This window comes from Variovorax sp. PBS-H4 (assembly GCF_901827205.1).
Taxonomy (GTDB): Bacteria; Pseudomonadota; Gammaproteobacteria; order Burkholderiales; family Burkholderiaceae_C; genus Variovorax.
Map to the genome: position 1 here is coordinate 4,817,004 of NZ_LR594675.1, position 55,649 is coordinate 4,872,652.

53 protein-coding genes, 1 other RNA gene and 1 pseudogene (2 of these 55 cut by a window edge) are annotated in these 55,649 nt (G+C 66.3%); 26 read left to right on the top strand and 29 right to left on the bottom strand.

The genetic code is table 11. The features are described 5' to 3' along the window. Positions 1-20, top strand: the 3' end of a protein-coding gene (locus tag E5CHR_RS22945) for a hypothetical protein (RefSeq protein ID WP_162581978.1). It extends 505 nt beyond the left edge of the window; only the last 20 of its 525 coding nucleotides appear in the window; the start codon falls outside the window, past its left edge; its stop codon occupies positions 18-20. Positions 21-44: 24 nt separating this feature from the next. On the opposite strand, the gene ntrC is transcribed toward E5CHR_RS22945, so the two are convergent. From ntrC to E5CHR_RS23015, 14 genes are all read right to left on the bottom strand, one after another. Continuing rightward, positions 45-1,562, bottom strand: coding sequence for a nitrogen regulation protein NR(I) (ntrC, locus tag E5CHR_RS22950; RefSeq protein WP_162581979.1), 1,518 nt, complete (start codon positions 1,560-1,562; stop codon positions 45-47). A gap of 20 nt (positions 1,563-1,582) precedes the next feature. Then, positions 1,583-2,659 (bottom strand): nitrogen regulation protein NR(II), encoded by a 1,077-nt coding sequence (glnL, locus tag E5CHR_RS22955; RefSeq protein ID WP_162581980.1) that lies wholly within the window; start codon positions 2,657-2,659, stop codon positions 1,583-1,585. Next, positions 2,659-3,165, bottom strand: a complete 507-nt coding sequence (locus tag E5CHR_RS22960; protein ID WP_162581981.1) for a hypothetical protein — start codon at positions 3,163-3,165, stop codon at positions 2,659-2,661. The genes glnL and E5CHR_RS22960 overlap by 1 nt, the downstream gene beginning before the upstream one ends. A 138-nt stretch (positions 3,166-3,303) precedes the next feature. After that, on the bottom strand, positions 3,304-4,719 hold the full coding sequence (gene glnA / locus E5CHR_RS22965; protein ID WP_162576046.1) for a type I glutamate--ammonia ligase: 1,416 nt from the start codon (positions 4,717-4,719) through the stop codon (positions 3,304-3,306). Between the two features lie 148 nt (positions 4,720-4,867). Further along, positions 4,868-5,668: a competence/damage-inducible protein A gene (locus E5CHR_RS22970; protein WP_162581982.1), complete on the bottom strand. Its 801-nt coding sequence runs from the start codon at positions 5,666-5,668 to the stop codon at positions 4,868-4,870. 116 nt (positions 5,669-5,784) lie between these two features. Then, positions 5,785-6,657, bottom strand: coding sequence for an EI24 domain-containing protein (locus E5CHR_RS22975; RefSeq protein WP_162581983.1), 873 nt, complete (start codon positions 6,655-6,657; stop codon positions 5,785-5,787). Positions 6,658-6,774: 117 nt separating this feature from the next. Further along, positions 6,775-7,746, bottom strand: coding sequence for a sterol desaturase family protein (locus tag E5CHR_RS22980; protein WP_162581984.1), 972 nt, complete (start codon positions 7,744-7,746; stop codon positions 6,775-6,777). Between the two features lie 19 nt (positions 7,747-7,765). Continuing rightward, a complete protein-coding gene (locus E5CHR_RS22985) occupies positions 7,766-8,566 on the bottom strand; it encodes a polysaccharide deacetylase family protein (RefSeq protein ID WP_162581985.1) in 801 nt (266 codons plus the stop codon). Beyond that, positions 8,553-9,479 carry a YVTN family beta-propeller repeat protein gene (locus tag E5CHR_RS22990; protein ID WP_162581986.1) on the bottom strand — a complete coding sequence of 309 codons (927 nt, stop codon included), beginning with the start codon at positions 9,477-9,479 and terminating at the stop codon, positions 8,553-8,555. The genes E5CHR_RS22985 and E5CHR_RS22990 overlap by 14 nt, the downstream gene beginning before the upstream one ends. A 93-nt stretch (positions 9,480-9,572) precedes the next feature. Further along, complete coding sequence (locus tag E5CHR_RS22995) at positions 9,573-10,331, bottom strand: pseudouridine synthase (protein WP_162581987.1); 759 nt, start codon at positions 10,329-10,331, stop codon at positions 9,573-9,575. Then, a complete protein-coding gene (ggt, locus tag E5CHR_RS23000) occupies positions 10,331-11,950 on the bottom strand; it encodes a gamma-glutamyltransferase (RefSeq protein WP_174255803.1) in 1,620 nt (539 codons plus the stop codon). Before ggt ends, E5CHR_RS22995 begins: the two co-directional genes overlap by 1 nt. Before the next feature lie 145 nt (positions 11,951-12,095). Then, positions 12,096-13,691, bottom strand: a complete 1,596-nt coding sequence (locus E5CHR_RS23005; protein ID WP_162581989.1) for a methyltransferase regulatory domain-containing protein — start codon at positions 13,689-13,691, stop codon at positions 12,096-12,098. Between the two features lie 146 nt (positions 13,692-13,837). Further along, complete coding sequence (locus E5CHR_RS23010) at positions 13,838-14,782, bottom strand: phytanoyl-CoA dioxygenase family protein (protein WP_162581990.1); 945 nt, start codon at positions 14,780-14,782, stop codon at positions 13,838-13,840. Between the two features lie 185 nt (positions 14,783-14,967). Continuing rightward, positions 14,968-15,321, bottom strand: coding sequence for a hypothetical protein (locus E5CHR_RS23015; protein ID WP_162581991.1), 354 nt, complete (start codon positions 15,319-15,321; stop codon positions 14,968-14,970). Positions 15,322-15,927: 606 nt separating this feature from the next. Here E5CHR_RS23015 and E5CHR_RS23020 point away from each other — a divergent pair. Together E5CHR_RS23020 and E5CHR_RS23025 are read left to right on the top strand one after the other, a co-directional pair. Further along, complete coding sequence (locus E5CHR_RS23020; RefSeq protein ID WP_232062169.1) at positions 15,928-16,959, top strand: formylglycine-generating enzyme family protein; 1,032 nt, start codon at positions 15,928-15,930, stop codon at positions 16,957-16,959. Positions 16,960-17,031: 72 nt separating this feature from the next. Further along, on the top strand, positions 17,032-18,897 hold the full coding sequence (locus E5CHR_RS23025) for an arylsulfatase (RefSeq protein ID WP_162581992.1): 1,866 nt from the start codon (positions 17,032-17,034) through the stop codon (positions 18,895-18,897). A gap of 205 nt (positions 18,898-19,102) precedes the next feature. Here the strand turns inward: E5CHR_RS23025 and E5CHR_RS23030 are convergent, their stop codons facing one another. The 6 genes from E5CHR_RS23030 to E5CHR_RS23055 form a co-directional block, all read right to left on the bottom strand. Further along, entirely contained in the window at positions 19,103-20,107 is a 1,005-nt protein-coding gene (locus tag E5CHR_RS23030) for a zinc-dependent alcohol dehydrogenase family protein (protein ID WP_232062170.1), read from the bottom strand. Between the two features lie 32 nt (positions 20,108-20,139). After that, on the bottom strand, positions 20,140-20,718 hold the full coding sequence (locus tag E5CHR_RS23035) for an amino acid synthesis family protein (protein ID WP_162581993.1): 579 nt from the start codon (positions 20,716-20,718) through the stop codon (positions 20,140-20,142). Between the two features lie 17 nt (positions 20,719-20,735). Then, complete coding sequence (locus E5CHR_RS23040) at positions 20,736-21,704, bottom strand: tripartite tricarboxylate transporter substrate binding protein (protein ID WP_162581994.1); 969 nt, start codon at positions 21,702-21,704, stop codon at positions 20,736-20,738. A 133-nt stretch (positions 21,705-21,837) separates the two neighbouring features. Next, complete coding sequence (locus E5CHR_RS23045) at positions 21,838-22,701, bottom strand: fumarylacetoacetate hydrolase family protein (protein ID WP_162581995.1); 864 nt, start codon at positions 22,699-22,701, stop codon at positions 21,838-21,840. Between the two features lie 55 nt (positions 22,702-22,756). After that, positions 22,757-23,341, bottom strand: a complete 585-nt coding sequence (locus E5CHR_RS23050; protein WP_162581996.1) for a VOC family protein — start codon at positions 23,339-23,341, stop codon at positions 22,757-22,759. A gap of 54 nt (positions 23,342-23,395) precedes the next feature. Next, the gene (locus E5CHR_RS23055) at positions 23,396-24,112 is read right to left on the bottom strand and encodes a GntR family transcriptional regulator (protein ID WP_162581997.1); all 717 of its coding nucleotides are present in this window, start codon (positions 24,110-24,112) and stop codon (positions 23,396-23,398) included. Positions 24,113-24,152: 40 nt separating this feature from the next. Here E5CHR_RS23055 and E5CHR_RS31990 point away from each other — a divergent pair, with 40 nt between their 5' ends. Together E5CHR_RS31990 and E5CHR_RS31995 are read left to right on the top strand one after the other, a co-directional pair. Continuing rightward, complete coding sequence (locus E5CHR_RS31990) at positions 24,153-24,491, top strand: NADPH-dependent FMN reductase (RefSeq protein ID WP_269474062.1); 339 nt, start codon at positions 24,153-24,155, stop codon at positions 24,489-24,491. Continuing rightward, the gene (locus tag E5CHR_RS31995; RefSeq protein WP_269474063.1) at positions 24,437-24,742 is read left to right on the top strand and encodes an NADPH-dependent FMN reductase; all 306 of its coding nucleotides are present in this window, start codon (positions 24,437-24,439) and stop codon (positions 24,740-24,742) included. The genes E5CHR_RS31990 and E5CHR_RS31995 overlap by 55 nt, the downstream gene beginning before the upstream one ends. Before the next feature lie 7 nt (positions 24,743-24,749). Here E5CHR_RS31995 and E5CHR_RS23065 read toward each other — a convergent pair whose 3' ends face one another. Beyond that, positions 24,750-25,667, bottom strand: coding sequence for a LysR family transcriptional regulator (locus E5CHR_RS23065; protein WP_162581998.1), 918 nt, complete (start codon positions 25,665-25,667; stop codon positions 24,750-24,752). A 134-nt stretch (positions 25,668-25,801) separates the two neighbouring features. Between E5CHR_RS23065 and hpaH the strand changes: the two genes are divergently transcribed. The 9 genes and pseudogenes from hpaH (at position 25,802) to E5CHR_RS23115 (ending at position 34,694) form a co-directional block, all read left to right on the top strand. Further along, on the top strand, positions 25,802-26,608 hold the full coding sequence (hpaH, locus tag E5CHR_RS23070) for a 2-oxo-hept-4-ene-1,7-dioate hydratase (protein ID WP_162581999.1): 807 nt from the start codon (positions 25,802-25,804) through the stop codon (positions 26,606-26,608). After that, positions 26,608-27,411: a 4-hydroxy-2-oxoheptanedioate aldolase gene (gene hpaI / locus E5CHR_RS23075; RefSeq protein ID WP_162582000.1), complete on the top strand. Its 804-nt coding sequence runs from the start codon at positions 26,608-26,610 to the stop codon at positions 27,409-27,411. Before hpaH ends, hpaI begins: the two co-directional genes overlap by 1 nt. Positions 27,412-27,413: 2 nt before the next feature. Continuing rightward, positions 27,414-28,853, top strand: a complete 1,440-nt coding sequence (locus E5CHR_RS23080; RefSeq protein ID WP_162582001.1) for an FAD-binding oxidoreductase — start codon at positions 27,414-27,416, stop codon at positions 28,851-28,853. Further along, positions 28,850-30,325, top strand: coding sequence for an aldehyde dehydrogenase (locus E5CHR_RS23085; RefSeq protein ID WP_162582002.1), 1,476 nt, complete (start codon positions 28,850-28,852; stop codon positions 30,323-30,325). The genes E5CHR_RS23080 and E5CHR_RS23085 overlap by 4 nt, the downstream gene beginning before the upstream one ends. Before the next feature lie 21 nt (positions 30,326-30,346). After that, on the top strand, positions 30,347-31,213 hold the full coding sequence (locus E5CHR_RS23090; protein WP_162582003.1) for an extradiol ring-cleavage dioxygenase: 867 nt from the start codon (positions 30,347-30,349) through the stop codon (positions 31,211-31,213). A gap of 16 nt (positions 31,214-31,229) precedes the next feature. Further along, on the top strand, positions 31,230-32,174 hold the full coding sequence (locus E5CHR_RS23095; protein ID WP_162582004.1) for a fumarylacetoacetate hydrolase family protein: 945 nt from the start codon (positions 31,230-31,232) through the stop codon (positions 32,172-32,174). Beyond that, positions 32,171-33,172 (top strand): ketopantoate reductase family protein, encoded by a 1,002-nt coding sequence (locus E5CHR_RS23100; RefSeq protein ID WP_162582005.1) that lies wholly within the window; start codon positions 32,171-32,173, stop codon positions 33,170-33,172. Before E5CHR_RS23095 ends, E5CHR_RS23100 begins: the two co-directional genes overlap by 4 nt. Before the next feature lie 314 nt (positions 33,173-33,486). Beyond that, positions 33,487-33,603, top strand: a pseudogene (locus tag E5CHR_RS23110) (aldehyde dehydrogenase family protein); the annotation flags it as partial. A 32-nt stretch (positions 33,604-33,635) separates the two neighbouring features. Next, on the top strand, positions 33,636-34,694 hold the full coding sequence (locus tag E5CHR_RS23115) for an MBL fold metallo-hydrolase (RefSeq protein ID WP_162582007.1): 1,059 nt from the start codon (positions 33,636-33,638) through the stop codon (positions 34,692-34,694). A 268-nt stretch (positions 34,695-34,962) separates the two neighbouring features. On the opposite strand, the gene E5CHR_RS32000 is transcribed toward E5CHR_RS23115, so the two are convergent. The 3 genes from E5CHR_RS32000 to E5CHR_RS23125 are packed head-to-tail and all read right to left on the bottom strand — an operon-like array spanning position 34,963 to position 36,883. Then, positions 34,963-35,088 carry a hypothetical protein gene (locus tag E5CHR_RS32000; protein ID WP_269474064.1) on the bottom strand — a complete coding sequence of 42 codons (126 nt, stop codon included), beginning with the start codon at positions 35,086-35,088 and terminating at the stop codon, positions 34,963-34,965. Further along, positions 35,085-36,053 (bottom strand): Bug family tripartite tricarboxylate transporter substrate binding protein, encoded by a 969-nt coding sequence (locus E5CHR_RS23120; protein WP_162583857.1) that lies wholly within the window; start codon positions 36,051-36,053, stop codon positions 35,085-35,087. Before E5CHR_RS23120 ends, E5CHR_RS32000 begins: the two co-directional genes overlap by 4 nt. Before the next feature lie 41 nt (positions 36,054-36,094). Continuing rightward, on the bottom strand, positions 36,095-36,883 hold the full coding sequence (locus tag E5CHR_RS23125) for a class II aldolase/adducin family protein (RefSeq protein WP_162582008.1): 789 nt from the start codon (positions 36,881-36,883) through the stop codon (positions 36,095-36,097). Positions 36,884-36,975: 92 nt separating this feature from the next. On the opposite strand from E5CHR_RS23125, the gene E5CHR_RS23130 reads away from it, so the two are divergent. Beyond that, positions 36,976-37,869 carry a LysR family transcriptional regulator gene (locus E5CHR_RS23130; RefSeq protein WP_162582009.1) on the top strand — a complete coding sequence of 298 codons (894 nt, stop codon included), beginning with the start codon at positions 36,976-36,978 and terminating at the stop codon, positions 37,867-37,869. A gap of 24 nt (positions 37,870-37,893) precedes the next feature. On the opposite strand, the gene E5CHR_RS23135 is transcribed toward E5CHR_RS23130, so the two are convergent. Beyond that, positions 37,894-38,058: a hypothetical protein gene (locus E5CHR_RS23135; RefSeq protein ID WP_162582010.1), complete on the bottom strand. Its 165-nt coding sequence runs from the start codon at positions 38,056-38,058 to the stop codon at positions 37,894-37,896. Positions 38,059-38,385: 327 nt separating this feature from the next. Here E5CHR_RS23135 and E5CHR_RS23140 point away from each other — a divergent pair, with 327 nt between their 5' ends. The 3 genes from E5CHR_RS23140 to E5CHR_RS23150 all read left to right on the top strand — a co-directional run bounded on the left by E5CHR_RS23140 (position 38,386) and on the right by E5CHR_RS23150 (position 41,342). Next, positions 38,386-38,904 (top strand): MarR family winged helix-turn-helix transcriptional regulator, encoded by a 519-nt coding sequence (locus tag E5CHR_RS23140; RefSeq protein WP_162582011.1) that lies wholly within the window; start codon positions 38,386-38,388, stop codon positions 38,902-38,904. Positions 38,905-38,998: 94 nt separating this feature from the next. Then, positions 38,999-39,964, top strand: coding sequence for a Bug family tripartite tricarboxylate transporter substrate binding protein (locus E5CHR_RS23145; RefSeq protein WP_232062171.1), 966 nt, complete (start codon positions 38,999-39,001; stop codon positions 39,962-39,964). A 43-nt stretch (positions 39,965-40,007) separates the two neighbouring features. Further along, entirely contained in the window at positions 40,008-41,342 is a 1,335-nt protein-coding gene (locus E5CHR_RS23150) for a sulfatase family protein (RefSeq protein WP_162582012.1), read from the top strand. 899 nt (positions 41,343-42,241) lie between these two features. Here the strand turns inward: E5CHR_RS23150 and ssrA are convergent. The 4 genes from ssrA to ompA form a co-directional block, all read right to left on the bottom strand. Further along, positions 42,242-42,627, bottom strand: a transfer-messenger RNA (tmRNA) gene (ssrA, locus tag E5CHR_RS23155). A gap of 12 nt (positions 42,628-42,639) precedes the next feature. Next, positions 42,640-43,308, bottom strand: a complete 669-nt coding sequence (locus tag E5CHR_RS23160; protein WP_232062172.1) for an HAD family hydrolase — start codon at positions 43,306-43,308, stop codon at positions 42,640-42,642. Continuing rightward, positions 43,305-44,027 carry a bifunctional 2-polyprenyl-6-hydroxyphenol methylase/3-demethylubiquinol 3-O-methyltransferase UbiG gene (gene ubiG, locus E5CHR_RS23165; RefSeq protein WP_162582013.1) on the bottom strand — a complete coding sequence of 241 codons (723 nt, stop codon included), beginning with the start codon at positions 44,025-44,027 and terminating at the stop codon, positions 43,305-43,307. Before ubiG ends, E5CHR_RS23160 begins: the two co-directional genes overlap by 4 nt. 114 nt (positions 44,028-44,141) lie before the next feature. Next, entirely contained in the window at positions 44,142-44,798 is a 657-nt protein-coding gene (gene ompA, locus E5CHR_RS23170) for an outer membrane protein OmpA (RefSeq protein ID WP_162582014.1), read from the bottom strand. A gap of 225 nt (positions 44,799-45,023) precedes the next feature. Between ompA and gyrA the strand changes: the two genes are divergently transcribed. From gyrA to E5CHR_RS23210, 8 genes are all read left to right on the top strand, one after another. Continuing rightward, positions 45,024-47,672: a DNA gyrase subunit A gene (gyrA, locus tag E5CHR_RS23175; protein WP_162582015.1), complete on the top strand. Its 2,649-nt coding sequence runs from the start codon at positions 45,024-45,026 to the stop codon at positions 47,670-47,672. Then, complete coding sequence (locus E5CHR_RS23180) at positions 47,669-48,244, top strand: DUF2059 domain-containing protein (RefSeq protein ID WP_162582016.1); 576 nt, start codon at positions 47,669-47,671, stop codon at positions 48,242-48,244. The genes gyrA and E5CHR_RS23180 overlap by 4 nt, the downstream gene beginning before the upstream one ends. Before the next feature lie 50 nt (positions 48,245-48,294). Beyond that, positions 48,295-49,362, top strand: a complete 1,068-nt coding sequence (gene serC / locus E5CHR_RS23185) for a 3-phosphoserine/phosphohydroxythreonine transaminase (RefSeq protein WP_162582017.1) — start codon at positions 48,295-48,297, stop codon at positions 49,360-49,362. A 20-nt stretch (positions 49,363-49,382) separates the two neighbouring features. Beyond that, positions 49,383-50,501 (top strand): prephenate dehydratase, encoded by a 1,119-nt coding sequence (pheA, locus tag E5CHR_RS23190; RefSeq protein ID WP_162582018.1) that lies wholly within the window; start codon positions 49,383-49,385, stop codon positions 50,499-50,501. Positions 50,502-50,511: 10 nt separating this feature from the next. Beyond that, on the top strand, positions 50,512-51,390 hold the full coding sequence (locus E5CHR_RS23195) for a prephenate dehydrogenase (RefSeq protein WP_162582019.1): 879 nt from the start codon (positions 50,512-50,514) through the stop codon (positions 51,388-51,390). A gap of 2 nt (positions 51,391-51,392) precedes the next feature. Next, the gene (locus E5CHR_RS23200) at positions 51,393-53,468 is read left to right on the top strand and encodes a bifunctional 3-phosphoshikimate 1-carboxyvinyltransferase/cytidylate kinase (RefSeq protein ID WP_162582020.1); all 2,076 of its coding nucleotides are present in this window, start codon (positions 51,393-51,395) and stop codon (positions 53,466-53,468) included. Between the two features lie 158 nt (positions 53,469-53,626). Further along, positions 53,627-55,315 carry a 30S ribosomal protein S1 gene (gene rpsA / locus E5CHR_RS23205; protein WP_068685144.1) on the top strand — a complete coding sequence of 563 codons (1,689 nt, stop codon included), beginning with the start codon at positions 53,627-53,629 and terminating at the stop codon, positions 55,313-55,315. Between the two features lie 50 nt (positions 55,316-55,365). Next, a protein-coding gene (locus E5CHR_RS23210; protein ID WP_162582021.1) for an integration host factor subunit beta crosses the window boundary here: on the top strand, positions 55,366-55,649 show its 5' portion. It continues 37 nt past the right edge of the window; 284 of the gene's 321 nt are visible here — the first part of the coding sequence; its start codon is at positions 55,366-55,368; its stop codon lies off the right edge, out of view.

Genomic DNA, 55,649 nt, shown 5'->3' on the forward strand with positions numbered 1-55,649 from the left:
TCGGCCAGCGTGGCCGCTGAGCGCGGGCCGCCGCCCGCGCAGACCTATTCCAGGCCCAGGTCCTGGATCTTGCGGGTAATGGTGTTGCGGCCGATACCGAGCTTCTGAGCCGCCTCGATGCGGCGGCCCCGCGTGCTGGCCAGGGCGGTAAGGATCAGGCGCGACTCGAAGCGGCGCGACAGGGCGTCCCAGACGTCGTGACGTCCGGCCGCCAGCAGGCTCTGTGCTTCCTGCTCCAGGCCGCTTTCCCAACCGGCGACCTGGCCCACTGCAGCAGCAGCCGTGGCAACCGGTGCCACGGCCGCAGGGGCGACGGTCGAAGCAGCGGGCACGTCGCTTTCGACCGCCGCCGTTGCCGGGCTCGCGGCGGAAAGCGGCGCGTCGACTGGCGCGCTGGCCATCACCTCGGGCGGCAGGTCCTTGGCCTCGATCAGCTGGGCCGGCGCCATCACGGTCAACCAATGGCAGATGTTCTCGAGCTGCCGGACGTTGCCGGGGAAAGCGAAGGTGGACAGGCGCGCCAGCGCCGCGTCGGAGATGCGCTTGGGCTCCACGCCGAGCTGCTTGGCGCTCTGCTGCAGGAAGTGGCGGGTGAGCGCGGGCACGTCCTCGCCACGTTCGCGCAAGGCCGGCAGCCGCAGCCGGATGACGTTGAGGCGGTGAAACAGGTCTTCGCGGAAGCCGCCCTGCTTCACGCGCAGCTCCAGGTCCTGGTGCGTGGCCGCGATCACGCGCACGTTGGCCTTGACCGAGTTGTGGCCGCCCACGCGGTAGAAGTGCCCATCGCTCAGCACGCGCAGCAGGCGTGTCTGGAGGTCGAAGGGCATGTCGCCGATTTCGTCGAGGAAGAGCGTGCCACCCTCGGCCTGCTCGAAGCGCCCGCGCCGCGTGGTCTGGGCGCCGGTGAAGGCACCGCGCTCGTGGCCGAAGAGCTCGCTCTCCAGCAGGTCCTTCGGGATTGCCGCGGTGTTGATGGCCACGAAAGGCCCGTTGGCGCGCGGCGAATGCTTGTGCAGCGCGCGTGCGACCAGTTCCTTGCCGCTGCCCGACTCGCCGGTGATCAGCACCGTCACGTTGCTCTGCGACAGCCGCCCGATCGCGCGGAAAACGTCTTGCATCGCCGGCGCCTGGCCCAGCATCTCGGGCGCCGCGGCCATCCGCTCTTCGGCCACTTCCTCGCGCTGGCTCTCGTCGACGGCGCGGCGGATTAGTTCAACCGCGCGCGGCAGATCGAAGGGCTTGGGCAGGTACTCGAAGGCGCCGCCCTGGAACGCCGATACCGCGCTGTCGAGGTCGGAGAAGGCGGTCATGATGATGACAGGCAGGCCGGGATGCTTGGCCTTGATCTTGTCGAGCAAATCAAGGCCCGAGCCGCCCGGCATGCGGATGTCGCTCACCAGCACCTGGGGGCCGAGCATCTCGTCGTCGGCGGCAGCTTCGAGCGCGGCCAGCACCTCGCGGGTGTTGGTGAAGCTGCGGGTGGGCAGGTCTTCGCGAAGCAGCGCTTTTTCCAGCACGAAACGGATCGATTGGTCGTCATCCACTATCCAGATCGGCTTCATGCGGTTCCTTCTTCCCTGTCCTAAGGCAACGGTATCAATATCTTGAAATCAGTCCGGCCCGGAACACTGTCGCACTCGATCACGCCGTGGTGCTGTTGCACGAAAGTTTGCGCCAGCGTCAATCCAAGGCCCGTCCCGCCTTCCCTGCCCGACACAAGCGGGTAGAAGATGCGGTCCTTGATCGCGTCCGGCACGCCCGGTCCATTGTCGATGACATGCAATTCCAGTGCCAGTCGATACCACTGCTTGTTGAATATCACCTGGCGCGCAATGCGGGTCTTGAAGGTGATGCGCGCGTCGCCCGCCGCGCGCCGCTCGGCAAGCGCCTGTGCCGCGTTGTGAACGATGTTGAGCGTGGCCTGGATCAGTTGCTCCCGGTCGCCGCGAAACTCGGGTATCGACACGTCGAAGTCGCGTTCGATGTGCAGGTCGCGCGGGAACTCGGCAAGGATCACCGAGCGCACGCGCTCGCAGACCTCGTGGATGTTGACGTCGCCCACCACGTGCGGCCGGCGGTGCGGCGCGAGCAGGCGATCGACGAGCGTCTGCAGGCGATCGGCCTCGTGGATGATGACTTGCGTGTACTCCACGAGGTCACGCGACTCCACCTCCATCTGCAGCAGTTGCGCCGCGCCGCGAATGCCGCCCAGCGGGTTCTTGATCTCATGGGCCAGGTTGCGGATCAGCTCCTTGTTGGCCTGTGCCTGGTCGAGCAGGCGCTCCTCGCGATCTTGCCGCGCCTGCTGCTCGAGCGGCGACATCTCGATGATCAGCTCACCCGCGCGGTCGCCCTGCGCGAGCGTCACCTGCACGGGCATCAGCTCGTGGTTGACGCGGCGCAGGAAGGCCTCGTAGCGCAGCGTGGCGAAGTCGTTGCTGCGCGCGCCCTCGATGGCAGTGCGCAGCACCTGGGGTTCGTGGAAGCAGGCGCCGAACTGCGAGCCTTCGAGCGTGCGGCGCGAGGTGCCCAGCGCGTCCTCGAGGCCAGCGTTGGCGAAAAGCACCGAGCCGTCGGTGCGCACCACGGCGATGAGAGTGGAAAGGAGGTCGAAAGCCTGAAAGCGCTTGGCGGCGGCAGCGGACTTGCCGAATGCCATCAGCGCGTGGCCGGCAGTCGGCCGATTTCGCGGCGGATGCCAGCGATGTCGCTCTCGTTGCGGGCGATCTCGGCCTTCATCTCGGCCACTCGGTCGAGATACTTCTGGTAGTTGCGCGACTCGCTGCCCTGCTTCTCGGGCTCGCCGTTGTTGTAGTCCCTGAGAAGCTGAGCCTGGCGCTCCTCGGCTTTCTTGAGTTCCGACTCGAGCACCGAGCGGGCTTCGCCATCGCGCGCGCGCTGGTCGACGCTTTCGACCCGCGGACTGCCGCTCGGCGCCCGCACGGCGCCGCTGCTGCTGCTGGGCGCGGCCGCCGCGACCGGGCGACTTCCCTGGACAACCGTCACGTTGCCGCCTTCCATGACCTTGCAGCCGCGTTGCTGCGCGACGGTCGCGTTGTTGGTGTATTCGTTACCGCATCGAAAGACGCGCTCCTGCGCCTGCGCCTGCACTTGAACGCCGGCCACTGCCACGGCAGCCAGCAGGTAAACGAAAGAAGTCTTCATGATCGTCGTATGAAAGTAGGCACCGGTGGCATTTTCATGCAATTCGACGGCGGCGCCGCAAGGGGCCATCACCCCAAGAAAAAAGGACGGCAAGCCGTCCTTTATTTCACTGAAAGGCGCCCCGGGAGGGCGATGCCCTTACAGGGAGTAGTACATGTCGAACTCGACGGGGTGCGTGGCCATGCGGAAGCGAGTCACTTCCTGCATCTTCAGGTCGATGTAGGCGTCGATGTAGGCATCGGTGAACACGCCGCCCTTGGTCAGGAAGGCACGGTCCTTGTCGAGGTAGTCGAGCGCCTGGTCGAGGCTGTGGCACACGGTCGGGATCAGCGCGTCTTCTTCCGGCGGCAGGTGGTAGAGGTCCTTGCTGGCGGCCTCGCCCGGATGAATCTTGTTCTCCACGCCGTCCAGGCCGGCCATCAGCATGGCGGCGAAGCCGAGGTAGGGGTTCATCATCGGATCAGGGAAGCGCGCTTCGACGCGGCGGCCCTTCGGGTTGGCCACGAAGGGGATGCGGATCGAGGCGGAGCGGTTCTTGGCCGAGTAGGCCAGCTTCACGGGCGCTTCGAAGCCGGGCACCAGGCGCTTGTAGCTGTTGGTGCCAGGATTGGTGATGGCGTTCAGCGCGCGAGCATGCTTGATGATGCCGCCGATGTAGTGCAGCGCGAAGTCGCTCAGGCCGGCATAGCCGTCGCCGGCGAACAGGTTCTTGCCGTCCTTCCAGACCGATTGGTGCACGTGCATGCCGGAGCCGTTGTCGCCGACGATGGGCTTGGGCATGAAGGTCGCGGTCTTGCCGTAGGCGTGGGCGACGTTGTGGATGACGTATTTCTGCAGCTGGACCCAGTCGGCGCGCTGGATCAGCGTGCTGAACTTGGTGCCGAGTTCCATCTGGCCGGCGTTCGCCACTTCGTGGTGATGCACTTCGACCGGGATGCCCAGAGACTCGAGCACCAGGCACATCTCGGAGCGCATGTCCTGGAAGCTGTCGACCGGCGGCACCGGGAAGTAGCCGCCCTTGACGGCCGGGCGATGGCCCGTGTTGCCGTGCTCGAACTCCTTGCCGGTGTTCCAGGATGCCTCTTCGGACTCGATCTTGACGAAGCAGCCCGACATGTCGTTCTGCCAGCGGACGCCGTCGAAGACGAAGAACTCGGGCTCGGGGCCGAAGAAGGCGGTGTCGCCCAGGCCGGAAGCCTTCATGTAGGCCTCTGCACGCTTGGCCAGCGAGCGCGGATCGCGCTCATAGGGCTTGCCATCGGTGGGATCGACCACATCGCAGGTGAGGATGAGTGTGGTCTCTTCGAAGAAGGGGTCGATGTTGGCCGTGTTCGGGTCGGGCATGAGCAGCATGTCCGAGGCTTCGATTCCCTTCCAACCCGCAATCGACGAGCCGTCGAAGGCGTGACCGTCGTTGAACTTGCCCTCGTCGAAATGCGAGACCGGCACGGTCACATGCTGCTCTTTGCCGCGGGTGTCGGTAAATCGAAAGTCGACGAACTTGACCTCGTTTTCCTTGACGAGTTTCAGTACATCGGCGACGGTCTTAGCCATCAGGCTTCTCCTAGGATTGGTAGTGGGTTGAAATCAGCGCGATCGAGAATGCAGTTTCTGTGCCATTGTCAGGGCCAGAAAGGGGCGGCCAAGCCATGACGGCGCACCCAAAAACAGGCAAGTTGTAACCAAACTGGTGCCAATCAAGTTAACGCACCAATTCGGGGCCGAGACGTGCATCAAAGCCGTGCAGGCCTTCGAGGAGTTGTGCATAGGCAGCATCGACGAGCCCAGCTTCCCCCTTGACGCCGAGTTCGATATGACGGCCGTGCTCTGCATGGTCGACACTGGGCAGGCTGAAAACCTTGATGCCCGGATGCGCGCGCTCGACGGCTTCCATCAGGGGCGTCAGCGTGGCTTCCATGGCTCCGAAGACGATCACGGACTTCTCGACGGCGCGGCCTCGGGCGAACAGGTGGCGGTAGCGCTCGTCGAGGACCGACTCGATCATCGGCCACGCCATGACGGGGAAGCCGGGGACGAAATGCACGTCGGCCACGCTGAAACCAGGGATCTTGTTGTAGGGGTTGCGGATGATCCGGGCTCCCAGCGGGAACACTCCCATGTTGAGGCGGTGGATGTTGTCGGGACGGTCGGGCTCGTAGACGGTGCCCTGCTCGCGCGCCGTGTCCTGCATGCGCTCCCGGATCAGGACCTCGGCCTCCGGATGCAGCGCCAGCGGGACGCCCAAAGCCGCGGCAGCGCATTGGCGGGTGTGATCATCGGGGGTGGCGCCGATGCCGCCGGTCGAGAACACGATGTCGCCCGACGCGAAGGCGCGGCCCAGCGCAGCGGTGATGCGGGTCGGCTCGTCGCCGACGTACTCGGCCCAGGCCAGTTGCAGCCCGCGGGCAGCAAGCAGCTCGATCACCTTGGGCATGTGCTTGTCGGCGCGCTTGCCCGAAAGGATCTCGTCGCCGACGACGATCAGGCCGATGAAACGGGTCATTGGAGTACCTCCGCCTTTGGCTGCGGTGCTATTCGCCTTCGGAGCGGCCGTGCGGCTCACTGGAGTACCTCCGCCTTTGGCTGCGGTGCTATTCGCCTTCGGAGCGGCCGTGCGGCTCATGGAGCACCCCATTGGGTTGCGACCGCGCGGGCGTCCGCCGCCTCGGCCGTGGTGGTGGGGAAGGCCGCAGCCGCACGCTTTGCCCGAAGCTGGGCCAGCGCATCCAGGCAGTAATGCGAGAACCAGAGCGCGGAGAACGCGAACACGAGCGTGTAGATCCAGATCGCGAGCGGTGCCAGCACCAGGAAGGCAGCGACGAAGAGCAGCCCGGACGCCCAGACGATGCTGGGCGCCGCGCCCAGGTAGCCGCACAGCACGCCGATGCCGAGCAGCGGCAGCCGGTGGGCGCGCAGCAGGGTCGCGCGCTCCTCGGGGCTCGCGTGCTCGGAGAGCGCGTCGAAGCTCATCACGCGGTAGGTCAGCCAGCCCCAGATCAGCGGTGGGAGGATGAGCACCAGTGGCGGGATCAGCCAGAGCGGCATGGACACCACGAGCGCGAGCAGTGCCAGCACCGTCAGGCCCAGCGAGCGGAACACGCTCCCGAGAAAGGAAGCGCCCTTTTTCTGCTCCAGCGATGGAAAGCGGCGCTCGGCCACCAGGCGCGTCAGCGCCGGGGCCATCAGGCCGGAGACCACCAACAGGGCCACCACCACGATCAAGGGCGTCGCGGCGATGACGACCACCATCGGCGCGACCACGGAGGTGACGTCGCTGGAGAACAGCCGCCCGATCCAGCCCCAGAAGCTGGCCAGGAGCGGCCAGGCCTCGAGCGCCTCGCGCGTCCAGGCGACCGTGGCGTCCCAGTAAAAGTACCCGAGCAGCGCCGCCAGCAGCACCATGAGCCCGAGCGGGAGCAGCGACAGCACGATCACCCGAGGGTGCATGCAATAGGCAACTGATCGCCAGAAGGAGTCGAGGAGGAGACGCATCGGGGGCAGAGGATAACGCCAGCGCGGCAACGCGGGCTCGGTGACCCCGGCGGCGTCAGGCGCAGGCCTGCCGCAGGCTCATGGCACCGCCATCGAAGATGCTCCAGTGAGCGCTCCTCAGTTGCGGTCGGCCAGCCGCTTCAGGCCCAGCCACTGCTGCGACCAGAAGCCGCGTCCATAGTCCCGCAAACGGCCATTTGCATCGGGCTCGACCTGGTCCCGGACCCCCGTCGGGTCGTAACGCTGCTCGAAATTGACTGTGCGGAAGAGCATGTCCCACCACGGCAGCAGCACGCCGAAATTGTGGCCGCCGAGCGTGCGCGGGCCTTTGGACTCGTGCCCAACGCCGATGCTGTGGTGCATGCGGTGAAACCGAGGGCTGATCCAGAGCCGCTCGCCGAGCGCGCCGAAGCTCCAGCGCAGATTGGCATGCTGCAGGCTTTCGCTGAGCTGGGTCAACGCGACGATGGCGATGAACTGCCCTGGCGCTACGCCGATCAGCTGGGCTACCACGACGATGATCGAGTCGTGGATGAGGTCGTCGAGCAAATGGTTGCGGTTGTCGCTCCACATGGTCATCTGGCGCTGCGAATGGTGCAGCGAGTGCAGCGCCCACCACCATTTGAAGCGGTGCTGTCCGCGGTGGATGAGGTACTCGACGAAGTCCAGCACCACCAGGTAGAGCGTGAAAGCAACCCAGGGGATGTCGGTCAGGCCGGGCCGGAGCTGGTCCAGGTGAACGGAGCCCCAGCCAGCCGCGCGAACCGCGCCGAGCACCTCGTCGAACAGCGGATCGACCGCAAAGAACATCGCCAGCCGAAACAGCCCGAGCCGATGGATCAGCGTGTAGAGGATGTCGGTGCGGATCGCCGGCCGGTCGATCACCGGCTCGGCCGGGCGCCAGCGCTGCAGGGGGCCAATGAGCGCGAGCAGCACTCCGATCTGGATCAGGCCCACCAGCAGCCAACCCGTGGCATCGAAGGCATCCTCGACCCAACCGCCGAGGCCCACGGCGTAGACCAGCGGCTGCACCGCGGCTTCGAAGAGCCACTGCTGCACGTTGGCGAAGATGTCGGTCAGCCAGTTCATCGGCACAGCACCACGCGATTCAGGAATGCGACGCGATCCAGGAACGATACGCCGGATGCTGGCGCAGCGTCTGGAAGCAGAATCCCTTGGCCTTGAGCCCGACGATCAAGGGTTCCAGGACCGTCGGCGCCCACGGGTCCTTGCGTGACCAGATACCCAGGTGCGCGACCAGGATGTCGCCGGGCTGGATGCGATCGAGCGCCTGCTGCAGCAGCTTCTGGTTGCTGAATTTCTCGCTCGGCAGCTCGTCTCCGAGGAACCCCGCCGGCGCCCAACCCACGTGCTCATAGCCGCAGGCCTTGGCTGCCGCCAGGAGGCTGGGCGAGGTCTTGCCGCCCGGGGCGCGGAACAGCGGCAGCGGCTTCTTGCCGGTGATGTGCTGCAGCCGGTCGGAGGCCTTGGCGATGTTGGCGCAGTACTGCTGCGCATCCCAGGTGAACTGCCGCCCGGCGAAGGCGCCGGAAGAGGGCTGGATCCGAAAGTGCGGTGCAGTGCCCTTGACGTCACCCCGCCAGTAGGCGTGGTCGTAGGTATGGGAGGCGAATTCGTGGCCTTCGGCCGCCCTCGCCTTCCACCATGGCGCCCATTCGCTGTCCAGGCTGTCGCCGCCCGTCTGGGTGCGCTCGGCCGCGGCAAAAAAGGTGACGCGCACATCCTGTCGTTTGAGCACATCCGCGACCAGCGGCGCCACGCCCATGTGGCCGGTGTCGAAGCTCAGGTAGACCGGCTTTGCGCAGTTGCCCTGCGCAAGCGCGCCGATGGGCGCGGCGGCCAGCGCAAGAAGAAGGAAGGAAGCGGCCGAGGCCCTAGCGTTTGGCATGGTCCAGGGTCCAGACCCCGTGCGGCGAGCGCCCGACCGGCACCTGCCGGACCACCTTGTGCCCCACGAGGTCGACGACGCTGAGCTTCTTGGCCCAGCGCGAGGTCACGTAGAGCGTCTTGCCGTCGGCCGAAACGTCCATGCAGTCAGGCCCGCCAGGTACGGGGTAGGTGTCGGCGACCTGCAATGTCTGCAGGTCGATGCGGCTGATGCTGTTCGCGACGCGGTTGCTGACGAAGACACTGCGCCCGTCGCCCGCCGAACGGAAAGCATGGGCGCCCTTGCCTGTCAGGATCTTGCCGACGGGCTTGGGTTGCGGCCCCGCGACGTCGAAGACCTGCACGCCGTCGCTGCCCGTGAGGCCCACCAGCAGGGTCTTGCCGTCGTGAATGCCGTAGATGTCGGCCGGCATCGGGCCGGTGGGGATGCGCCAGCGGATGGTCTGGGTGGCCAGGTCGACGGCGGCCAACTCGTCGCTGTCCTGCATCGTCACATAGGCAGTGGTGCTGTTGCCGTCGATCCAGATGTGGCTCGGCGTCTTGCCCGACGGGATGCGCTTGACCAGCTTGGGCTCTTTGCCGTCCCAGCGGTAGATGTCGACGTGGTTGAGGCGGTTGCCGGCCGTGACGAACCACTTCATGTCGGGCGAAAAGCGAAGGTGGTACGGATCGATGATGCCGTAGACCACACGCTGGACCTCGGCCGTGCGCGGATTGAGGAAGGTCAGCGAATCGCCGGCCGAGTTGGCGACGATCAGCGAGCTCTCGTCGGGCGAGAGATAGAGATGGTGCGGCTCCTTGCCGGTGGGGATGCGCTGTTTCTCGCTCCAACTGATCGGGTCGATCACGCTCACCGTGGCATCGAGCGAGTTCAGCACGAAGACCGGTGGCGGCTCGGCGGCCAGCGAGGGCATCGCCCAGCAGGCAAACAAAAAGGCCGCAAAAGGGCGGCCTGGGACGGAGAACTTGAAGCGCAAAGGAGACGTTCCGGAAATAGGCTTCGAATTTTAACGATCGATCCTGTTCGATGGCTGACCGGCGCGTGCATTTCGCAGGGCTTCTACTTGGTCCGCGTCCAGCCATCGCCACTTGCCGGGCGCCAGGTCGTGTGGCAATTGGAGTGGGCCGATGCGGGAACGGTGCAGCGTCTCGACCCGGTTGCCCACGGCGGCGAGCATGCGCTTGACCTGGTGATACTTGCCTTCGGTCAGCGTGAGCCGGAGCTGCAGCGGGCCGGTCGCCTCGCAGGCCGCCGCCCGCACCGGCTTGGGATCGTCGTCGAGGACCACGCCAGCCAGCAGCCGGTCGAGTTGGCCAAGATCGATCGGATGCTTCGTGCCCACTTCGTAGACCTTGGGCACATGGTGCTTCGGGGAGCCCATGCGGTGGATGAACTGACCATCATCCGTCAGCAGAAGCAGCCCCGTGGTGTCCTGGTCCAGGCGCCCGATGGCCTGCACACCCTGCACCGCCCCCTTGTTGGGCCGCTGGCGCAGGGGCGCCGGAAGCAGGGTGTAGATGCTCGGGTAGGTCGAGGGCTTCTGCGAGCACTCGGTGCCAGCCGGCTTGTGCAGCATCAGATAGGCCTTCTCGTGATATTCCCACGCAATGCCCTGCACAGTGAAACGCAGGCCCTGCACCTGAAACTCCGCGCCCGGGTCGGTCACCGCAGCCCCCTCCACCTGCACGAAGCCTTGTTGGACCAACCCGGCGCAGACACGTCGGGTGCCAAAGCCCTGGGTGTAGAGAATCTCCTCGATGCGCATCAGTAGCCGAGGGCAAGTCCGGTGTTGCGACGTGGGTCGTTGGCGCCGTAGAAGCGATTCTTTCCTACCGGCTTGCCGCCGAGCGAGGGGGCGCCGACGAGGATCGCGGCGACATGATTGGCAGGCTGCGGCACCCCGAGGTTGTGTCCCATATCGGTCAGTATCTTGCGGGTGTCCGGGCTGAGCGCGAAGGTCTCGACATTGGTGACATCGGGCAGCCATTGCTGGTGAAAGCGAGGTGCATCGACTGCCTCCTGCACATTCATGCCGTAGTCCACCACGTTCAGGATGCTGTGGAGCACCACCGTGATGATGCGGCTGCCGCCCGGCGTCCCGACCACGAGCACGGGCTTGCCATCCTTGGTCATGATGGTCGGGCTCATCGAGGACAGCGGCCGCTTGCCCGGGGCGATGGCATTGGCCTCGCCCTGCACCAGGCCGTAGAGGTTGGGCACGCCTACCTTGGAGGTGAAGTCGTCCATCTCGTTGTTGAGCAGCACGCCGGTGCCGGCCGCCGTGACCTTGGCGCCGAACCAGTCATTGAGGGTGTAGGTCACCGAGACTGCGTTGCCCCACTGATCGACAATCGAATAGTGGGTGGTGTTGCTGCCTTCGTGCGGCGGGACGCCGGGCTTGAGATCCTTGGAAACCCCCGCTTTCTTGGGATCGATGACCCCGCGGATCTTCTCGGCGTAGCCCTTGTCGAGCAGGCGGTCGAGGGGGTTCTTCACAAAATCGGGATCGCCCAGGTAACTGTTGCGGTCCATGTAGGCGTGCCGCATGGCCTCGATCTGGTAGTGCACGGCCTCGGCAGAGCGGAAGCCCAGGTCCTTGAGCGGATAACCCTCGAGGATGTTCAGCATCTCGCAGATCACCACTCCGCCCGAACTCGGCGGCGGCGCCGAGACCACGCGGTAGCCTCGGTAGTCGCATTCGATGGGCGCTAGCTCACGGGTTGTGTACTGGTCGAGGTCGGCCTGGGTGATGATGCCCTTGCCCTGCTGGCTCGACTTGACGATGGCTGCGCCGACCGGGCCCTTGTAGAAGCCGTCGGGGCCCTTCTGGCTGATGGCCTTGAGCGTTCTCGCCAAGTCCTTTTGCACCAGCTTCTGCCCGACCGCGAAGGGCTCGCCCTTGTTGAGGAAGACGCCACTGGTGGCCGGATCCTTCTTGAACTCGGCGGTGGCCGTGGCGAGCATGTCGACGTCACCCTGCTCGAGAGCAAAGCCGCGTTCGGCCAGCGCGATCGCCGGTGCAATCAGTGCGGCACGCTGCAGGGTGCCATATTTCTGGCGCGCCAGTTCGAGACCTGAAACAGTACCCGGAACGCCGACGGCAAGATGCCCAAGGGTGCTCAGGCCCTTGACGACATTCCCGTCTTTGTCGAGATACATATTGGGCGTTGCCGCCAGCGGCGCCTTTTCGCGGAAGTCGAGGAAGGTCTTGCGACCGTCCGCCAGTTGCACGGTCATGAAGCCGCCGCCGCCCAGGTTGCCGGCCGCCGGATAGACCACTGCGAGCGCGTAGCCCACCGCCACCGCCGCATCGATGGCATTGCCACCGCGCTTGAGCACATCCACGCCGACCTGGGTCGCCAGGTGCTGAGCGCTCACCACCATTCCGTTCTCGGCCGCCGCGGGCGCCTGTGAAGCGGCATGAAGCTGGGCCGCTCCGGCCAGCGCCAGAGCCACAACGACCGCGCGGCGCGCTGCCGTGGTCCACGTGAGTTGTTTCACCGCGATCTCCTTTTTGCAAAGGAGTGCATCATGCCTCGATCAGCGCCTTTCGACGAAGGTCGCGCAAGGCCAGGGCTACCTGCCGCTGCGTGAACTCGCGCAATGCTGCCTCTTCGGTCAACGGCTTCTCGTCCTTGATGAAACGCAGCCGTCCGGCACGCGCTTCGGCAGCCAGGTGCTGGGCCAGGGACTCGTGCGAATGCTTGCCGTCGAGCAAGGGCAGCAAGCAGCGCTCGAGGAGGGAAAGGCCTACCAGTTCATGCCATTGATTGCAGGCAACGGCCGTGGGTCCTGCACTCAACGCGAGACCTCGAGCATTGCGCGTCACCGCCGCCGCGCGCGGGAAGGCTGAGACCGTGACGCTGGCTTTCGGCGGCGTGCGCCGGATGCGCACCGCGCCGAGGATCAGAAGTTCCTCCAGCATCGCCATGACCAGTGGTTCCACGGCAACGCGCGGCTCGCCGGTTCGTGCCGAGACCGCCGCGATGAGCGCATCGGTCGGCATGCTCGCGGGGTATCGCTCATCGAGCACCTGGGCAACCGCCTTGTGAACCGGCAGGCGCAGCGTGACCTTGAGGTTTCGGATCGCGCGGCAGACCTGCTCGCGCGCATCGAGTGTGAGCACTTCACCGTCTTCAGCGGAGAAGACACCGGCGTATTCAAGGCCGCGGATGCGCGCCGTGTCCAGGCGATAGCGAATGTCCGCAGCACGCTCCTGCTTGACCAGCAGCGTCTGCCTGAAGGTCCTGTTGACCAGGAAATCCAGGTACTGCTCCATCATGATCTGGCTGCCACCGCATTCGCGCAGGAGGGGATCGCGCACCTTCTCACCGTAGTTCTGCACGAACATGGTCGAGGGTTCGGCGTCCGCCAGGTAGCTAAGGCCGTAGGCCCCGGCGCGCGCAGCGAACTCCTTGAAATAGCAAGGGGCGTTGTGCGGCTCGAGGAACTCGTGCAGGAGGTAATACGCGCCCGAATTGCGCACGATCGGCATGTTCTCTTCCAATGTCTTCTTGAGCACGCTGTCCGGCCGCGCCGACTGCTCCAGGAACTCGAGCATGCCGCGCGCGTAGGAAAGCTTTTCGTCGGGCTCGTCGCGCGGGGCGCCGCGCAGGATCATGGCATCCCGCACGATCTCGCGTGCCTTCCAGCCGGGGTACACGTTGTAGCTGACGTAGGCGACGCCTTCGGGCGCCAGGTTTTGCGAGCAGACGCGCAGTATTGCGTCTTGCACCGGCGCCGGCACCCAGCTGTAGACACCGTGGCAGATGATGTAGTCGAACTGGCCGAAAGAAGCGTCGATGCCTGTGATGTCGAGGGCGCGCAGTTCGACGTTCTTGAGTTGCGCCTGGTCGATGGCTGCCTGGCCCTGCAGGATCTGCACAGAGGACAGGTCCACGCCCACCATCGCCGCATCCGGATGGCGGGCGGCGATCGGGATCAGGTTACCGCCCGCCGCGCAGCCCAGTTCGAGCACGCGCGCCTGCTTGATCGGTGGCGTGGGGAGGCCGAAAAGAAAGGCCAGGGCCTCGAGATGCTCGACCGTCGATTGCGGGAAGGGATGAGATTCGTATGGAACGACATCGTAGTAGTTCGAGGTCGCGGGCGTCGTCGTTGATTCCATGTTGCATCCTCCAGCGCGCCGGGCCACGGGTGTCTCCGGTGCCTGCCGGAAGGCCGATTCCCTCAGGCTCATGCGCGAGCGAGGCGGACTATAGCCCGCGTGCGATAACGCGCGAGGAACGCGCAAGAAAGAATCAGAATCTGGTGTTAGCGGCCGCGCCGCTGGTCGTCGCGCGTGGGCGCCGTCAGCAAGTACGCTGCGAGGTCGGCGAGACCCTGCGACAAACCATACATGTGCTGGTACTGGAGGATCTGACGGGCGACGAGTTGCAGACGCGCATCGAAGCCGGGGTGGGGCTTCTGCTCGAGCACCGCAGGCATCGCCGGGAGATGGTCCCCTCGCCGGAATGGCTGCATGATGGGTTGGACATCGCCGCGCTGAAACTCCAATGCCATGCTCATGCGCGGATGCTCGGCAAACTCGCTCGTCGGCCCGCCCCAATGCATCACGCACTGGTTCCAGACCAAGTAGTCGCCCGGCTTCGCCGGCAGGGCACGCGCGGCAAACACCGGTATCGGCGGCTCCGGCACGCCGGCCGCTGTGCTGTAACCAGGATCCATGTGCTTTGGCACGATGTACATGCAGCTGTTGAGCGGGTTCGCATCGGACAGCGGGATCCAACAGGTGAGCGAAATCGGCGATCCATCCGCGGCGAGTGAGTTGTAGCGATTGTCACGGTGGGGCTTCCACCCGGTCTCGCCCTTTCTGGGATCGACGTGCCATGCCCAGAATGCTGGCAGTGGCTTGAACTCGGCGCCCAGAAAACTCGCCAGCACGGGGCGCAGGCGTGCGTAGCAAGCCCACGGTTCGTCGTAGACCCACGCGAAAACGGCCGGCAGCCCGACCGCGACGCAGCGCTTCACCGCCTCGCCGACGATCGGCGCCAGCCGCTCGATCACCTCGTCGCTGTCGCCGAAATAGCCGTCTTTTGACATTCGCTGACAGAGCCGTTCAATGCTCTGCTTCGGCTCGCCTTCAACATTCGACTGCACCCCGTCAATACGAAGCTGCGGCGCGAGCGAGCGCCAGAAGGCAGCGTCGCACAGGTCACTCCAAGTGACAGGTTGCATCGAGGGGGTGGTCATCGTCATTGTGCATCTCCCAGAATGGCGCCCGGTCGACACAATCGACCGGCGCGGCATCGTACTGGAAGGGAGGTGGAAACGATGACCGATGCCGCTCGGCTCCAGGGCAAACCGAGACATCGTGAACGCAAAGAACAAGCGCTTTGTTCCCCGGCCAGCAGCACGGGCTCAAACTTACGCCGCGCAGACTCCTAGCCTGCCGGTTTGAACATCATTTCCCTAGGCAAGCCGAGCACCTTCTCCATCTCCGGGGCGATTCGACCAGACATCGCGACCCGGGTAAGCCCCTCTATGTCCTTGGGCAGACTGCCCAATTCCCCCTCCCGGAAGGACAGGTAGAACGTGCGGCTGAGCGGGCTGTACGGTCCGCCACGGGCGCGCAGCACCTCGAAGGGCACCATGCGCAATTGCGAGGCGAAATGGCGAGATTGCCACAGGCACATGGGCGTCGTCACGGCAAAGCCCAGGCCCGCGGCCACCAGGCTCAGCAAGGGGTCGGTGGTGTCGAACTCGCAGGTGCGCTCCACGCGGTCGGCATGGCGCACGAGGAAGGCATCGATTTCTTCGCCGATGGTGGAGCGCGCGCTGTAGCAGACCAGGCGGCAATCGGCCCAGGGCTGCCTCGTCGAAGTGCAGTTTCTTCACTACGATCAGCCTTGAAGAAAAGCCACCTGCGAGGCGGCGCGCGATCTCCTTGCTGCTGAGCTGGTCCAGCCGTGCGCGCGGGCTCGGCGCTGGCACGTCGGGCAGCGCGGTGAACACCAGCCTCCCCCTCCGACTCAAGAACGACGATAAGCCGACCTCGCGCCGGGTATGCAGGACTTTCCCTTGCGCAGCCTCATCAGGGGTTGCCCGCCCACGGAGGCCAGCTTGGCCAGGCGAACAAAACAACGTCGGCCGTTCTCTCCCAAAGCCGTCTCTACGCCCGTCCAACCCGCGTTGCGGGTAATCCCTGCCACTGCTTGATTAGAACAACTGATGCGCCGCTGTTTAGAGTGCCAGCGACCCCTTGATGGAAGCCTGGAGACGAACACCGTGACCTATTCAGTCGAGCAGCGGCATTCGCGCGAGGTTGGCTGCTCAGCCCTATCGATTTCTAGCCAAGCCTTGATGGCCCTTCAACGAGCGCACCATCCTGAAGGGCGCGACCAATGAGCAGGACTTCGCGGACACGCCTCGCGGCCGCCGTCGTGATGCTCGTCGCGGGCGCCTGCCTGGCGGGACTCGTCGGCCGCAGCGGGAGCATGCACGCTGCAGAGGCAGCGACTTTGCCTCATCTCTGCAACAGCTACCGGGGCCTGCCCGAGGGCTTCGGCAGCCAGGCCCGGGCGGGCATGGTGCGCGTTCCTGCCGGCACGGTCCGGCTCGGCAGCGACCAGGGCTATTCCGAGGAACAGCCGACTGGCGAATCCTTGCATGTCGATGCCTTCTGGATCGACCGAACCGAGGTAACCAATGCCCAGTTCTCGGCGTTCGTCGACGCGACTGGCTACGTCACCGGAGCCGAACGCGAAGGCGCCGCCGCAGTTTTCCAGGCTCCACGCGCGGACCATGGCGTCCTGCGCGACGGCGAATGGTGGGTATGGCGACAGGGTGCCAACTGGCGCCGCCCCCAGGGCGTCGCAAGCAACGCGGCGGCCAAGCCCAACGAGCCCGTCGTGCTCGTAACCCATGCCGATGCCATCGCCTATGCACGATGGCTTGGACGTGACCTGCCGTCTGAGGCCGAGTGGGAATACGCGGCCCAGGGCGGCGGCTCGGCGGAACAGATCGACCGCGAGCCGCGCGATGCCCAGGGTCATCCGACGGCGAACTACTGGCAAGGAATCTTCCCCGATCTCAACGCCACGGAAGACGGCTACGCGACCCTTGCCCCGGTGGGCTGCTTCGCCGCCAACGGATACGGCCTGTTCGACGTGATCGGCAATGTGTGGGAACTGACGCGCGACCGCTACACCGGGTCGCATCAACCCCATGGCAACGGCGATCCTGTTGCTTCCATCCGGCAAGCCGGCGCTGCTTCGCGCCGCGGCGAACAGGTGGTCATCAAGGGCGGCTCCTTCCTGTGCGCCCGGAGCTATTGCCTGCGTTACCGGACAACGGCCCGGCAACCGCAGGAGGCGGACATGTCGACCTCGCATGTGGGCTTCCGCACCGTGCTGCGCGGGCCGACCGGCTCCTAGCCGCCCACCCCGGCGCTCGCCGCGCCACGGCGGCTGGCCCTCGCCGCTTCATCGAACCACAAGGAGAATTCCATGCAGAAGAACCTTCGCCGCGCCACGCCGCGCACGACCTTCGCGCTGCTGGGCGGCCTGCTCGCACTGGCATTAGCGGGCTGCGGCGGCGACAGCGGCCCGGCAGCAGGCGACAGCAGCGCTGCAGGCAACAGTGGCCCCGAGACCCTTATCGCCAAGCGGCCCAACTTCCTCGTGATCCTGGCGGACGACATGGGCTATTCGGATATAGGCGCCTTCGGCAGCGAGATCGCGACACCCAACATCGATGCGCTGGTGCGCGACGGCCGCATGCTCACCCGCTTCTATGCCGCGCCCGCCTGCTCGCCCACACGCGGCATGCTGATGACCGGCGCGGACAGCCACCGCGTTGGCCTGGGCGCGATGGAGAACAACGTGACCGCGCTGGTCAATGCCCGCAATGCGCCCTTCGGCGTCGACTTCACCTACGACAACATCCCGCCGGGCTATGGCGGCCATCTGGTCGACGGCGCCCTGTCGATGCCGCAGCTTTTCAAGGACGCGGGCTACCACACCTACATGGCAGGCAAGTGGCACCTGGCCTACGAGTTCTCCAATGCGACCGGCGGCTCCCGCTTCCTTCCCGCGGCTTATCCGAAAAAGAAGGGCTTCGAGCGCTCCTTCGCCTTGCTCGATGGCGCCGGCGCCCATTTCGCGCCACCCCGCGGCGGCCCGGTCGGCCGCTACGACGGGACGACATACACCGAAGACGACGTTCCCTTCCCGGCCACCCAGCTGCCGGCCGACTTCTATTCCACGCGCAGCTACACCGACAAGCTGCTCTCCTACCTGGAGAGCAACCGGGGTAGCGGCAAGCCCTTCTTCGCCTATGCCGCCTACACCGCACCACACTGGCCGCTGCAGGCGCCGGACTCCGATATTGCCGCCCAGAAGGGCCGTTACGACGAGGGCTACGACGTGATCCGCGCGCGCCGCATCGCAAAGATGAAGCAGCTGGGCGTGCTGCCGCAGAACTTTGTCGAGAACGCCGGCTTGGCCAGCGTGGCCGAGGGCGGCACGGGCAAGAAGCGCTGGACAGAACTGAGCGTCGCCGAGCGGGCGCGGCAGGCCAGGGCCATGGAGGTGTATGCGGCCATGGTGAGCAACCTCGACACCCAGATCGGCAGGCTTGTGACGTACCTGCGCAACACCGGCCAGTACGAGGACACCGTCATCTTCTTCATGTCCGACAACGGCGCCGACAGCAACCCTGCCGCAGGTGCTGCGATCACGGCCGCCACAGACCTTGACTCCATCGGCAAGCCCGGCTCTGCTGTGGCCTACGGCGAACGCTGGGCGGAAGTGAGTGCCGCGCCCTTTCGCCTTTGGAAGACCTTCACCGGCGCGGAGGGCTCGGTCAGCGTGCCCGCCATGATCAAGCTGCAGGGCAAATACCAGGGCCGCGTCGCGATGGCGTCGCCTGCCCTGGTGAAGGACCTGCTACCCACCTTCTTGGACATGGCCGGCATTGCCTTGCCCACGCAGCAGTACGAGGGCAAGGCCATCGTCCCGGTCACGGGCGTCTCGCTGCGCGGCGCGCTGCAGTCGGACTCCGGCATGCCGATGGTGCGGCCACCCACCGAATCCATCGCCTTCGAATACCTGGGCCAGGGCTATGTAAACGGCCCGGACGGCTGGAAGCTCAGCCGCACCGCCGTGCCGGGCATGCCGACGCGCACCTATGCCGACCTGCCCTGGAAGCTCTTCAATACGCTCGAGGACCGCGGCGAGACCAAGGACCGGGCCGGCGAGCGACCCGACATCGTGGACGCCCTCAAGAAGGATTGGGAGCGCTACGTGCTGGACAGCAAGGTGTTGATTCCGGCCACGCCGCCCGCGGCGAAGCGGGACGCCTCCGCGCTTTGAGCGCAGCGTCCGCCGGACCTTCTTGCCTTCTCGCAGACGCTGCCGGCCGCGAGCACCGGACCCTCGCTCTCGTTGTTCATATGAAGTTCGGGTCGACGCCTTCACGGCGGTGCGCAGGCGCCCAAAACGCCGCGAAAACTGACGCCCGCGAGCAAGATCTGCGCCCCAGCAAGAACCGCCTGCGCGCCCTCGAAGCGCCGATGGCTCAGGGCACGAGCACGAGCTTGCCCTGCACCGCTCCAGCATCCAGCAGCACATGCACCTCGCGCGCCTGCGAGAGCGCATAGGTCGTCGCCGGTGAAGCCCTCACCGCACCGTCGCGCATCAGGCTGATGGCGGTCTCCATCAGTGCGCGCCGCTGCGTGCGGTCGACGTCGAAGCTGTGGATGGAGAAGGTGCGTACCGCGAGGCTGCGGCTGAGCAGCGACCGCAGAGTCTGGAACACATCCTCGGCCGGCGGCCCGGCCGCGATGTTGTACGAGATGGCGGTGCCCATGGGCGCCAGCGCGCGGATGCAGGCGATGAGCAGGCGGTCACCCACGTGGTCGAAGGCGAGGTCGACGCCACGGCCGCCGGTGGCGGCCATCACGCGCTCCGGCAGGCCTTCCGGGTCGCCATCGACCAGGACGGTCACGCCGTGCGCCAGCGCATGCGCCTGCTTGGCGGGCGTGGAAGCGGTGCCGATGACGGTCATGCCATGGTGGGCCGCGAGCTGCGTCAGCGCCGTGGCCACGCCGCCCGCGGCGCCGGGAACCAGGATCGAGCGCACGGGCACACCGCCCTGCGTGCCCAGCAGCATCGCCTGCGCCAGCTGCACATTGCCCAGGCTCACGGCTTCGGTGTCCGAGATGGCGTCGGGCAGCGCGAAGGGCGCATCGGCCGGTACAACGATGTACTCGGCATAGCAGCCGCCGCGCTGCGGCAGCTCGCGGGCGCTGACGAACACGCGCTGGCCGACGCGGTCCGCCGGCACGCCCTCGCCCACCGCCTCGATGACGCCGGCCATCTCGTTGCCGGGGATGGCCGGCATGGGCGGCATCCACTTGTAGATGCCCTTGCGGATGAGCACGTCCGGCCCGCCGGCACCGATGGCGCGGGCCCGCACCCGGACCTGCCCCGGCCCGCAGGCGGGCACGGGCAGCTCGACCTGCGTCAGAACTTCGGGGCCGCCGGGCGCCTGGACCTGGATCGCCTTCATCGTCATCGCCATCGTCGATCTCGCTTCTGCTGCGGGGCCGGCGGTCAACGCTGGCCGTCGTGGACCGACACCTGCTCCTTGGTCAGGCCGCCCAGCCGTGCGTGCACCCGGCCGCCGGTGCCCATGACCAGGGCGAACAGAATCTCGTCGGGCCGCGGCGCGTCCTGGATGCCGACCTCCATGCTGTTGAAGTGGCTGCGCACGTAGCAGGCATGGATGTAGTGCAGCGGCACCATGAGCCGGTAGCCCGTGGCGGCCACGGCCTTGGCGGCCGGCACGATGGCCTTGGGCTCGCCCAGCACCTCGCGCATGGCCCAGCCACCGGCTTCGTGCCAGACGGCGCCGTGCTCCATCTCGCCGTTGACGCCCACGATGGCGGCCTTGCTGTACACCTCCACCTGGTCGCGGCCCAGCGTCTCGACCAGCTCGGTGGCCAGCAGCGTGCCCAGTGGGCGCAGCTCGGCCATGAAGGGCATCAGGTCGGGCTCGTAGCGGCCGGCATAGGGGTTGCGGATCACGGCGCAGGCGGCCGCCAGCTTCAGCGGCCGGTCGACCGGCGGACCGCCCTCGTGGTGGATGGTCTCGACAGTCAGGCTGCGTTTGCGGATCTGGATCAGGGACATGAAAGCACCTCGCTCGTTCATTGTTTGGGGATCTGGGCCTCGTTGACCACCACGGTCCACTTCTTGAGCTCGCTCCGGACCATGGCCATCATCTCTTCGGGCGTGCTGCTGCGCGCCTCGCCACCGATGTCTTCGAGCCGGGTGCGCACCTGCGGCTGCTGCAGCGCCTTCTGCACCGCGGCGTTGAGTTGTTCGACGATGGCCCGGGGCGTGCCCGCCGGCGCCATCAAGCCGGCCCAGGACGTGACCTCGTAGCCGGGCACGCCCTGCTCGGCCACCGTGGGCAGCTCGGGCATCTGGCCCCAGCGGCGCGGGCCGGTGGTGGCGATGGCGCGCATCTTGCCAGCCTTGATGTTGCCCATCACGGCCGTGGGCGGCGCGATGATGAAGGGTACCTCGCCCGACAGCAGCGCCGTCACCGAGGCGGCGTCACCACGGTAAGGGACGTGCAGCATGCTCGCGCCCGACATCTTCACCAGCAACTCGCCGGCCAGGTGGTGCGTCGAGCCGATGCCGGCCGTGCCATAGGACACCTGCGCGCCGGGCACACGGGCCGCCTTGAGCAGGTCGGCCAGCGAAGCATAGGGCGCATCGGCCTTCACCACGATCAGGAAGGGGAAGAAGGTGATGGTGGACACCGCTTCGAAGTCCGTGACCGTGTGGTAGCTGAGCTTGTTGTAGAGCGCCCCTGCCACGGCATGGCCGCCGGTGGCCAACAGCAGCGTGTAGCCATCGGGCTTGGCCCGTGCCACGGAAGCCGAGGCGATGGTCCCGCCGGCGCCGGTCTGCGCCTCGACCACGAAGGGTTGGCCCAGGGTCTTGCTCATCTCGGTGCCGACCACGCGGGCGATGGTGTCGGCATTGCCGCCGGCCGCAAAGCCCTGCAGCACGCGGATGGGCTTGTCGGGATAGCCCTGTGCCAGGGCCGCGAAGGGAAAGCTGCAGGCAAAGCTGAGGCCTGCAGCGAGAGCATCTCTACGCCGCATGATGGTTGTCTCCGTTGGTTTTCTGTGGTGGTTCACGCCGCCGGAGCGGGCTCCGGGGCGGTGTATCGCGCGGCCCTGGAGGACCGCGCCGGATGGCGGGGGCGGGCGCTGCCGTCGGCGCCCGCCGTGCCGGTCAGGCCTGCTGGACGATGGGATTGCGCAGGGTGCCGATGCCTTCGATCTCCACCTCGCACACGTCGCCCGCCTTCATGAATTGCTGGGGCTTCCTGCTCCAGCCCACGCCGGCCGGCGTGCCGGTGATGATCACGTCGCCGGGGCTCAGGGTGAAGATGGTCGAGGCGTAATTGATGAGCGTGGGGATGTCGAAGATCATGTGGCCGGTATGGCTGGACTGGACCACCTTGCCGTTCAGGCGCGTCTCGAGCTTGAGCTCGCGGCCCGGTGCGATCTCGTCGGCGGTGACCATCCAGGGGCCGAAGCCGCCAGTCGATTCGAAGTTCTTGCCCGAGGCGATCTGCTTGGCATGGAACTGCCACTCGCGCACGCTGCCGTCGTTGTAGCAGGCGTAGCCCGCGACATGCTCGTAGGCCTTGTCCTTGGGAATGTCGCGGCCGCCCTTGCCGATGATGACGGCCAGTTCGCCCTCCCAGTCCAGCGAATCCGACACCTTGGGGTTCACGATGGGCGCGTTGTGGGCGGTCTGCGAACGCCACACGCGCAGGAAGATGGGCGGCATCTCCGACAGCTCGCGCTGCATGCCGGCGGCCAGCACTTCCTGGTGGTGGTCCATGTAGTTGCGCACGGCGCAAACGATCTTCTCGGGCCTCGTGATGACCGGGAGGTAGGTGATGTCGGCCAGCTTGGCCACCACGGGTAGGCCCTCGACATGCTGGGCCGCCTGCAGGTAGTCGCCCGAGGCGATGTAGTCCAGCAGCGTGGGCTGCTGCGGGCGGGCCTGACCGAGATCGACGACGCCGTCGCCGACGACGGCGCCCCAGGTTTCACGGCCTTGGTGGAGGAAGGACAACAGTTTCATGGGTGCTCCATTCGAGTAGGGAAAAAGTTCAGCGCCGAAGCCGGCGACGCGCGGGTCACGCGCGAGCGGCCGATGCCGATGCCGATACCGATGCCGATGCGGGGGCCTTGGACTTGAACTGCGCCTGCCATTGCACCAGTGGCATAAAGGTGGGATCGGCGCGGCAGATGGCCTCGGTCTCGCGCATCAGCGTCTCGTCGTCCTTGTCGAGGTCGAGCGGGTCGCCGTGCGGCTGGGCCACATAGAAGGGCATGTCGACATACACCTCGACGGTGTTGCCTTCGGGGTCGCGCATGTACATCGACAGCGCGTTGCCGTGGTTGAGGCCGCGTACCTCTGTTGCACCCTGCTCCCGGGCACGTTGCGTCACCTCGCGCAGGTGCTGGATGCTGGGCACGACGAAAGAGATCTGCATCACCGTACTGAAGCTTGCGTCGGCGGGCCGCCCCGAGGCCAGTACCAGCTGGTGGTGCTGGTCCTCGCTGGCGCTGGTGAACACCAGCTCGTTCTTGAACGTACGGCCCACGCCCCGGTCGGTGATCGTGAGGTCGAACGTCTCGGTGTAGAAAGCCACCATCTTCTCCAGGTCGGTCACGAAGATGCCGAAGTGGGAGGGTGTGGGGCGCAGGACTTTGAGCATGGGTTTCTTGTCTCCGTTGTCTTTGTAGTTGGGCCCGCTGCGGTCGCAGGCGTTTCAGGTCGGTGCCTTGGGCGGATCCTTCAGGATGTTCTCGACGTTGCGCAGCGTGCTGCGCATGTGCTCCTCCAGCAGCGCACACGCCGTGTCCGCATCGCGGCGCAGGGCGGCATCCATGATGCGGCGGTGCTCGTTGGTCTTGCGCTTGGAGGTCTTGCGAAAGCGCCCGCTGAAGCGGCGGTAGCGCTCGGCCTGGTCGAACAGGCTTTCGCCCCAGCGCCGCTGTCGCTCCGACGGGCAGGCCGCCAGGAGCGACAGGTGGAAGTCGCGGTGCAGCTCGGACCAGGTGTCATCGAGGATCACGGGGCCGTCGGGCAGGCGGGCTTCGACCAGCTCCAGCCGATGAAAGGCGGCCACCACCTCGCTCTCCCACGCGTCGCCGCCTAGCGTGATCGATTCGCGCAGCGCCGGTAGATCGAGGATCAGCCGCATGCGCGTGATGTCGGCCATGTCGTCCAGCGAGATCGGCGCCACGCGGAAGCCGCGACGCTCGTCGGCCCGCACCAGCCCCTCCTGGGCCAGGCGGGTCAGCGCCTCGCGCAGCGGGCTGCTGGAGAAACCGTAGGCCGACTGCAGTTCGTCGACCTTGAGCTTGACGCCCGCCACGTAGGTCCCGCTGAGCACGTCGTGTCGCAGCCGCGCAAAGGCCTGGTCGACCAGCGTCGGTTCGCGTTCGGAAAACTCATTTTTCTGCATGGAAGATATTTTATGCATAATTTTTTCTTTTGTGCATTTTTTTAAAAAGGACCGAACGATGCCATCCGATCTCCAGGCCGCCGCAACGCCCGTGCGCCTGCTGGCCATCTCCGGCAGCCTGCGCGCTGCATCGCACTGCACTGCCTTGTTGCGTCATGTTGGCACGATGCTGCCGGCCGGCGTCATGCAGCAACTGCTCACGCTGGGCCAGGTGCCACCCTACGACGGCGACCTGGATTGCGCCACGCCGCCCGCCGCAGTCGCCGAGCTGAAAGAAGCGATCGCGCGGGCCGACGGGCTGGTGATCTGCTCGCCCGAGTACAACTACGGCATTCCCGTGGCGTGCTCAAGAACGCGATCGACTGGGCGTCACGGCCCGGCTTCGCCTCGCCACTGAAAGGAAAACCTGCGCTGGTGATCACGGCGTCGCCGGGTGCGTTGGGCGGCGTGCGCGCCCAGGCGCAGATCCGCGACGCACTGGCGGCGACGCTGGCGCGGCCGCTATCGCGTCCCCATGTCGCCGTTCCCCTGATCGCCACCCGGTTTCAGGACGGTCGATTGGTCGACACCACGACGCTCGAGATGCTGCAGGCCGCCATCGGCGATCTGCTGACCGAGATCGGGCAACTGGCCGCGGCGCGTGGCTGACGCGCAATCAGCCCTCCTGCATCGACCAGGCGGGCAACCACTGCGAGACGTGGTGGGCAAAGCCCTCCGCGGCTGGCGACAGGGTGCGCGCAGCCGGCCGGTACAGGCACACCGTGCGCACCGTCTCGGGCTCGACCACGCGGCGCATCACCAGCCCGATCGGCCGGGCCATGACGACCACGTACGCGGGCGCAAGCGTGGCGGCCAATCCTTGCGCGGCGATGCCCAGCGCCGTGGAGATGTTGTCCACGACGTCGACCGGCTCGATCCGTGCGTGTTCGGGCGCGTTCACGTGCATCTGCGACACGCTGCGCTCGTGGTCGCGCCCGGCGGCCACCAGGGCATGCCCGCGCAGGTGGCTCCACCGAAGCTGCTTGCGTCGGGCCAAGGGATGCGTCGGCGCACACCAGAGCACCCAACGGCTGTCGAACAACGATTCGCGCGCAACGCCCTCGCGGATAGGCCGGTCCGGGCCGACGGCCAGGTCGACGTCGCCGGCCAGCACGGCGTCCACCAACTGGTCGACCGGCAGATCCTTGACCCGGACGACCACGCGCGGCCGCAGGGCCTGGAATGCACGGATGGCCGCCGGAATCGCCGTGCCCGCCAGCACCTGCGGCGCTCCGATCCGCACGATGCCTGCGGCCCGATTGCGCACGTCGGACGCCGCGCTGTCGGCCGCATGCACGTGGCGCAGCACCGTTTCGGCGGGGCCCAGGAAATGTTGCCCCGCGCTCGACAGCTCGACGCGCCGCGTGGTGCGCTCGAACAACCGGAACTCGAGGATCGCCTCCAGTTCGGCAACCAGTTGGCTGACCGCCTGCGCCGTCATTCCCATCCGCTGCGCCGCACCGGCAAAGCTGCGCTGCTCCGCCACGGCAACGAATGCCTCGAGCTGGCGAAGGGTGTAGCGGGTCAGGGCCATCGCTGGATTATCAAGCACCGCTTGATCATTGCCCCTAAACGATTGCTTGTTGGATGGCGCAGTCGCGCCGAGACTTCTGCCTCACCGAGACAATCGCCGGCCTGTCCTAGCCCGGCTATTCAGGAGACATTCACATGACCGAGACTCCGGGCAGCCACAGCGCGCTGGCCCACGAACTGATCGAGGCCGAGCGAAGCCGCCAGCCCGTCGAGCATTTCAGCAAGCGCCTGCCCGGCATGACCATTGCCGACAGCTATGCCATCCAGCGCGAATGGACGGCGCTCAAGCTGGCCGCCGGAGACACCATCGTCGGCCGCAAGATCGGGCTGACCTCGCGGGCCATGCAGATCGCCTCGCAGATCACCGAGCCCGACTACGGCGTGCTGCTGCAAAGCATGGTGATCGAGAACGGCACCGAGGTGGAGGCGGCCCGCTTCCTGGTGCCGCGACTCGAAGTGGAGTTCGCCTTCATCCTCGCCAAGCCACTGCGCGGACCGAACGTGACGCTGTTCGACGTGCTCAACGCCACTGACTACGTGATCCCCGCGCTGGAGCTGATCGACGCCCGCATCGAGCAGTTCGACCGCGTGAGCAAGGCCCCTCGCAAGGTGCTGGACACCATCGCCGACAACGCCGCCAGCGCCGGCATCGTGATGGGCGGGCGGCCCATGCGCCCGGACCAGGTGGACTGGCGCTGGGCCGGCGCCCTGCTTTTCAAGAACGGCGTGATCGAGGAGTCGGGCCTGGGCGCGGCGGTGCTCAACCACCCGGGCAACGGCGTGGCCTGGCTGGCCAACAAGCTGGCGCCGCATGGCGAGGGACTGGAAGCCGGCCAGATCGTGCTGGGCGGCTCCTTCACCCGGCCCGTGTACTGCGGCGCGGGTGACACCTTCCATGCGGACTACGGCCCGCTCGGTTCCATCTCCCTGAAATTCGTCTGATGACCTCCACCGTGAACACCTTCAAGGCCGCGCTCGCCGCACCCGGCGCGCAGATCGGCCTCTGGCTGGGCCTGGCCGAGCCCTACACCGCCGAGCTGTGCGCCACAGCCGGCTTCGACTGGCTGCTGGTCGACGGCGAGCACGGCCCGAACGACCTGCGCTCCATGCTGGGCACGCTGCAGGCGGTCGCGCCCTACCCCGCCCATCCCGTCGTGCGCATCCCGCAAGGCGACGCGGCCCTGATCAAGCAGGTGCTGGAGATCGGCGCCACCACGCTGCTGGTGCCGATGGTGGAAGACGCCGAACAGGCCCGCGGCCTGGTGCAGGCCATGCGCTATCCGCCGCAGGGCATCCGCGGCGTGGGCAGCGGCCTGGCGCGGTCCTCGCGCTGGGGCGCCGACGCGCAATACCTGCAGACCGCCAACGACCGCATGTGCCTGCTGGTACAGGTGGAAACCGTGTCCGCCCTGTCGCGCATCGACGAGATCGCGGCCGTGGATGGCGTGGACGGCGTCTTCATCGGCCCCTCGGACCTGTCGGCTTCGATGGGCCTTCTGGGCCAGCCCGGCCACCCCGAGGTGCGGGCCGCCATCGAGCAGGCCTTCACCCGCATCCTGGCCGCCGGCAAGGCGCCCGGCATCCTGGCCGTGGACGAGAAGCTGGCGCATCACTACATCGGCCTGGGCGCACGCTTCGTGGCCGTGGGCGTGGAAGCGACGCTGCTGGCCCAGGCCAGCCGCGCCCTGGCCCGCCGCTTCAAGGACGCGCCGGCGCCCGCCGCCGGCAACGCCTCGGGCTACTGAGCATGCAGGACGCACTGGACGAACTGCGCCGCGCCTTCGCCGGCCGGCTGCTGGTGGACGAGGCGGACAAGGCGCCCTTCCTGACCGACTGGCGCCGCAAATGGACCGGCCAGGCCGTCGCCGTGGCCCAGCCCGACAGCGCCGCCGACGTGGCGGCCGTCGTGCGCTGGTGCGCCGCGCACCGCATCGCCGTAGTGCCGCAGGGCGGCAACACGGGCTTGTCGGGGGGTGCCACGCCCGATGCCTCGGGCCGCGCGCTGGTGCTGTCGCTCACACGGCTGAACAAGGTGCGCGCCATCGACACCGTCAACAACACCCTGACGGTGGAAGCCGGCGTGACATTGCAGCAGGTGCAGGAGGCCGCGCGCGAGGCCGATCGACTGTTCCCGCTGAGCTTGGCGGCCGAAGGCACGTGCACCATTGGCGGCAACCTGGCCAGCAATGCCGGCGGCGTGCAGGTGCTGCGCTACGGCAATGCGCGAGAGCTGTGCCTGGGGCTCGAAGTGGTCACGGCGCAGGGCGAACTGTGGGACGGCCTGCGCGGACTGCGCAAGGACAACACGGGCTATGACCTGCGCGACCTGTTCGTCGGCAGCGAAGGCACGCTGGGCGTGATCACCGCCGCCGTGCTCAAGCTGTATCCGCTGCCGGCCGCGCAGGTGGCCGCCTTCGTCGCCGTGCCCGATCCGGCCGCCGCGCTTGGACTGCTGCAGTTGGCCCAATCGCGCCTGGGCGCCGGCCTCACCGCCTTTGAGCTGATGAGCGACACCTGCATCGCGCTGGTGGAAAAGCATGTGGCCAGCGCCCGGCTGCCGGTGGCCGAGCGCTCGCCCTGGTACGTGCTGCTGGAAGTCAGCGACAACGTGGACGAGGCCCATGCGAGCGCCGCCATCGAGGGCCTGCTGGAAGCCGCGCTGGACCAGGAACTGGCGACCGACGCGGCGCTTTCGGCCACGCTGGCGCAGTTCCAGGCCCTGTGGGCGCTGCGCGAGGACATCTCCGAATCACAGGGCGCCGAGGGCCGCACCATCAAGCACGACATCGCGCTGCCGATCTCGCGCATCGCCGACTTCATCGCCAGCATGGGCGAGGAGATCGCGGGCCGCTGGGCGGACGAACGGCTGGTCGTCTTCGGCCACCTGGGCGACGGCAATCTGCATTACAACCTGTCGCCCGCCGCCGACCGGCTGGGCTCGGCGCACCGTGCCGCATTCGAAGCGCTGGAGAAGCCCATCAACCAGTGCGTGCACGACGCGGTCGTCGCCCATGGCGGCTCGATCTCGGCCGAGCACGGGCTGGGCGTGCTGCGCCGCGACGAATCCGCGCGCCACAAGTCGCCGGTCGAGCTGCGCCTGATGCAAGCCCTCAAAGGCGCGCTCGATCCCCTCGGCCTCATGAACCCCGGCAAGTTGCTGCCACCCAACCAGGAGCATTCCAAATGACCACTTCCCTGCTGGACGTGGCGGGCGTCAAGGTCTCGCCCGACCACTACATCGACGGCCGTCGCGTGCCCTCGTCCACGACTTTCGAACTCTTCAGCCCCATCGACCAGCAACCGCTGGGCCACATCGCCGAGGGCCTGGAGGACCACACCGAAGCCGCCGTGCAGGCCGCCCAGCGCGCCTTCCCGGCCTGGAGCGCCATGAGCGCCGCCGAGCGCCTGCCCTACCTGGAGCGCTTCGCCGAGGAGATCGGCCAACGCGCAGACGACTTCTGCCGGCTGGAGACCACCGACGCGGGTGTGCTGCTCTCGCGCATGCGCCACGGCGTGGTGCCGCGGGCCATGCTCAACATCCGCTGGTTCGCGCAGCACGCGTTGGACCTGCAGAACCGCCCCATCGACACCGAGCAGGCTCACCACATCGTGCGCCACGACCCGGCCGGCGTGGTGGTGATCATCACGCCGTGGAATGCGCCGCTGATGCTCTCCACCTGGAAGCTGGGCCCGGCCCTGGCCGCCGGCAACACCTGCGTGCTGAAGCCGCCGGAGTGGGCGCCGCTGACCTGCTCGCTGCTGGCCGACTGCGCCGACGCGGCCGGCCTGCCACTGGGTGTCTTCAACGTCGTGCAGGGCACGGGCGCCAGCACCGGCGCGCGGCTGGTGGGCGATGCGCGCATCGCGCGCGTCTCCTTCACCGGCAGCGTGCCCACGGCCAAGTCCATCGCGCAGGCCGCCGGGGCCAACCTGGTGCCGTGCAGCCTGGAGCTGGGCGGCAAGAGCCCCTTCATCGTGCTGGAAGATGCCGACCTGGACGGCGCCGCTGCCACCGGCGCGCTGATGTACCGCAACGCCGGCCAGGTTTGCCTGGCAGGCACGCGCTTCCTGGTGCACGAGAAGGTGGCCGAGCGCTTCATCGCCACCATGCGCAGCCACGTCGAGAAGCTCAACGTGGGCGACCCCCGCGACGAGGCCACCGAGGTCGGTCCCATCATCCATCCGCGCCAGGTGGCGCGCGTCGAAGGCTTCGTGCAGCGCGCCGTCGCTGCCGGTGCAGAGCTGCTGTGGGGCGGCGAGCGCCACGGCTTCGGCGTTCAGTACTTCCAGCCCACCATGCTCACCAACGTGGCGCAGGACAGCGAGATCGTGCAGAACGAGGTCTTCGGCCCCGTGCTCACGCTGCAGACCTTCACCAGCGACGAAGAGGCAATTGCACTGGCCAACGGCACCGACTACGGCCTGGGCGGCGTTTGCTATGGCCAAACCGAGCATGCGACCGAGGTGGCGAAGCAGGTGCGCACCGGCTTCATCTGGGTCAACAGCTTCGGCATCCGCGACCTGGCCGCGCCCTTCGGCGGCATCAAGCGCTCCGGGGTGGGCCGCGAAGGCGGGGACTGGAGCTTCGAATTCTTCTGCGACATCAAGGATGTCGTGATTCCCAAAAAGCCGTTCAAGGCGAGCTTCAGCCACCGCTGAACGCCAACCAGGAGAAATTTCATGGGACAAATTGTTGGATCGGCCATCGTGTCGCATCACCCCGGCCTCATGCAGTGCGAGGAATTCCGCCGCCTGCAGGGCGCAGGCGAGGACTCGGACCTGATTGCGGGCTATGCCCGGCTGCAGGCCCGCATCGACGAGGCCAAGCCCGACGTGGTGATGATTTTCGACAGCCACTGGTTCACCACCGGCTACCACCTGGTGGACGGCGGCGAGCGCTACACCGGCACCTACATCTCGGACGAGATGCCCTGGTACCTGCACGGCGTGCCCTACGATTACCGCGGCCATCCGAAGCTGGCCATGGCCATCGAGGCGGTCTCGCGCGAGCAGGGCGGCTACAACCGCGCCATCCGCCATCCGGACCTGGGCCGCCACTACGCCACGGTCAACCTCGTCAAGCAGCTGCGGCTGGAGCTGAGCAACACGCCGGTGGTCACGGTGAGCTCCTGCCAGAACTGCGAATGGCCGCACTTCCTCAAGTCGGGCGAGGCCATCGGGGAGGCCATCCGCCGCAGCGACCTGCGCGTGGTGCTGCTGGCCTCGGGAGCGTTGAGCCACAAGTTCAACGGCATCGACTGGAAGCCGAACCATCCGCGCATCTTCCACGAGACCAACGTCTCCTCGCCCGAGAACATCGAGAGCGACAAGGGCGCCATCGCGCTGATGGCCGAAGGCCGGCACGACATGATCCTGGATCGGTGGGACGGCGAGTACCGCCGCAAGCCCTGGGAGGCCTTCGGCGCGCACTACCTGCAGATGCTGGGCGCCATGGGCGGCGCCGACTGCCGCGCGAAGGGCGAGGCCCTGTCCGCCTACGAGAACGCCCGGGGCACCGGGAACATCCACGTCTGGTTCCCCGCCTGAGCACCGCGAGTCCATCATGAACTTCGAATTCCCACTCCAGAGCGTGCCCGCGGTGATGCAGGGCCCCCGCGTCGAGCGACGCCGCGTCCTCATCGGCGGCAGCGCCTTCTGGGGCACGATGGTGGAAGAAAGCGCCGACGCCGGCCGCCTGCGCCTGGACGACGGCCGCGTGCTCGACGCCGATGCGCAGACCTACCTGCCGCCGGTCAATCCCAGCAAGATCATCGCGGTCCACATCTCCTACAGCTCGCGCAGTTTCGAGACCCGCAACAAGCCGAAGCCGACCGAGACGCCCACCTACTTCACCAAGCCGCCCACCTCACTCAACGGCCACAAGGGCCAGATCCTCAAGCCGGCGGACTGCAAGTACCTCAACTACGAAGGCGAGTACGCCGTGGTGATCGGCCGCACCTGCCGCAACGTGACGCCCGACGAAGCCTGGGACTACATCGAGGGCTTCTGCCCTGCGCTCGACATGGGCCTGCAGGATTTCCGCGACACCGACCAGGGCAGCATGCTGCGGGTCAAGGGCGCGGACACGCTGCTGCCCATCGGCCCGGGCATCGTGCGCGGCGTCAACCTGTTCGAGCAGACGCTGCGCACCACGGTGGACGGCCTGGTGGTGCAGGAAGCGCACATCGGCGAAGAGACGATCTGGGGCCCGCACTACGTGATCGCCGATATCGCGCGCCACATCACGCTGATGCCCGGCGACGTGATACTGATGGGCACGCCCTGCCATTCACGCAGCGTCAACCCCGGCAACGTCGTCGCCTGCGAGATCACCGGCATCGGCCGCGTCGAGGGCACGGTGGTGGGCATCGAGGCGCCGCGCGCCGCGGCGCTGGGCGTGGGCCATGCGCCCACCGACAGCCCCGAGGTGCGCCGCGTGGCGCTCGGCTTCGACGAGCGCGTGCCGGAACACTTCAAGGCCAACCTGCGCGCGGCCAAGGGCGAATGATCGGCAAGGTCTGCATCGTCGGGGCGGGCGCCATCGGCGGTCTGATCGGCACCCGCCTGGCCGCAGCCGGCCAGGCCGAGGTCAGTGCTCTGGCACGCGGTGCCACGTTGGAAGCCCTGCGGCGCGACGGCTGGCAACTGCAGGCGGCTGACGGCGAGCGGCTGCAGGTGCCCACCCGCGCCTCCGACCGGCCTGCGGAGCTGGGGCCGCAGGACTTGGTCATCGTCGCGGTCAAGGGGCCGGCGCTGGCCAGCCTCGCGCCGACGCTGGGGCCGCTGCTGGGCTCGAACACCCTCGTGCTGCCCGCGATGAACGGCGTGCCCTGGTGGTTCTGCCAGCGCATCAACGGCTTCGTGGAAACGGGCCTGCGCAGCGTCGATCCCGATGGCCGCGTCGCCGCCGCCATCGGCTACGAGCGCGTGCTGGGCGCCGTGGTGCATGCCAGCGCATCCACCCCGCAGCCCGGCATGGTCCAGCATCACATGGGCCGGGGCCTGATCGTGGGCGAGCCCGACGGGCGGCCCAGCGAGCGGGCCGAGGCCGTCGTTTCGCTGCTTGCGCGCGCGGGCTTCGACGCCACCCGCAGCGACGATGTGCGCTCGGCCGTCTGGTACAAGTTGTGGGGCAACCTCACGATGAACCCGGTGAGCGCCATCACCGGCGCCACCGTGGACCGCATCCTGGCGGATCCGCTCGTGCGCGACTTCTGCTCCGCCGCCATGCAGGAAGCCGCCCTGATCGGCCGGCAGATCGGCTGCTCCATCGACGAAGCGCCCGAGGCCCGCCACGCGGTGACCGCCAAGCTGGGTGCCTTTCGCACCTCCATGCTGCAGGACGCCCAGGCCGGCCGGCCGCTGGAGCTCGATGCCATCGTGGGTGCCACCTACGAGATCGGCCAGCGGCTGGGGGTCGCCACCCCCGCCATCGGGACGCTGCTGGGCATGGCCCGGCTCTTCGGCCGCGTCCACGGCCTCTATCCCGAACGCTCGCCCGCATGACCTCGAGAACCCACGGCAACTACATCGGCGGCCACTGGAACGAAGGCCAGGACGCCGCGCCCGACATCAACCCGTCAGACACGCGGGACGTGGTCGGCCTCTACGCACGCGCCAGCCGCGCCGACGCCGAGGCCGCCGTCGCCGCAGCAACGCGCCGACGCGCTCGACCAGGCCGGCAGCGAGATCCAGGCCCGCAAGGCCGAGCTGGCCGAGCTGCTGGCGCGCGAGGAAGGCAAGGCCCTGCCCGACGCGCTGGGCGAGGTGGTGCGCGCCGCGGCGCCTTCCATTCGACGGGCCAGCGCTGCACCGCGTCCTCCACGGTGATCCGCGTGCGCGATGCGGACGAAGCCCTGGCGGTCGCCAACGACACGGCCTTCGGCCTGTCATCGGGCGTGTGCACCACCTCGCTGAAATCGGCCGCCCGCTTAGAGACCGCTTACATCCAGCCCTGAGGAAACCGACCATGGCATCGTCGTTGTTCAACTTCCCGCGCTCCGCCGCCGACGCGCCCTCAGTGCCCGAGGGCGCGGCGCTGAGCCGCCGTCGCCTGCTGGCCGCCGGCTGCCTGTGCTGCGCGCTGCCGCTGGCCAACGCCCAGTCCGCAGGCCCGCTGCCTGCCGCGGCCCAGGCCCACCTGGACGCTGCCCGGCGCGCCGCCGGCACCGACCTGCTCGCCTACATGCGCCTGGGCGACGGCATCGCGCCCACGCCGAGCGCACCGCCGGTGTCGCCCGATGCGCTGATGGCCCTGCCCGCGCCGGCACCGGGCTGGGCCTTCGACAACCTGTGCTTCGTCGGCAACAAGTGGGTGAGCGCCTGGGGCATGACCACGTCGGAAGGCCTGGTCGTGATCGACGCCATGGACAACGACGAGGAGGCGCGCACCCTGGTGGCCGCGGGCCTGCGCAAGCTGGGCCAGGACCCGGCCACGATCCGCGCCGTGCTGATCACCCACGGCCATGGCGACCACTACGGCGGCTTCGCCCATCTGAAGTCCCTCTCCGGCGCACGCGCCGGCATGAGCGATGCGGACTGGACGATGACCGAGACCAAGCTCGAGTTCGACCGGCCCGACTGGGGCCGCCCACCCAAGCGCGATCTGGTGCTCAAGGAAGGCGAGGCGCTGAACTGGGGCGACTCCAAGATCGACGTGCTGCTCACCCCGGGCCATACCAAGGGCACGGTCTCGCTGCTGTTCGACGTGCGCGAGGGCACGCGGCGCCATCGCGCGCTGCCGTGGGGCGGCACCGCCTTCAACTTCCAGCGCAGCCCCGACCGCATGCAGCGCCTGCAAGCCTACATCGACCAGACGGACCGCGTGCGTCGCCTCGTGCGGTCCCAGGGCGTGGACGTGTTCATCTCCAACCACGACATCTTCGACGAGGCCGTGAACAAGCTGCAGGCCCGCCAGCAGGACGGCGCCGGCCGCAATCCCTTCGTCATGGGCACCGAGAACGTGGTGCGCGCCCTGACCGTGATGAACGAATGCGCGCGGGCAACCCAGGTGGTGTGGAGTGCCTGAGCCAGGCGATCACGCGAAGCCGTAGAGCCGCGCGGGCTGTCGACCAGGATTACTTGGCGAACCTGCGCATCCGGCACCACTCGCAGAACTGGTCGACGAGGTCCGCATCGCGGGGCACCTGCGCCGGCGCGAACAGCGCCGGATGCGGCCAGTTGGTGCCGAAGACCACAGGATGCGCAGCATCGCCTGAAATCCGGGATGGCCCACGCCCTCGCTGCCGCCGTAGCCCTTCATCAGGGTCGAGACACGCACGCCACGCATGCCGCCGTCATGCAGCGCGTGCAATTGGCGTGGTCGATGTCGCGATGCCGGCGACGCCGCGGGCCCGGTCCTGGCCCAGCTCGGCGATGAGGTCGAGCGTGAGGTGGGCGGCTGCTGCGAGGCAGACGCTCACTCTGCGGTGGCGCCGGAGTCGCGCACGATGGCCTTCCACTTCTCGTGCTCGCGCTGGGCGAAAGCGCCGAATTGCTCGGGCGTGCCGCCCGCGGGCTCGGCCCCTTCGCGCACCATCTGTTCCTCCAGCGAGGGCAGCGCGTCGTTCACCGTCTTGTTGACCAGCTGAATGACCGAGGCCGGCGTGCCCTTGGGCGCGAAGAAGCCGAACCACGAACTGGCCGAGAAGCCCGGAAAGCCCTTCTCGGCCACGGTCGGCACGCCAGGCAGCGAGCGCGATGGCCGGTCGCCGGACACGGCCAGCGCCCGCAGCTTGCCCGCGCGGATGTGCTGGATCACCGTGGGTGCGGTGGCGAACATGAACTGCAGACGCCCGGCCAGCAGGTCGGTGAGCGCATTGGCGCCCTTGTAGGGCACGTGGACGGTCTCCACGCCGCTGCGCTGGCTCAGCATGAAGCTCGACAGGTGCGACGAGGTGCCCACGCCGGTCGAGCCATAGGACAGCTTGCCCGGATTGGCCTTGGCATAAGCGATGAACTGCGCCAGGTCCTTGGCCGGGACGCTCGGATGCACGACCAGCACGTTGGGCACGTCGGCGATCTGCACCACCGGCACGAGGTCCTTGAGCGGGTCGTAGGGCAGGTTCTTGTAGAGCGTCTGGTTGACCGTCATCGGCCCCACGGAGTTGACGATCAGCGTGTAGCCGTCCGGTGCGGCGCGCACCACCGTCTCGGTGCCGATGTTGCCGCCCGCGCCCGGCTTGTTGTCGATGACGAAGGGCTGGCCCAGCTTCTCGTTGAGCTTCTGCGCCGTCGCGCGGGCCAGGATGTCCGTGGTGCCGCCGGCCGTGAAGGCCACGATCACCTTCACGGGCTTGGTCGGATAGGCCTGGGCCAGGGCCCCGGCGGACAGGGCCAGCGCCGCCGCTCCCGCCAGCAGACGCGTGCCCAGCCGCGAGAGTTTCATGCGTGTCATCGTTGTCTCCAATGTCGTGGTTGTTCGGTTCTTCAGAGCGCGTAGCCCGGGTCCAGCCGGTCGAGCTTGCGCCGCAGGGCAGGCCACTCCATCACGCCGTACGGGCGGCGCGTGCCCGGCTGGTACTGGTTCCAGGTTTCTTCCACCACCTGGGAGGGGACGGGCCGCAGGGCCGTGCCGCAGGCCATCGCGCCCAGTTGGGCGCGGCAGGCCAGCTCCAGCCGGTGCATCCAGTTGAAGGCCTCGCCGACGGTGCGGCCCACGGTCAGCACCCCGTGGTTGCGCAGGATCAGCGCCTCGCCCTGGCCCAGGTCCTCCGCCAAAGAGGCCTGTTCCTTGGAGTCGAGCACCACGCCCTGGTACTCGTGGTAGCCGACCTTGAGGAAGCGCATGGCGGTCTGCGTGATGGGCAGCAGGCCGCAGTCGAGCGCGGAGACCGCCATCGACGCCCAACTGTGCGTGTGGATCACGCAGGCGACCTCGGGGCGCGCCTCGTGCACGGCGCTGTGGATCACGTAGCCGGCCTTGTTGATGCCGTAACCCAGCGCGCCGAAGTCGGGGCTGGCCAGGATGGTGCCGGCGTGGTCCACCTTGATCAGGCAGGAGGCGGTGATTTCCTCGTACATCATCCCGTAGGGGTTGATGAGGAAGGCCTCCTCGTCGGGCACACGCATGGAGATATGGTTGGCCATCATGTCGGCCATGCCGTAGAGGTCGATCAGGCGGTAGCAGGCGGCCAGGTCGACCCGGGCCTGCCATTCCGCCTCCGAACAACGGCCGCGCATCGAAGCGACCCGGACCCTGCCATCCTGAACCTGCATGAAATGCCCTTCTTCCTGAAAAGACGGGCATCGTCCTGCGTCATCGCCGGCCGGTCCAATCGCCAATGGTGCCGGCGTCATATCCTTAATTCATGGACTACAACCTGCGCGACCTCAAGTTCTTCGAAACGGTGGCGACCCTGGGCAACGTCAGCCGTGCCGCCGAAGTCCTCGGTCGCAGCCAGCCCGCCATCACCAAATGCATCCGCCGCCTGGAGTCAGCGGTGGGCGAGCGGCTGATCGAGCGCGATGCCCAGGGCGTCGCACTGACAGCGTCCGGCCTGTTGCTGCTGGAGCGGGCCCGGCCGCTGCTGCAGCATGCGAGCCAGGTCCAACAGGAACTGCGCGACTTCTCGACCGGTGCGACGGGCCAGGTGCGCATCGGCAGCGGCCTGAGCACGGCCGCCCAGGTGCTGCCGCAGATCTGCGCGCGATTGCTCTTGCAGAGCGGCATCCAGTTCGAGGTGGTGCTGGGCACCAACATCGGCATGCGGCGCGAGCTGCGCGAGGGCCGCATCGACCTGCTGCTCGGGCTGCTGCCGCCCGAGCCCGACCTGCGCACCGTGCCCTTGGTGGACGACATGGTCGGTCCGGCCGTGCGTGCCGGCCATCCGCTGGCTGGCGGCCAGGGGCTGAGCGCGGCCGATCTGATGGAATGGCCCTGGGCGATGCCCACGCGGGACATCCCCAGCCGCCAGTGGTGGGACCGCCGGCTTCAGGAGCTGCAGCTCGCGCCACCGCCCATCCAGATGCAGTCGAACTCCCCGGCCCTGCTGCTCGGCATCGCGCGCATTCACGACGCCATCGTCTTCACCTCGCACCGCATGCTGCCCGACGGTCTACTGGCGCTGCCGGTGCAGGAGCTGGCCATGGCGCGCAAGTTCGGCGTCGCGCTGCGCAAGGAGGGCTACCTGTCACCCGCCGTGCGACGGACGGTGCAATTGCTCGTCGACCACGGGCAGGCGCTGTTCGACTACCAACCCTGAAAGGGTGGCAGCCTCTGCGGGTCGTCAAGGCCTGCCCGAATGCCGGTGGCGATCAGCCGTGGCACGGGGCGCGAGCACCTGCACCACCGGCAGCACGATGCGGTCAGGCGTCACGACCCCTCCATAGGTGAGGACCGTGGCCTCGGAAGGGTCGTGCGCGTGGTCGTGTCCATGGCTGTCGTACAGCATGCAGGTCGCGGTGCCATCGCTCCGGGGTCGGGGCAGGCCAGATGCTCTCCACGCGCGAATGCCACGGTGCCGTGGTAGGGCCCGCCACTCGCCAGTTGCACACGCGGTGCTCGCCGGGGTCTTGAGGGCGAACCGGCTCGAGGGTCGAATAGGAGTGCGCTTCTGCCTTGTTCAAATCAACGATCACGCTGGAAAACCCTAGGCGTATCTGCCGTGCCGTGGGGTGGTCTGGTTGGCGAAGGAAAGCACAATGTCCCTGTGCACGAGCAGCGTCGGACTTGGCGACGACTGATTTGCATGCGTACCTTCCGATGAGCCACTGCCCTGATGTCGCCAAACACAAGTTCGCTGAGACGCCCTGAACGCATCGATGCGTTGCTGCTGTTCCGCCTGAGCAAAATCGTTTCGCTCGGGGGCAGCATCGTCACGCGGCTGTGCGAAGGCGGTTACGGCATCACACGACGCGAGTGGGCGGTGCTCGCCATTCTCGTGACGCAGGATCGGCTTTCTTGGACAGAGGTGGCGCAGCGCGCAGAGCTGGACGACGCGCGCTTGTCGCGTGCGGTCAGCTCTTTGGTCGCCAAAGGTTTGGCTCAGAAAACCTCCGACCCCAATCGGCATGTGCACCTGGCATCGACCGAGCGCGGGCAAGACTTGTACGCGGAAATATTCCCCTTCACCCAAGCGATCCACACTCAGTTGCTGGAAAACCTAGACGACACCAGCGTGAAAGCGCTCGACCACGCGTTGTCTGTGGTGCATGCCCAGGCGGAGCGCCTCGCTCGCGAATCCGCTCTGCCCAAAGCCGACCGCAGGCTTGGCCGTGGACGGAGCCCGACGTCCTGATTGGTCCTCGGTCAGGGTTAACCATCACTCTGTTTGATTTGAACAAGCCCAGGTGCATTTCTTAGCATCGCGGCCAGTTCAACAGGAGATCTGCGTGTTCCATTCCCCTTTGTCGGCCGCAGCCATCGTCATGGCAGCGGCAATACTTGCGCCCTCGGCAGCGCAGGCTGAAGAAAAGCAACCCTTGAAGATCATCGTGGGCTTTCCCGCAGGGGGCTCGGCTGACACCCTGACGCGCATGATGGCGGACGGGCTGCGCAATGACTTCTCTCCCGTCATCGTCGAGAACCGGGCGGGCGCTGCGGGCCGGATCGCCATCACCGCGGTGAAGAATGCCAAGCCCGACGGCCAAACGGTCATCATCATGCCCAACGGTCCAATGGTGCTTTTCCCTCACGTGTACAAGAAGCTCGACTACGATCCGGTCAAGGACTTCACACCGATCTCGCTGTTGGCCCGTTTTCAGTTTGGTCTGGTTGCAGGCCCAGGTGCCGGTGTCAAGACGGTCTCGGAGATGCTGAAGAAGGTCAAGGCCGACCCCGCCTCAGGGACCTATGGAACGGCTGGAGCAGGCACGCTGCCGCACTTCCTGGGCCAGATGTTTTCGCAGGCAGCGGGCGTGAACCTGCAGCACATCCCCTTTCAGGGCGGTGCGCCCGCCAACACTGCCTTGCTGGGTGGACACATCAACTACAAGTTCGACGTGATCGTGGAAACGGCTGAGTTCCATCGCGCCGGCAAGGTGCGAATTCTGGCGGTGACCGGCGCAAAGCGTGATCCCCAGATCCCAGATGTGCCAACGCTGAAAGAAAGCGGTGTGGACATGGTGGCTGATGCCTGGTTCGGAATGTATGCCCCTCAAGGGCTCTCGCCTGCTACAAGGGAAAAGCTTGAACGCGCCGTCGTGGCAGCCATCAAGCAGCCAGAGCTGCGCGAACGCATGCAGCGGCAAGGCTATGAGCCTGTCGGCTCGACGGGCGTGGAACTAGCGGCTACGCAGGCCGCGGACCTCCGCCGGTGGGAAGCACCGGTCAAGGCCACAGGCGTGACGCTCGATTGAACAACTCACACGTCCCGCGGCCGTGTGTCTGACCTTTGCTGCTATGCAAAAACGACCCAACATCATCTTCATCGTCGCTGATGACCTCGGCTTCGCGGACCTCGGCTGCTATGGTGGTCGCGACGCAGACTTCGGCCCGGTATCCCCGGTCCTAGATGGGCTGGCAGAACGCGGCATGCGCTTTACCCAGGGGTACTCGAACTCGCCCGTCTGCTCTCCGACCCGCTTTGCTCTGATGACAGGCCGCTACCAGTACAGGCTGCGTGGAGCCGCAGAGGAGCCAATTAACGCAAAGGCGCGTGGCAGTACGACTCTGGGCCTTCCGGCTGATCACCCGAGCCTCCCATCGTTGTTGCGCAATGCAGGCTACCGTACTGCACTGCTGGGGAAATGGCACTTGGGCTATCCGCCAAGCTTTGGTCCTCTTCGCTCTGGCTACGACGAGTTCTTCGGCCCCCTATCTGGCGGTGTCGACTACTTCACCCACTGCAGTTCCAACGGGCAGCACGACCTCTGGATCGGGGAAGAAGCGCACCACGCCGAGGGGTACCTGACCGACTTGCTGTCCCGCGGCGCCGTCGACTACATCGGCCGAATGGCGACGCGCAACCGCACCGAAGGCGAAGCGCCGTTCTTCATGAGTCTCCATTACACCGCCCCGCATTGGCCGTGGGAAACGCGTGACGATGCGGCCGCGGCGCCAGACATTCGCGGCAACCTCTTTCACCTCGATGGCGGCAACATCCACACCTACCGTTGCATGATTCACCACATGGACGAAGGCATCGGATGGGTGATGGACGCGTTGCGTCACCACGGCATTGCCGACGAAACGCTGGTCATCTTCACCAGCGACAACGGGGGAGAACGCTTCTCAGATACATGGCCGCTGGTGGGCGGAAAGATGGACCTAACGGAAGGAGGGATCCGCGTTCCGTGGATCGCGCACTGGCCAGCAGCCGTTCCGGCCGGGACCTCAAGTTCGCAGCATTGCATGACCATGGACTGGTCCGCCACGTGTTTGGATGTCGCCGGAGCCTCGAGCGATCCGGACTATCCCCTGGACGGCAGATCCCTGAGCCCCACCCTGCGCGATCCCAATCACGTCGTGGATCGCCCGTTGTTCTGGCGTATGAACCATCGGGGCCAGCGTGCCATGCGCGAAGGCAAGTGGAAATATCTCCGCGTAGAGGGCCATGATTACCTGTTTGATTTGGACGGTGACGAACGTGAACGAGCAAACCAGGCTGCCCGACAACCGGCACGTCTGCGTGACATGCGGGAAGCCTGGGAATCATGGGACGCAACCATGCCAGCCATCCCTGCGGACGCCACCGTCAGTCTTGGCTACGGCCCTCAGGACATGCCGCAGCGTTAGTGCAGTGCGCGCGAAGTTATGGAACGCATCGACCAGAACCCGTTTATCTGGACCGCCAGTGCAAAGACATACTGGTCAAGGTAAGCCGCGCCAACGCCGCCTTGACGGCGGCTCGATTGATAGGGGATCGAGGTTCGGCTGACAGTCGCCGCCGAAAGCGAGAACGCTCCATGCGCGAACAGCACCGCTTCTCGTTGTAGGGCGGCACCACGACCTGGTGATCCAGAGTTTGCTCAATACGAGCCGGTGGGGCCATAAGCGGACCTCGGGCCTCACCGGAAGCAGACATCGGTGGCTCAGGTTTGTTGTCCGGGGTTGCGGCCCCTGGGGCGGAGTACCTAACTTGTCGATTGCATCCGGAACGTTGTTCGTTCAGCCTCGACCCACTCTCGGCGCCTGTAAAGCGTCGCCACGAAAAGGCATCCATTCGAGATTGGCCACCCCTATGCGCGTTCCGCTCTGGTCAACGACGGCAGGTGAGCGCTCCCGCCTGCCGAACTTGCGATGGTCTGGCCTGGTGTCCTGAAACCGCAGGTCCAGCTCAGTTGCCGAGCACTGCCTGGCTCCAGCCGAATTGTTGCCCGCGAGCGCGCAGCGCATCCGAAAGTTCTTGGCCGCTCGCCCCGCCGCTCCCAGCGTGCGCTCGGCCCGGGCGGTCAAGGTATGACGTCGAGCGTCACCGGGACAGAGGTAATGCTCCCCGCCTGGTTGAACACGGTGACTGTGTAGGTCCCCGCATCGCCCGTACTGCGTACGGTTGCAGGCTCTTCCGTTCGCGTTCTTCACTGCGCGGGCCAGCTGCGCCTCAATCAATATAGGCCATGATCGGATGCCGAGAAGGTTGTTCTCCAACGAAAAAGGCGTCCGCTGAACTTCAGCGAACGCCTTTGGACGTTATTTGGTGGAGCTGGGGGGATTTGAACCCCCGTCCGCAAGCCTTCTTCGCGCAGATCTACATGTTTAGCGATCTGTTTTGAGTCTCGCCACCGGTGTCGCGCAGTCGCACGCTACACCGGCCGCCAGTACCCTTGGATCTCGCCTCGACCCAAGGTACCCGGGTCGAAGCCAGCCGACGTAGATTATCTTTGCAGCCGGGAGGCGCGGATTGCTCCGTGCCCCCTTGCCCAGCCCATCGGCGTGCTGTTGCAAAGCTCACCGGCAATTAAGCGGCGAGTGCGAAACGTTCGTCGTTTGCAGTTAGTTTGTTTGAATCTGTTTTACGAGCGCATTCAGCTCGACATGCCCCGCTGCGATTCCGAACCCACGTCGAAACCAGTGCAGCCCCAAGACACGTATTTTAGGCCGCTTCCAGTAGTTGCAAGAGCTGCATGGGCGATTGGATGGCCGCGTCGGCTTTCGAGAGCGTGAGATCGGCGTCTGCGCCCATGTAGCCGTACGCAGCGGCCACGGTGCGCATCCCCGCGGCCCGCCCAGCGGCCATGTCGCGCTCGTCGTCACCCACGTAGATGCAGCGATCCGGCGCCACACCGAGTTGACGTGCCGCCTCGAACAGCGGCTCGGGATGCGGCTTGGCGTAGGGGGTGGTGTCGCCGCTGACGATGGCACCTGCCGTGGCGAACAGCGGCATCCCACGCGTAAGCGGCGCGGTAAACCGCACCGACTTGTTGGTGACGACGCCCCACTGCAACCCCCGCGCGCACAGCGCCTCAACCAGTTCGGCCACGCCTTCGAAAACTCGCGTGCGCATCATTCGAGCTTCATAGTTGACGAAAAATTCCTCTCGCAGCGGTGCGAAGTCCGGCGCGTTGGGCGTGATATCAAAGGCCACGCCCAGCATTCCGCGAGCGCCAGCACCGGCCATGGGGCGATAGCGCTCCATCGGCAGCGAGGCCAGCCCGCGGTCGGCACGCATCTGATCGGCCGCGGCGCCGAGGTCAGGTGCGCTGTCTATCAGCGTACCGTCGAGGTCGAACAAAACGGCCATGGTCCCGGCGGCAGAAATCATGACTGGGGCGCCGCAGGTTTGCGCGTTGCAAACATGTAGTTGACGCTTGTGTCATCGCTAAGCCAGTAGCGGCGCGTGACGGGATTGTGCTGCAGCCCGCGCGTCTGTTGGAGCTCGAGCCCTGCCGCGCGGCAGTGAGCAGCCAGCTCGCTCGGCCGGAGCAGTTTCCGGTATTCATGCGTGCCCCGAGGCAGCATGCCCAGGACGTATTCCGCCCCTACGATTGCCAACAGAAAAGACTTGACGTTGCGGTGGATAGTCGAGAAGAAGACCCAGCCTCCGGGCTTGGCCAGCTGGGCACAGGCCTTCACCACCGAGGCCGGCTGCGGCACGTGCTCCAGCATCTCCATGCAAGTGACCACATCAAAGGTCTCGGGCTGCTCAGCAGCCAGCGCCTCGGCGCTGATGTGGCGATACTTCACGCCGCGCGTCGCCGCCTCGAGCGCGTGCAGTTGGGCCACCTTGAGGGCCTTGTCGGCCAGATCAATGCCAAGCACGTCGGCACCGCGCCGGGCGACGGCATCAGCGAGGATTCCGCCGCCGCAGCCCACGTCAAGCACCCGGCGCCCGGCCAGCGGCGTAATACTTTCGATCCACTCGAGGCGGAGCGGATTAATTTCATGGAGCGGCCGGAATTCGCTTTCCAGATCCCACCAGCGGTGAGCCAGTTCAGAGAATTTGGCGAGTTCCGCTGGATCGGCATTCACGGGTTCGGTCATATGCGGATTATGAAACGACAGGAATTGCCTTAACGGACGCTCGGCGAATCCGCAATGCATTTGCCCATTAAAAAACCCCGCCGAGGCGGGGTTTGTTTTGAAGATTCTTGCGAATCAACGGTTGGCGCGGGTACCGACCACTTCGATTTCGACGCGGCGGTTCTTGGCGCGGCCTTCCTTGGTGCGGTTGTCGGCGACAGGCTGCTTCTCGCCCTTGCCTTCGGTGTAGACGCGGTTGCGTTCGATGCCCTTCGAGACCAGATAGGCCTTGACGGCTTCAGCGCGGCGCACCGAGAGGCGTTGGTTGTAGGCGTCAGTGCCGATCGAGTCGGTGTGGCCGACAGCGATGATCACTTCGAGGTTCACGTCGCGGATCTTCGAGACCAGGTCGTCCAGCTTGGCACGGCCTTCGGGCTTGAGCACGGACTTGTCGAAGTCGAAGAATGCGTCTGCAGCGAAAGTGACCTTCGAGGCGGCAACAGCCGGAGCGGCCGGAGCAGCCGGAGCCGGGGCAGCCGGGGTGACGGCAGCGGGGGGCGGCGGCGGAACCAGGGCACCATCGCAGCCGGCAGCGGCGGTAGCAGGCGTCCAATTCGCATCACGCCAGCACAGTTCGTTCGTGCCGTTCTTCCAGACCAATTCGCCAGTGCCGTTCTGCCAGTTGTCGATCACGGGCCCACCGTTAGCGGCGGTGACACGGGTCTGCGCGCCGGCGGCAGTGGCGAGCGCAGCGACTGCAAACATCATCGCCACTTTATTCAGTTTCTTCATGGTTCTCCTCTTGGGGAAAAAGCCGCAGCCGCGCTGCGAATCAAGGACGCTTTAAGTGACCACCACCCAAAACGTTGAGGCGATTGTGCCATGGGATCTTTGGCAAACCGCCCGGCAGGCGCCCCTGAACCGTAGGACGGAGGCGGAATCCCGGGCTTCTGTTGCGGCGGTGCGACACCCTGCACGGCGTAAAATTTGCGGTTCCCTGCCGTCAGCCCGCTGCCCATGACCTCGTTCGCCAAAGAAACTTTACCCATTAGCCTCGAAGAGGAAATGCGCCGCAGCTATCTCGATTACGCCATGAGCGTGATCGTCGGGCGCGCCCTCCCCGACGCTCGCGACGGCCTCAAGCCAGTGCACCGGCGAGTCTTGTACGCAATGCACGAGCTCAACAACGACTGGAACCGGCCTTATAAGAAGTCGGCGCGTATCGTCGGTGACGTCATCGGCAAGTACCACCCGCATGGCGATCAGTCGGTCTACGACACCATCGTGCGGCTGGCGCAGGACTTCTCGATGCGTCACATGCTGGTCGACGGGCAAGGCAATTTCGGATCTGTCGACGGTGACAACGCGGCGGCGATGCGCTACACCGAAATCCGGCTCGCGAAGATTGCACATGAAATGCTGGCCGACATCGACAAGGAAACCGTCGATTTCGGTCCCAATTACGACGGCAGCGAGAAAGAACCGCTGGTATTGCCAAGCAAACTGCCGAATTTGCTGGTCAACGGTTCAGGTGGCATTGCGGTCGGCATGGCGACCAACATTCCTCCTCATAACCTGAACGAAGTCGTCGACGGGTGCCTGCACCTTTTGCGCCACCCGGACGCCAGCATCGACGACCTGATGGAGATCATCCCGGCACCGGACTTTCCCACCGCAGGAATCATTTACGGCGTCAACGGCATCAAGGACGGCTACCGTACAGGCCGCGGCAAGGTGGTGATGCGCGCAAGGTGCCACTTCGAGGACATCGACCGCGGGCAGCGGCAGGCGATCATCGTCGACGAGTTGCCCTATCAGGTCAACAAGAAGACGCTGCAGGAGCGCATGGCCGAGTTGGTCCACGAGAAGAAGATCGAGGGCATCAGCCATATCCAGGACGAGTCCGACAAGTCGGGCATGCGGCTGGTGATCGAACTCAAGCGCGGCGAGGTGCCCGAGGTCGTGCTGAACAACCTCTACAAGCAGACTCAGCTGCAGGACACCTTCGGCATCAACATGGTCGCGCTGGTCGATGGCCAGCCGAAGCTGTGCAACCTGAAGGACCTGGTCGAGGTCTTCCTGCAGCACCGGCGCGAAGTCGTGACGCGCCGCACGGTCTTCAACCTGCGCAAGGCACGCGAGCGCGGCCACGTGCTCGAAGGCCTGGCGGTCGCACTGGCCAATATCGACGAGTTCATCGCCATCATCCGTAACGCGCCTACACCGCCGGTCGCCAAGGCAGAGCTGATGACGCGCCGCTGGGACAGCAAGCTGGTGCGAGAAATGCTCACGCGGGCGCGCGCCGACGGCGGCACCGTCAATGCCGACGACTATCGTCCGGAGGGGCTGGAGCGTGAGTACGGCATGAGCTCGGACGGCCTCTACCGTCTTTCGGACACGCAGGCCCAGGAAATCCTGCAGATGCGTCTGCAGCGCCTGACCGGCCTGGAGCAGGACAAGATCGTGGCCGAGTACAAGGAAGTGATGGCCGAGATCGATGATCTGCTGGACATCCTGGCCAAGCCCGAGCGGGTCTCGACCATCATCGGCGACGAACTCGCCACCCTCAAGCAGGAGTTCGGCCAGAGCAAGCCTGGCGCGCGTCGCAGCCAGGTCGAGCACAGCGCCTTCGATCTGTCCACCGAGGACCTGATCACACCGACCGACATGGTCGTCACCCTTTCGCACGCCGGCTATATCAAGAGCCAGCCACTGGGGGAGTACCGGGCGCAGAAGCGCGGAGGGCGCGGCAAGCAGGCCACAGCCACCAAGGAAGACGACTGGATCGACCAGCTTTTCATCGCCAATACGCACGACTACATCCTTTGCTTTTCCAATCGCGGCCGGCTCTACTGGCTAAAGGTGTGGGAGGCTCCGGCGGGTTCCCGCGGCTCGCGCGGGCGGCCGATCGTCAACATGTTTCCGCTGCAAGAGGGCGAGAAAATCAATGTCGTCCTACCGCTCACCGGCGAGAAGCGCACGTTCCCGGCCAACCAGTATGTCTTCATGGCGACCTCGATGGGCACGGTGAAGAAGACTGCGCTTGATGAATTCAGCAATCCGCGCAAGGCCGGCATCATCGCGGTCGACCTGGACCCCGGCGACTACCTCATCGGTGCAGCGCTGACCGATGGCGCGCACGACGTGATGCTGTTCTCTGATGGCGGCAAGGCCGTGCGCTTCGACGAGAACGACGTGCGCCCCATGGGTCGCAACGCGCGTGGCGTTCGCGGCATGACGCTCGAGGACGGCCAGGGAGTGATCGCCATGCTCGTGGCCGAGGACGAGGAACAGAGCGTGCTCACTGCGACCGAAAACGGTTACGGAAAACGCACAAGCATTACCGAGTACACGCGTCATGGCCGCGGAACCAAAGGCATGATTGCAATTCAACAAAGTGAGCGCAACGGAAAGGTCGTGGCTGCCACCCTGGTGCATGCAGACGACGAAATCATGCTCATCACCGACAAGGGCGTGCTCGTGCGCACCCGAGTCTCCGAAATCCGCGAACTCGGCCGCGCAACGCAGGGCGTTACGCTGATCGGGCTCGACGAAGGTGCCAAGCTCAGCGGCCTGCAGCGCATCGTCGAGAACGACGCGAATGTGGAAAACGACAACGGCGCCGACGACGCTACTTCAACATCTTCAACGGAGAATCCTCAGTGAAAAAAATCAAGTTCGCGCTCCTCGCGGTCGCGCTCGCCGGCAGCTCGGTGGCCATGGCCCAGGACAAGCCGGCAATGGTCAAGCAGTTCCTCGATCTGCAGCGCCCCGGCATCGAGGCGCTTGCCCGCGGACTGGTCGAGCAATCCAGTGCCCCTATTGCGCAGGCAGGCTCGCAATACCTGCAGACGCAGGTCCCCGCCGAGAAGCGCGAAGCCGCGGCCAAGGCTGCCGACGCCGAACTCAAGAAGTACTTTGACGAGGCCTACCCCATCGTGCGCGACAAGGCCGTGGCGCTCGCACCGGACGCGCTGGGCCCGATCCTGCGCGACAACTTCAGCGAAGAAGAACTGCGTCAGCTGCTGGCCTGGATCAACTCGCCCCTGAGCAAGAAGTACCAGGAGCTCAATCCCAAGATGCAGACCGCACTGACGGAAAAGCTGGTGGCTGAAACCCGCTCCAGCATCGAGCCGAAGATGCGTACGCTCGACGCCAATGTCGCCAAGGCCCTGGGGGCCCCGACGGAAGGCGCACCGCCAGCCAAGTCCGCGCCCAAGGCGCCCGCCAAGAAGTGACGGCAGGCGCGGGCTCGCGCCCGTACAACTTCTCAGCCGGCCCTGCTGCAATGCCGGAGTCGGTACTGCAACGCGCCGCCGGCGAGATGCTGGACTGGCAGGGCAGCGGCATGAGCGTGATGGAGATGAGCCATCGCGGCAAGGAGTTCGGTGCGATCTGCACCCAGGCCGAAGCCGATCTGCGCACGCTGCTGGCGGTGCCCGGGCACTTCCACATTCTCTTCATGCAGGGCGGCGGCCTGGGCGAGAACGCCATCGTGCCAATGAACCTGTCCCGCGGGGGAAGTGTCGACTTCGTGATCACCGGCAGCTGGAGCGCCAAATCTCAGAAGGAGGCCCAGCGCTATGGCGAGTCCCGCATCGCGGCCTCCAACGCCGACAGCCAACACACGCAGATGCCCGCGCCCGCGACCTGGCAGCTGTCGCGGGACGCCTCGTACGTGCACATCTGCTCCAACGAGACGATCCACGGCGTCGAATTCCAGGCGCTGCCTGATCTGGCGGCGCTGGGCAGCAACTCCCCGCTGGTCATCGACTTCTCTTCGCACGTGGCTTCGCGCCCTGTCGCCTGGGACCGCGTCGGCCTGGCTTTCGGCGGCGCTCAGAAGAACCTCGGCCCGGCGGGTCTGACGCTGGTGATCGTGCGCGACGATCTGCTGGGCCAGGCGCTCGAGATCTGCCCGAGCGCCTTCAACTACCGGATCGTCGCGGACAACAAGTCCATGTACAACACCCCACCGACGTGGGCCATCTACATTGCCGGACTGACTTTCCAGTGGCTGCTGCAGCAGACAGAAGGCGCATTGACCGGGGTAGCGGCCATGGAACAACGCAACATTGCCAAGGCGCGGCTGCTCTACGACTTCATCGACGCGTCGCCGTTCTACGAGAACCGGGTTGCGCACGACTGCCGCTCGCGCATGAACGTGCCCTTCTTCCTCAAGGACGAGAGCCGCAACGAGGCTTTCCTGGCTGGCGCCCGCCAAGCCGGCCTGTTGCAGCTCAAGGGCCACAAGTCGGTCGGCGGAATGCGCGCCAGCATCTACAACGCGATGCCGCTCGAAGGCGTTCAGGCGCTCGTGGGCTACATGCGAGAATTCGAGCAGTCGCACGCGTAGAGATGCGTGCGACCTGACCGATGACCGCTTCCACGCCCCAACCTCCCGCTTCCGACCCTTCCGCCAGCCTAGCCGACCTTCGGGTACAGATCGACTCGCTCGACCGGCAACTGCTCGACCTCCTGAACCGCCGTGCCCACGTGGCGGAGCAGGTGGGTGAAGTCAAGAAACGCGAAGGCACACCGTACTTCCGGCCTGACCGCGTTGCGCAGGTCATCGAGAAGATGCAGCAGAGCAACCAGGGCCCGCTCAAGGCGCTGCACGTGGCCGCCATCTGGCGGGAAATCATGTCGGCCTGCCTGGCGCTCGAATCCCCACAGCGCGTGGCCGTGCTCGGGCCCGAGGGCACCTTCTGCGAGCAAGCGGCCATCGAGTATTTCGGCGGCGCCGCGGACCTGATCTACTGCGCCAGCTTCGACGAGGTTTTCCACGCGACGGCGGCGGGCAGCGCGCAATACGGCGTGGTCGGCGTCGAGAACACCACCGAAGGCGTGGTCACACGCTCGCTCGACCTGTTCCTGCATTCCCCCACCCACGTGGTTGGCGAGGTCAGCCTGCTGGTGCGTCACCACCTGCTGCGCACTGTCAACTCGCTGGAGGGCATCGAGGCGGTCCTCGCGCATCCGCAGGCGCTCGCACAGTGCCAGACCTGGCTGTCCAAGCACCTGCCGCATGCCGAGCGACGTGCGGTCTCCAGCAATGCCGAAGGCGCCCGGCTCGCCGCAGGCAACCCGGCCTGGGCCGGCCTTGCCAGCGAGCGGGCAGCCACGCGCTTCGGGCTGCACATCGTGTCGCATGCGATCCAGGACGACTCTTACAACCGCACCCGCTTCGCCGTCATCTGCCTGCCGCAGACGCTGGCCATGCCCCCGGCCTCGAGCAAGGACTGCACCAGCCTGGTGGTTTCCGTGCCTAACCGGCCCGGCGCCGTGCACGACTTGCTGGTACCGCTCAAGGTCAATGATGTTTCGATGACTCGCTTCGAATCGCGTCCCGCGCGCACCGGCCAGTGGGAGTACTACTTCTACATCGATCTCGACGGCCATCCTTCGCAGCCCAACGTGGCCGCCGCCCTCGCCGAACTGCGCAAGCTCTGCGCGTTCTACAAGGTCATCGGGGCCTACCCCGTCACCGCCTGAGGTCGCGGCCATGTTCGACCAGCTCGGCTTGATTGGCTGCGGCCTGATGGGGGGGTCCTTTGCCCTGGCGCTCAAGCGCGCCAAATTGGTGAAGCGCGTGGTCGGCTACAGCAAGTCGCCATCGACCACCGAGCGTGCTCGGCAGTTGGGGGTGATCGATGTCGCAGCGCCCTCCGCATTGCTCGCGGTCTCCGGCGCCGATCTGGTACTGATCGCGGTGCCGGTTGGCGCCTCAGAAGCCACCTTCAAGGCGATTCGCCACGGCATCACCGAGCAGATACTCGTGATGGACGTGGGCTCTACCAAGTGCGACGTGATCGAAGCCGCGCGACGCGGTCTGCACGATCAGTTCGCCACCTTCGTTCCTGCGCATCCGATCGCCGGCAAGGAGGTCGCCGGCGTCGAGCATGCCGATGCGGGCCTCTACACCGGCCGCCAAGTGGTCCTCACGCCGGTCAAGGCCACGCTGCGTTCAAACGTGCAGCGCGCGACGCAGGCTTGGTCCGGAGTCGGTGCCAAGGTCGTGACCATGACACCAGAGGCGCACGACAAGGCCTTCGCGGCCGTCAGCCACCTACCCCACCTGCTGGCATTTGCTTTTACCAACGCCATCATGGCGCAGCCCGAAGGACAGCGCTTCCTGGAGTTGGCCGGCCCGGGTTTTCGCGACTTCACGCGTATTGCAGCGGGCGACCCGGCGCTGTGGCGCGACGTCCTGCTGGCCAATCGCGAACAGGTACTGCAGCAGTCCGCCGCCTTTCGCGCGGCGCTGTCGCAGCTCGAGGCCCTGATGAGCGCGGGCGATTCGCAGGCACTCGAGGAGGCCATCGCTGCAGCGAGTGCCGCCCGTGCGCAGTGGCAGCCGGGCGCCGGCGTGTCGCCTGGCTGACCATGTTCACCACGCCCTTCCTCGACCTCCCACCGCTCGTCGGCGCTGGCGGAACCGTACGCCTGCCGGGCTCCAAAAGTATTTCCAACCGGGTGCTGCTGCTGGCGGCGCTCGCCAGCGGCACGACCACCGTGCACGACGTGCTGGACTCCGACGACACGCGGGTGATGCTCGCCGCCCTCGCTGGGCTTGGCTGCCGCATCGATCGCGTTGGCGCCGCGCTACGTATCGAGGGCCTCGACGGCCGGCTGCGCGCCTCAGGTTCCAAGCTCTTCCTCGGGAACGCCGGCACCGCGATGCGACCTTTGACAGCGGCGCTGTCGCTGCTCGGTGGCGAGTTCGAGCTCTCTGGCGTGCCGCGCATGCACGAGCGGCCGATCGGGGACCTCGTCGATGCCCTGGTGCAGCTCGGCTGCCGCATCGACTACCTCGGCAATCCCGGCTATCCCCCGCTGGCCGTCCATCCGGTGCCACTCGATGCACTTCAGCTCGCCGCGCCGATTCGCGTACGCGGCGATGTGTCGAGCCAGTTCCTGACTGCCTTGCTGCTGGCGCTGCCCTTGGCGACAGGGACGCCAGTCAAGCTCCCCGCTTCGCTTGGTTCGCTGCCTACCGAGGCAACTCCTCAGCCCGGGAGCCGCCCTGCGTCGGGGCGCGACATCACGATCGAGGTCGTCGGCGAGCTGATCTCCAAGCCTTATGTCGAGATCACCCTCAACCTGCTGTCCCGGTTCGGCATCGGAGTCCGGCGCGAAGGGTGGGAACGCTTCGTCATTCCGGCCGGCAGCCGGTACCGCTCGCCCGGGCACATCCACGTCGAAGCCGATGCCTCCTCGGCCAGCTACTTCATCGCGCTCGGCGCAATTGCCGAAGGCGAAGGCATCCGCATAGAAGGCGTGGGCGCTGATTCGATCCAGGGCGACATCCGCTTCACCGAGGCTGCACGGCAAATGGGCGCCCGGGTCGACAGCGGCCCCAATTGGCTGACGATCTCGCGCGGTGCATGGCCGCTCAGGGCCATCGAGCTCGACGCCAATCACATTCCCGATGCCGCCATGACGCTGGCTGTCATGGCGCTCTACGCGGACGGCCCCTGCCTGCTGCGCAACATTGCAAGCTGGCGGGTCAAGGAAACTGATCGCATCGACGCCATGGCCCGGGAGCTCCGCAAACTGGGCGCCGTCGTCGAGGACGGCCCTGATTTCCTGCGCGTGCATCCGCTGCGCGAGGCCGACTGGCGTGCCGCGAGCATCCGCACCTACGACGATCATCGGGTGGCGATGTGCTTCTCGCTGGCAGCCTTCAATCCGCGCCGCCTGCCGGTGCGCATCCTCGAGCCGCATTGCGTCGCGAAGACCTTTCCGGACTACTTCGAGACGCTGTTCTCGGTGGCCGAAGCATCCGACGTGCCGGTGATCTGCATCGACGGCCCCACCGCCTCAGGCAAAGGGACGCTGGCGGTCGCCGTGGCGTACCAGTTGGGCTACCACTACCTCGATTCGGGTACGCTTTACCGGGTGACGGGCCTCGCGATGCGCCGCAGTGGACTCGAGGCCGACGCGACACACGAAGCACGCATTGCGGAACTCGCACTCAGCCTGCCCTTGCGCTTCGCCGACGGCAAGGTGCTGTTGGCCGACGAGGACGTCACCGATGCCATCCGCACCGAGGCCGCTGGCATGGACGCGTCCCGCGTCTCCGCCCTGCCGGCCGTGCGGCACGCATTGCTTGCGCTGCAGAAGAGCTTCCGTCGCCTGCCTGGCCTGGTGGCCGATGGCCGCGACATGGGCACAGTCGTGTTTCCCGATGCCGCGCTCAAGGTCTACTTGACCGCGAGTGCTGCGCAGCGTGCGGAACGGCGGCATAAGCAATTGATTTCTAAGGGTATTTCGACTACACTCGCCGGTCTTCGCGCCGACCTCGAAGCGCGTGACCTTCGGGACTCCTCCCGCAGCGTCGCCCCTTTGAAGCCCGCGCCTGATGCCCGCCTCCTGGACAATTCCACTCTTTCGGTCGAGCAATCGGTCGAGCAAGTGCTTGCCTATTGGCAGGAAGTACAGCCTTTCGAGTCTTCTTGAGAGGTGTTTTCGGTCCAGCAGGTCCCCGCCGCGCGACAGCGCACCGGCTTGCTGGTTGTTCAACTCAACCCGGGCCCCAAGCCCACAACCGCCGTCTCCAGACCCAGCCAGCCGCAATGGTGCGACTGCAAACCCTGCGTGACGGAAGGAAATGACACATGTCTGAATCTTTTGCCGACCTGTTCGAAGAGTCCCTGAAGCGTTCCGAAATGCGCAGCGGCGAGGTCATCACGGCCGAAGTCGTGCGCGTCGAGCACAACCACGTCGTGGTCAACGCCGGCCTCAAGTCCGAGGCCTACGTCCCGATCGAGGAGTTCAAGAACGACAAGGGCGAACTCGAAGTCCAGGCCGGCGATTTCGTCTCCGTCGCCATCGGCAGCGTCGAGAACGGCTATGGCGACACCATCCTCTCGCGCGATACCGCCAAGCGCCTGGCCTCGTGGCTTGCGCTCGAGAAGGCGCTCGAATCCGGCGACTTCGTCACCGGCACGACGAGCGGCAAGGTCAAGGGCGGCCTGACCGTCCTGGTCAACGGCATCCGTGCCTTCCTGCCTGGCTCGCTGATCGACACCCGTCCGATCAAGGACCTGACGCCCTACGAAAACAAGACCCTCGAATTCAAGGTCATCAAGCTCGACCGCAAGCGCAACAACGTGGTGCTCTCGCGCCGCGCCGTGGTCGAGGCCAGCATGGGCGAAGAGCGCGCCAAGCTGATGGAGACCCTGAAGGAAGGCGCAGTCGTGCGCGGCGTGGTCAAGAACATTACCGAGTACGGTGCGTTCGTCGACCTCGGCGGCATTGACGGCCTGCTGCACATCACCGACATGGCTTGGCGCCGCGTTCGCCACCCGAGCGAGGTGGTGCAGGCCGGCCAGGAAATCACCGCAAAGATCCTCAAGTTCGACACCGAGAAGAACCGCGTCTCCCTGGGCCTCAAGCAAATGGGCGACGACCCCTGGATGGGCGTCTCGCGCCGCTACCCGCAGGGCACGCGCCTGTTCGGCAAGGTCACCAACATTGCCGACTACGGCGCCTTCGTCGAGCTCGAACCCGGCATCGAGGGCTTGGTGCACGTCTCCGAAATGGACTGGACCAACAAGAACATTGCCCCCAACAAGATCGTCTCGCTGGGCGACGAAGTCGAAGTCATGGTCCTCGAGATCGACGAAGACAAGCGCCGCATCAGCCTGGGCATGAAGCAGTGCAAGGCCAATCCCTGGCAGGAATTCGCGCAGAACACCAAGCGCGGCGACCGCGTCAAGGGTCCGATCAAGTCGATCACCGACTTCGGCGTGTTCGTTGGGCTGGCTGCAGGCATCGACGGCCTGGTGCACCTGTCCGACCTCTCGTGGAACGAGCCCGGCGAAACCGCCGTGCGCAACTACAAGAAGGGCCAGGAAGTCGAAGCCATCGTGCTGGCCGTGGACGTCGATCGCGAGCGCATCAGCCTCGGCATCAAGCAGCTCGACAGCGACCCCTTCACCACCTTCACCACGGTGAATGACAAGGGTCAGATCGTCACTGGCAAGGTCAAGACCGTCGACCCGCGCGGCGCCGAGATCGACCTGGGGGACGACATCATCGGCTACCTGCGCGCCAGCGAGATCTCCCGCGACCGCGTGGAAGATGCCCGCAACGTGCTCAAGGAAGGCGACGAGGTCACGGCCGTGGTCGTCAATGTGGATCGCAAGACCCGCAACATCCAGCTGTCGATCAAGCAGAAGGACCTGGCCGACGAGCAAGGCGCGATGGCCAACCTGAGCCAGCAGTCGGCACGCGAGAACGCCGGCACGACCAGCCTGGGCGCCCTGCTGCGCGCCAAGCTCGACAGCAACAACGAAAAGTAAAACAGACGAAAACACGGTGAGCTCCGGCTCCCCGTGTCCTTCTGTGGTTTATGACTCGTTCAGACCTTGTTGAGGAATTAGCCGCCCGCTTCGCGCAACTCACGCACCGCGACGCCGAATACGCCGTCAAGACCATTCTTGACGCGATGAGCGACGCGCTGGTGCGCGGGCACCGCATCGAGATCCGCGGCTTCGGCAGCTTCACGGTGAACCGGCGTCCGCCACGCATCGGGCGCAATCCGCGTTCGGGTGAAAGCGTGCAGATCCCTGAGAAGCGGGTGCCGCACTTCAAGCCGGGCAAGGCCCTGCGCGAGGCGGTCGATTTGCGCACCGC

What these genes read in the sequence shown, in the direction of transcription:
- E5CHR_RS22975 (WP_162581983.1), bottom strand. Translation starts at nt 6,657, where the DNA reads ATGCGTCTCCTCCTCGACTCCTTCTGGCGATCAGTTGCCTATTGCATG.
- E5CHR_RS23135 (WP_162582010.1), bottom strand. Translation starts at nt 38,058, where the DNA reads ATGCTGTACGACAGCCATGGACACGACCACGCGCACGACCCTTCCGAG.
- E5CHR_RS23125 (WP_162582008.1), bottom strand. Translation starts at nt 36,883, where the DNA reads ATGCAGGTTCAGGATGGCAGGGTCCGGGTCGCTTCGATGCGCGGCCGT.
- E5CHR_RS23120 (WP_162583857.1), bottom strand. Translation starts at nt 36,053, where the DNA reads ATGAAACTCTCGCGGCTGGGCACGCGTCTGCTGGCGGGAGCGGCGGCG.
- E5CHR_RS23035 (WP_162581993.1), bottom strand. Translation starts at nt 20,718, where the DNA reads ATGTCCCTGATCCAGATCCGCAAACGCAGCCTGACTGTCGAGACCATC.
- gyrA (WP_162582015.1), top strand. Translation starts at nt 45,024, where the DNA reads ATGACCTCGTTCGCCAAAGAAACTTTACCCATTAGCCTCGAAGAGGAA.
- E5CHR_RS23160 (WP_232062172.1), bottom strand. Translation starts at nt 43,308, where the DNA reads ATGATTTCTGCCGCCGGGACCATGGCCGTTTTGTTCGACCTCGACGGT.
- E5CHR_RS22960 (WP_162581981.1), bottom strand. Translation starts at nt 3,165, where the DNA reads ATGAAGACTTCTTTCGTTTACCTGCTGGCTGCCGTGGCAGTGGCCGGC.
- E5CHR_RS23150 (WP_162582012.1), top strand. Translation starts at nt 40,008, where the DNA reads ATGCAAAAACGACCCAACATCATCTTCATCGTCGCTGATGACCTCGGC.
- ggt (WP_174255803.1), bottom strand. Translation starts at nt 11,950, where the DNA reads ATGGTGGTGAGCGCTCAGCACCTGGCGACCCAGGTCGGCGTGGATGTG.
- E5CHR_RS23085 (WP_162582002.1), top strand. Translation starts at nt 28,850, where the DNA reads ATGACCACTTCCCTGCTGGACGTGGCGGGCGTCAAGGTCTCGCCCGAC.
- ntrC (WP_162581979.1), bottom strand. Translation starts at nt 1,562, where the DNA reads ATGAAGCCGATCTGGATAGTGGATGACGACCAATCGATCCGTTTCGTG.
- E5CHR_RS23005 (WP_162581989.1), bottom strand. Translation starts at nt 13,691, where the DNA reads ATGGAATCAACGACGACGCCCGCGACCTCGAACTACTACGATGTCGTT.
- serC (WP_162582017.1), top strand. Translation starts at nt 48,295, where the DNA reads ATGCCGGAGTCGGTACTGCAACGCGCCGCCGGCGAGATGCTGGACTGG.
- E5CHR_RS23040 (WP_162581994.1), bottom strand. Translation starts at nt 21,704, where the DNA reads ATGCGGCGTAGAGATGCTCTCGCTGCAGGCCTCAGCTTTGCCTGCAGC.
- E5CHR_RS23065 (WP_162581998.1), bottom strand. Translation starts at nt 25,667, where the DNA reads ATGGCCCTGACCCGCTACACCCTTCGCCAGCTCGAGGCATTCGTTGCC.
- E5CHR_RS23050 (WP_162581996.1), bottom strand. Translation starts at nt 23,341, where the DNA reads ATGCTCAAAGTCCTGCGCCCCACACCCTCCCACTTCGGCATCTTCGTG.
- E5CHR_RS23025 (WP_162581992.1), top strand. Translation starts at nt 17,032, where the DNA reads ATGCAGAAGAACCTTCGCCGCGCCACGCCGCGCACGACCTTCGCGCTG.
- glnA (WP_162576046.1), bottom strand. Translation starts at nt 4,719, where the DNA reads ATGGCTAAGACCGTCGCCGATGTACTGAAACTCGTCAAGGAAAACGAG.
- E5CHR_RS22985 (WP_162581985.1), bottom strand. Translation starts at nt 8,566, where the DNA reads ATGCCAAACGCTAGGGCCTCGGCCGCTTCCTTCCTTCTTCTTGCGCTG.
- E5CHR_RS23055 (WP_162581997.1), bottom strand. Translation starts at nt 24,112, where the DNA reads ATGCATAAAATATCTTCCATGCAGAAAAATGAGTTTTCCGAACGCGAA.
- E5CHR_RS22995 (WP_162581987.1), bottom strand. Translation starts at nt 10,331, where the DNA reads ATGCGCATCGAGGAGATTCTCTACACCCAGGGCTTTGGCACCCGACGT.
- rpsA (WP_068685144.1), top strand. Translation starts at nt 53,627, where the DNA reads ATGTCTGAATCTTTTGCCGACCTGTTCGAAGAGTCCCTGAAGCGTTCC.
- E5CHR_RS23100 (WP_162582005.1), top strand. Translation starts at nt 32,171, where the DNA reads ATGATCGGCAAGGTCTGCATCGTCGGGGCGGGCGCCATCGGCGGTCTG.
- pheA (WP_162582018.1), top strand. Translation starts at nt 49,383, where the DNA reads ATGACCGCTTCCACGCCCCAACCTCCCGCTTCCGACCCTTCCGCCAGC.
- glnL (WP_162581980.1), bottom strand. Translation starts at nt 2,659, where the DNA reads ATGGCATTCGGCAAGTCCGCTGCCGCCGCCAAGCGCTTTCAGGCTTTC.
- ubiG (WP_162582013.1), bottom strand. Translation starts at nt 44,027, where the DNA reads ATGACCGAACCCGTGAATGCCGATCCAGCGGAACTCGCCAAATTCTCT.
- E5CHR_RS23030 (WP_232062170.1), bottom strand. Translation starts at nt 20,107, where the DNA reads ATGGCGATGACGATGAAGGCGATCCAGGTCCAGGCGCCCGGCGGCCCC.
- E5CHR_RS22980 (WP_162581984.1), bottom strand. Translation starts at nt 7,746, where the DNA reads ATGAACTGGCTGACCGACATCTTCGCCAACGTGCAGCAGTGGCTCTTC.
- E5CHR_RS23195 (WP_162582019.1), top strand. Translation starts at nt 50,512, where the DNA reads ATGTTCGACCAGCTCGGCTTGATTGGCTGCGGCCTGATGGGGGGGTCC.
- hpaI (WP_162582000.1), top strand. Translation starts at nt 26,608, where the DNA reads ATGACCTCCACCGTGAACACCTTCAAGGCCGCGCTCGCCGCACCCGGC.
- ompA (WP_162582014.1), bottom strand. Translation starts at nt 44,798, where the DNA reads ATGAAGAAACTGAATAAAGTGGCGATGATGTTTGCAGTCGCTGCGCTC.
- E5CHR_RS22990 (WP_162581986.1), bottom strand. Translation starts at nt 9,479, where the DNA reads ATGCCCTCGCTGGCCGCCGAGCCGCCACCGGTCTTCGTGCTGAACTCG.
- E5CHR_RS23045 (WP_162581995.1), bottom strand. Translation starts at nt 22,701, where the DNA reads ATGAAACTGTTGTCCTTCCTCCACCAAGGCCGTGAAACCTGGGGCGCC.
- E5CHR_RS23090 (WP_162582003.1), top strand. Translation starts at nt 30,347, where the DNA reads ATGGGACAAATTGTTGGATCGGCCATCGTGTCGCATCACCCCGGCCTC.
- E5CHR_RS23010 (WP_162581990.1), bottom strand. Translation starts at nt 14,782, where the DNA reads ATGACGATGACCACCCCCTCGATGCAACCTGTCACTTGGAGTGACCTG.
- E5CHR_RS23130 (WP_162582009.1), top strand. Translation starts at nt 36,976, where the DNA reads ATGGACTACAACCTGCGCGACCTCAAGTTCTTCGAAACGGTGGCGACC.
- E5CHR_RS23095 (WP_162582004.1), top strand. Translation starts at nt 31,230, where the DNA reads ATGAACTTCGAATTCCCACTCCAGAGCGTGCCCGCGGTGATGCAGGGC.
- E5CHR_RS23080 (WP_162582001.1), top strand. Translation starts at nt 27,414, where the DNA reads ATGCAGGACGCACTGGACGAACTGCGCCGCGCCTTCGCCGGCCGGCTG.
- E5CHR_RS23115 (WP_162582007.1), top strand. Translation starts at nt 33,636, where the DNA reads ATGGCATCGTCGTTGTTCAACTTCCCGCGCTCCGCCGCCGACGCGCCC.
- E5CHR_RS23140 (WP_162582011.1), top strand. Translation starts at nt 38,386, where the DNA reads ATGTCGCCAAACACAAGTTCGCTGAGACGCCCTGAACGCATCGATGCG.
- E5CHR_RS23020 (WP_232062169.1), top strand. Translation starts at nt 15,928, where the DNA reads ATGAGCAGGACTTCGCGGACACGCCTCGCGGCCGCCGTCGTGATGCTC.
- E5CHR_RS31990 (WP_269474062.1), top strand. Translation starts at nt 24,153, where the DNA reads ATGCCATCCGATCTCCAGGCCGCCGCAACGCCCGTGCGCCTGCTGGCC.
- hpaH (WP_162581999.1), top strand. Translation starts at nt 25,802, where the DNA reads ATGACCGAGACTCCGGGCAGCCACAGCGCGCTGGCCCACGAACTGATC.
- E5CHR_RS22970 (WP_162581982.1), bottom strand. Translation starts at nt 5,668, where the DNA reads ATGACCCGTTTCATCGGCCTGATCGTCGTCGGCGACGAGATCCTTTCG.
- E5CHR_RS23200 (WP_162582020.1), top strand. Translation starts at nt 51,393, where the DNA reads ATGTTCACCACGCCCTTCCTCGACCTCCCACCGCTCGTCGGCGCTGGC.